Raw genomic sequence first — 54,259 nt, 5'->3', positions numbered from 1 at the left:
ATTGATAACCGAAAATGTACAGGGAAATTTCAGGAAATAAAAAGCGGATACCCTGTATGAGGATATCCGCTTGGCATGCGACAGGAGCTGTTTTGCGCTCATCAATGTTGGATAAACTGAACGTTCAGTTGCAGTTCGATCTTGTCACCCACAACCACGTTTCCGGCTTCGGTTACGGCACTCCAGGTGAGGCCGAATTCTTTCCTGTTAATCGTTCCGGTCACTTCAAATCCGGCTTTGGTGTTTCCGTAGGGATCGCCGACGGTTCCGCCGTGTACGACGTCCAGCTCCACCTCTTTGGTGACGTCACGGATGGTCAGCTGGCCGGTTACTTTATACTCAGCGTCGCCGACCTTCTCAAAGTTTGTGGACTCAAAGATAAGCTGCGGATACTGTTCAGCATTAAAAAAATCGTCGGATTTCAAGTGCTGGTCACGATCTTCGTTGTTTGTTGAAATACTGTCGATGTCAGCGGTAAATGTTGCTTTCGCATTTTTGAAATCGTCACCGTCGGCTTCAATTTTTCCATCATACGAACTGAAGCTTCCGGTAACGGTCGAAATCACCAGGTGCTTCACTTTAAATTGAATTTCAGAATGCGTGGGATCAATTGTCCACAAGGTTTTAGTTGCTGTATTCATTGTAATACTAGTTTGTTTTAAACGATTTAATGTATGCCTAACATACAGCAGGCCGCCGTACCCACCATTGATATTTGGCAGGAAATGGTCTTGATATATGTCAAGACAAGTGTTAGAAGAGTCGCTTCTTATTCAGTTCCTCGATTACTTGGAGTTTTCTTATAAAGTTACGAACCCCCTTTCTCTTTTTCAGGGTTCTTAATCATCTTTCCTAGTTCATTTTTTCAATGATCAAAAAACGAACCTGGAAAATCACCGGCGGGGATTCGTTATTGGTTCAACAAATAACGCATAACCAATCCACTAATAACTAAACTTCGGCTGCGTTACATTTTGCCGGACGACTCACGAATTGCAAGAGCGGGTGGGGATTAGGGATGAAGGATTATGGATTTCGGGGAGGGATGGAGAACACGGGTCAATTTCCCTAAATCTTTCTTCTCAAGAGGGGCTTGGGGGCAGCTCATTTTTACCAACGAGTTCTTCTCCATTCTCTGCCTGGATTTTTTGCTCCCTTTTATAGAGAATCCTCTCCCGTTTCTGTCACCGGGAGTGCTGGTATTGCAAAATTGCAAGAGCTGCCCACTTCCATTATTGCAAAAATACAATCATTCTCTTCGCAGTCCTTGTCCCGCATAACCCGGCGGTATGGTCAGTTCTCATAAAAGAGACTTAAATGTCTTTTTATATAAAAATTTTGGGATTTGGAACTGTCTGGCATGAGGATTGCAAGTAGTATAGGTAAACAATAAAAGACAAAATTGTCTTAAATAATAAAATCAAAACTTCCATTATTATGAACGTCCCAACACTCAGTTTTCGCCTTTTACTCGGATTGGTAATCATTGGGCTGTCAAACATGGCCTACGCCCAGACAGAAGAATACGAACTGGATGGCATGACCTTTGGCATGCCGGAAGCAGAAGTCTTCACCGAAGATTATGACGGTCCGCCCGTCGTCGGAGAACACCTGTCGATGCTGCCTAACCTGGAACCGCTCGATTACGAGGGCAACAAGCATCATGAGGTACGTATCGATATCATTGCCCAGGAAATTGAGGTGGCCGAAGGGGTCAAATATCGCGCCTGGACGTTTGGTGGCACGGTGCCCGGACCCGTTCTTCACGTAAAAGAAGGGGACCGCATCACGTTCACCATGAAAAACCGGTCGGATGAAGAGGTGACCATTACCGAGCCGACCAAAGAGGGCGCCCCATTTATGCAACAGGTAGCAGAGAACAATTTTATGAAAGCGCAGCCGGCCACCATGCCGATGCCGCACTCCATGGATTTTCACGCCGGAACGGTAGCCAAGGATGACAAGTGGCGAAGCATTGCCCCGGGCGAATCGATCAAATTTGACTGGGTGGCCAATTATGCGGGTTCCTATATATATCACTGCGGCACCCCCAGTGTGCTGATGCACACCGCGATGGGACAGCACGGAATGGTGGTTGTTTCCCCGAAGGAGGGATATCCCACCGACGAGCAGGTGGACCGTGAATACGCAATTGTACAGTCCGAATACTACCTGAAAAAGGGATCCGGAGAGCTGTTTGTCTATGATTTTGAGGGAGCCCAGAACCGTAATCCTTCCCACGTGGTATTCAACGGGCACCAGACGATCCTGCACGATCAGCCCCTGAAGGCGAATGCCGGCGACCGCGTGCGCCTGCACTTTTCAAACAACGGTCCCAGCGGTACCTCCAGCTTCCATGTAATCGGGGCCATTTTTGATCGCGTATGGCTGGAAGGTCACCCATACAACGAGATGCGCGGCATGCAGACGGTACTGCTGGGAGCCTCCAGCTCGGCTACCATCGAGTTTATCGTCCCTGAAGAGGGAAAATATATCCTGATCGACCACGAGTTCGCCGATGCCGAAAAAGGAGCTACCGGCACCCTGAAAGCGGGTCCACGCAAGAAATAATGATCAATAAATACATTATAAAACCAACGACATATCATCGACTAACATGAACATCCTGGCGAACATAGCACCTGGTAACATTCTGCTGAGAGTATATACAGCAGTCCTGCTCAGCCTGGCCGGTGTGGCCGGGGCGGCAGCCCAGGTGCTGGTTCCGTCGGGTTCTTTCCATTCGGTTTTGCCTGAAGTGAAGGGCGAGCCGGTAACCGTCGATTCTTTCTACATGGATAGTACCGCCGTTACAAACAGGCAGTTTGCAGAATTCCTGGGAGAAAACGAGCAGTGGCGGCCCGAAAAAATACCCGCCGTGTTTGCAAACCAACGATATTTATCACACTGGGAGCTGCCCACCCCCGAGTATAAAGGGAATAACCCGGGGAGCCCCGTTACGCACGTCTCGTGGTATGCCGCGCAGGCCTACTGCCAGTGGGCGGGTGGGCGCCTGCCGACGCTGAACGAGTGGGAGTATTCGGCCCAGCTTGTGGAGTTTGCTTCTCCGGCCGAAGCCCGGGCATTCGCCAACCGCCTGATGAGCTGGTATTCGAGCGTGGATACCCGGAATACCGCTGCGGTGGGATCCACCGGAATCGTGAACCGATACGGGGTACGGGATCAGTTCGGTTTGATCATGGAATGGGTGCAGGATTTTAAGCCGGTCGTGGCCGATAATCTCTCCCTGGATTGCGGGACGGTGGGACGGATGCAGCAGCTCGGCGATGCCTACAGCTACGCGGCGTCGGTCCGCTATATCACGCGGATGAGTTTTAATCCCCAAAGCGCTACGGCTACCATGGGGTTCCGCTGCGCCTATGATGTTAAAGAAAATCCCAAAACGAAGGTGCGCTCGCGATGAAAAAGCTGATATTCATACTGTTTACCCTGTTGCTGACAACTGCCTTGCATGCCCAGCACCATCACGGGAACGGGGATGAGCTGGGTGCAACGGAGATCAACGCCGAACACTCGGTTTATCACCTGGAGGCGGAGTGGACCGATCACCGCGGGGATACATATTCGCTCCGTGATTTTTCCGGGAAGCCGGTTATTGTGGTCATGTTTTACGGTAATTGCGCGCAGGTCTGTCCCGTCCTGATTGAGGATGCCCGGCGACTTTATAGCGCCGTTGACCGAACGAAACAGGATTCGGTACGGGTGCTGGCCATAACGTTTGATGTGGAAAACGACACGCCGGAAGTGCTCCGCGCGTATGCCGAAAAGGAACAGCTGAATATTCCCGGCTGGCATTTTATGCGGTCCGAAGCCGCGAGCGTGCGAACCCTGGCCACCATGCTGGGCGTGCAGTATGCCGAAAAAAGCGATGGTCATTTTGCTCATTCCAATCTGCTTACGGTGCTGGACAAAAAGGGACGAATTGCCCGGCGCGTGGAGGGATTATTCCAGCCGGTGGATGAGGCGGCCTCTGAAATTAATGCCATCATACAAGAAGGAAAATCGCAGTGAAAGATTTCTGAACTCATCCCGGTATGACTGTTTTCGTTGTCCGAAGAATAACCGACAGATTTAGAAATGACACACAATTTTGCAACCAACACATACAACTACCACTAAACCTAACAAGGAATCCATTATGAAAACACTAACCAAACTAACACTTGCAGTAGCACTCATCATTGCCGGGGCGGTCTCAACGGCCATGGCACAGCGAACAATAGATATCGTGGGCACCGACAACATGAAGTTTGATGTGACCTCGATCGAAGCCGAGGCCGGGGAGGAGATCACGATCCGGTTTAAAACCAAGAGCCAGATGCCAAAAACCGCGATGGCGCACAATGTGGTCGTAGTCGATAAAGATGCTGACGTGGATGCACTGGCCCAGGCCTCGATGCAGGCACGGGATAATGAATATGTTGCTCCTGAATACAAGGACGATATTGTAGCTGCAACAGCGCTGGCCGGTGGCGGAGAAACCGTGGAGGTTACCTTTACGGTACCGGAGGAGCCCGGAGACTATGAGTATATCTGTACCTTTCCCGGACACTACATGGCCGGTATGAAAGGCGTGCTTACGGTGGTTCCCCAGACAAGCAGATAAATACTGGTAACCAGTTACCCTTAGTTGGAAGAGGCAGTTCAAGATGAGCTGCCTCTTCTTTTTGTTTGTTATTTAACGTGAGTTCTATTAGAATTGCATTAAATAATATTCAACAGGATGAACACTAAATGCTCGGTATTTATTGCAACCAGTGTGGATGGCTTTATTGCCAGAACAGAGGGTGAATTGGATTGGCTTACCGGAGGTGAAACCAGTGAAGTGGATGAAGACTACGGATATCAAAATTTCATAGATACCGTGGATGCACTGATAATGGGTCGAAATACATTTGATAAAGTACTAACCTTTGAAGAATGGCCCTATTCCAAAAAAGTAAACGTCTTAACCAATCGGTCCCTTAAGATACCTGAGAAGCTCTCAGATGTCGTAGTTATTATGTCGGGTTCACCACAAGAAATTGTAGATCAATTATCCAATGAAGGGTTTCATCATTTTTATATCGATGGTGGCAAAACCATCCAAAATTTTTTAAAGGCTGGTTTAATTCAAGAGATAATTCTCACCAGAATACCTGTAATTATAGGCAGTGGAATACCTTTATTTGGACCAGTGGGAAATGACATTAAACTGGAACATGTTTCAACCCGCAGTTTTAAAAATGGATTCGTCCAGAGCAAATACAACGTAATTCCAGTTGCCATTCAAGGCCATTAATAGTGGCTTGTATACTGCATACCTCATCGGGTACAGAAATGAACCCGGGCGTTCTATTCTTCATCCATGCGATTATTACCGTTTCCACGCAATATCTTTGTCATTAAATTTTCAGGATCTCTGCGTAGCAGGACAGGCTTATTATTTGGAGCAAGGACTTGCTCCAAACTATTTTCTTAAGTTGGATGATTAACAATAAATTGATCTCTCTTTTTAATAAAAAGGGTAGGGTTGACTCCCATAATGCTTTTAAAATCACGAATGAAGTGAGCCTGGTCGGCATAGCCACAGTCGAACGCCACTTGAGTAAGTTCCAGCTCCTGGTTTGATTCCAGTTTCTTGTGCACTTCGTTAAGCCGGGCGATTCGCATGTAGCGTTTGGGAGTAGTTCCGATCTTATTCTTGAATTCTCTCTCCAATTGTCGAAGGCTTACGTAAACTTTGCCGGGAATTTCTTCGATTTTATTGAAATCCTCTGATTTTCGGATCATCTCTGCAGCATAATTTACATAAGTCAGTTCGGAGGTATTTCTTTCCAGTTGGTTTAATAAATATTTTTCGGTCAGCTTCAACATTTCATCACAATTGGAGGCTTCCATCATTTTGGAACAGTATTCCCGGAATGATGGCCCAAGTACCTGCTCCATGTCATCATAGCTTTCCGAGAACAGGGATGCCGGCACACCAAACAAATTATAGATGCCTTCCGGTTTAAATCGGATTCCGAATGTATTTACCAGTTCGCAGAACCGAACTTCATAAGGTTTGGTATACAATCCGATGATGGTATAATCGGGCGATTTTGACCAATTTCCGTCATAAGGCAGATCACAGTGCTGCTCGGATAAGTGAATAATTAACTCCAGAAAACCATTGGGAACAACCTGCTGTCTAAATTCTGCCATCCTGGTTACGTTAAAATCTCCCTTCCAAAACAGCTCCACATAAGGCTGTAGATATTCTATTGGTCTATATTCAGTTATGTGAATACTCATGGCAACATTTAGTAATCTGCGTAATTTTACGTCATACGATCATAAATTTCAAAAGGAAAAGGTGACCGGCATAAAAAATCAGGCGGGATACAGTTTTAGTGTATCCCGCTGCAGAAGATTAATCACCCAGCGTTGAAGTATCAACTACATTTGTATTTACAGGCAGCCAGGTCTTTTCAAAAGTGGCGACAATATTATTGGCTCCCCCAAAGAATCCCAGCACTTTGGCTTTTGTTTTGCCGGTGTTGATTACATTATGGGGGACCATTCGCGGCACGAGTGCGATTTCACCTTTTGAAAGAGGACCCGTTTCTCCGCCTAGTTCGACTTCTACCTCGCCTTCTAAAACAAGCAGTAGCTCTTCGGCACTATCTGTGTGGCGACCGAGCGTATCTCCTGCTTCCAGTTCAAAATACACGGTTGCTGTGGATTCAGTGCCGTGAGCACCGAACAGAGGAAAGGTGGCCAGGCAGTGCTGACCGGAATCGCCCTTCCCCGTAAATTCGGTAAGTTCAAGGTTTTTCAGATTTGCTTTTTCCATGATATAGCGTGTTTTAGGTTATGGTTATGCAGCTTCGTGCTCATACTCGAAGTTGCCTTTATAGACTTTGACATTTACTTCTCCACGCTGCATATCCACTTCACAAATAGCCCATCCCTGGACGTTGTTCATCCAGGTGTACTCGGGATAGTGCGTGGTAAACTGCAGGTTGAGCTGAATGCGGGCCCGCCCGTTCTCACCGGGATAGAGGATTCCATCTTCCCGTACGGCAATGCGTTTCCCGTCATCGGTTACAACAGCGGCCTGGATGTTCAGCATGAATTTGCCGTCGGCCCGGACTTCCAGGTAATCGGTTCCTTTTATTTTGCCCTTGATTTTTGGACCGTTTACAATCCCTTCGAAGTCAAGGTCAAAACGGGCACCTTCCGGTCCCGGTGCGGTCTTTCCGCTCGTCAACTCGCTCCATTTGATGCCGTATTCGGCGATATTGGTCAGGTTGATCTGCTCTTCAAACAGCAGTTCCGTATTGTTGGCTAAGTAGGTGTTCATCGTGTTGGTATATTTGATTTATGTTTAAGCTGCAATTGAAAGATAGAACCGGCACGGCACCGGTAATTGAAAAAAAACGACATCTTTGAGCCTGTTAAGAGAGATTGTTTGCCGATTGAACATATTCTTGTCCCACCCGCTTAACTAGTAGGGACCTTTGCAGAACCTGCTATTTTGTTGGGAGGTAGGTGTACTACCGATCTTGAGCTGCCGCTCACTCATTATGGGAACTTGTAAAACAATAGCTACATCCCCCTGCCCCCCTTCAAAGGGGGAATGGGTAGTGCCAGTATTCCAACAAGTAACTCAAAATTAGTTTAACGTGAGTTCAATACAGCTTCCAGCTTTAACATTGTTTCTTAACTTCTTGGGGCAGGCTTTTAATCTCCCCTCAAGGGGAGCTCCGCCGGAGGCGGAAGGGGTGTTACTCTATGTTAGACCTGCACCTCCCGATCCAATCGCCAGACCCGCGCGATTGGCCCACCCTCTTCAGGAGGCACTGTCTGGTTGCCATTTCAAGGCAAACAGGCATTTGGGTTGGGAGAATTATGTCGAGCTCAGGATAGAATAGCTCTCACGCGGCGGCATTTTTTTGATGTGGTCATCCCAGGCTGGACGCTAACAGAGGGCTTTCAACCTTTTCCCGGAAGAAGTTCGCCGGGAGACTGTAAAAGTATTTCCTGCAAACCTCGCCACCCGGCCTCGAGATATTGCTTCGACGATTGTGTATCTCGGTTCAGCGGCAAATGGTCATGTAAACGCCGGGCTAATGCAACGGTTCGCCCATGTTGAATGCATGGTATAATGGCTGATCAGCCGTTAACAGCGAGTACCTGCTGACGAACTAACTGCTAACCATATCAGATTAGAGTTTGCCTTATACTGTCAAAAAGGAAAATAAATAAAAACAATCCTCCAGGGGTTCCAAACCCTTGGAGGGTTTCCAAAAAATAAAATGGGCGATGTGTCCGAGTGGTCAGGGAAGGGCCTGCAAAGCTCTTTACGGGGGGGGGCGAATCCTGCCATCGCATCACCTATTCCTATATGCCAGATGTAATACAACATAACATCCAGCAGGTTCGGGAACGCGTTGTGCAGGCCTGCCACCGGGCCGGCCGCAACCCGGAGGAGGTGCAGATCAGCACGGATGAAAATGGAATGAATGGAAAAGTTTATGTAAGCTTGTGGCTTGAACATCAATAGGAATTACAGATGAAGATACACTACTTGCAACATGTCCCTTTTGAGGGGCCCGGGTATATCAGCTCCTGGGCGAAAGAGCAGGGTCATGACCTGTCAGGTACCCGGCTTTTTGAACAGGAAGCGTTGCCCGAACCGGAAGAGGTTGATCTCCTCGTGGTGATGGGCGGCCCGATGGGTGTGAACGACGAACAGGACCACCCCTGGCTGGAGGAGGAAAAAATGTTTATCGAAAATTGCATCTCGCATCAGAAAAATGTTCTGGGGATCTGCCTGGGCGCCCAGTTCATTGCCAATGCTATGGGAGCAAAAGTGGAACCGATGCCGGAAAAAGAGATCGGCTGGTTTCCGGTGCGCTGGTCCCGGCCGGCCCGAAAGCACCCGTTGCTCAATTTTCTGCCGGAAGAACAGGTCGTGCTGCACTGGCATGGAGACCGGTTTGATATCCCGGATAACGGACTGCCAATTGCAAGCAGCGAAGGCTGTGAAAACCAGGGATTCCTGTTAGATGAGCGTATCCTGGGCCTGCAATTCCACCTGGAGATGACCCAGGACGGGCTGGCTGCGTTAATTGAAAACAGCCGTACCGAGCTGGCAGAAGCCGATGGCCGGTTCCTGCAGGATGTGCAGACCATGCTGGATGAGGATTATTTTGCTGAAAATCACCAAACGATGAGGGAGTTGCTCAATCGCTTTTTGAAATAGAATTGAACTTGTATGAAATCTGAAGAGATCGGATCCATTGTAAAAACCTGGAAAACAAACAGGCAGCGGTACCTGAACGCCTGGGAAGAACACTCTCTGGAGCGGCTCAACACCATACCCCAGGGCTTTAACAATAACCTGATCTGGAGTTTCGGCCACATTATTGTCTCCCAGCAGGCACTGATCTATAGATTGTCCGGGCTGGAAGGGTACGTGTCCGATCAACTGTTCGTACGACATCATATCCGATATGCATGGTAACCGGACTTCGTTCTGCAAGTGTAGAATTCTTTAAAATCGCAATAAATAGATCGGGAGTAACAGGAGTGTTTCGATTTGCAGGTGATTTCCGTGTTGGGGAATTTCCAGGTTTTTTTTGGAAATAGCAGGAATATTACGAGCGCAATTTGTTCTTTTGTGTAATGTTATCTTCAGGCGCAGATTCTTCTCGCTGCGCTATTTGAATTCTTCCTGAACCGGTTTCTGTATTCCCTGCAAGTTTTCGCAGTCTATTTTCTGCAACTTCGGTGATATGCAGCAGCTTGTCTTCGGTATCGGCTCTCTTTTTACGGATGAATGATTTCACACCAAAAAAAGCCACGGTGTAGCTTATTGCTGCTGTCAGTGTAGTGGCAAATATATTTCCCCATTCCGTAATTGCGGCTGCCGGTAACAACCCTAAAATAATAGCAACCGGAATGGCTAGCAGAAAATTCTCAAGCGCATTTCCGTGGAAAAATTGCTGTTTAACGATTTGGAGTCGGTATCCTTCATCCAATTCCGTAAGCAAAACCCTGGCATCTTTTAGCTGATATTCGCTGGTTTTTCCCATGGTATGAATTTCTGCGGGTTTGCCGGACCAGTATTGATAACTGCCGAATTTGGATTTTAAATCCAGCAAAAAAATCTTCAATCTGTTTGTTATTTAATTGACCGTCAATCCACCTTGTGGAAATGACTTCGGGATACAGCTGATCCCGGTTTTGTTCTTTGGTTTGCGTTACTTCCGCGGCGGCTTTTTGCAGTTCTTTTCCGGATATTCCAAACTCCTCCGCCATTGCCTGGATATCGGTAAAATTGAAATCTGCATCAAGTTTGTCCGTTCTCCGATCTTTGGCGGTAAGGGCTCGTTCCAAAATTTGAATAGTCTCTTCTTTTGAAAAGGAATCCTTCATTTGAGTCTTTACTTAATTTTATCTAAAAGAATCTGTCTATTTTTGGGTTTTTATGCAATTTAATTAAAGACCAGACCTGTCAGGTTTTAAAACCTTACAGGCCTCCATTTAAACATTAAAGTTTCTTAGTTATCTAAAACAGCCAACTCCAGTTCCTTGCCAAGGAAACCGGCAAATCGTTCGGCCTGCTCGGCGGCTAGAGTTTTTGTTTCCGAGCCCGGATTTTCAAAAAAGCGCAGTTTTACCTTTACCGAATCCGATTTGACCTTTCTTTTCCAGATTCCTTTCACCTTGCCATTTACCACAATGACCGGACGAAAAATTCCATTTGCAGAAATGGATTTGGCTTCATGCTCTCCGTTAATAATCATCTCGCGGTTCCGATAACTGACTACATATTCGTCATAGGCGGGAAGCAGGTACATGGAGGGTGTGCTTTGTTCCGGCGGGAGAGACGTTTCAAAGAACCAATAGGTGCGATCCCCGATTTCCTCCGAAATCAACTCCGGTTCTAGCATTTTTACCGCTTTCTTAGAGCTTGTTTTCGTTAACCCGCTCCACCATACAAAATCCTCAAGTGTAGCGGGGCCGTGACTTTGAAAATAGAGCTGGGCTAATTTTCTGCGGGCTTCACCTTTGTTGAATGAGGATATTTGGGTAAGGCGGTCTTCCATCAGCCTGTAGGTATATTGGGTGTCTTTTGAAGGCCCGCTGCCTATGATCCCATCCAGCTCGGCACGGAGCAGGAGATGGGAGATCCGGTTGTCTTTGTTTTCAAAGCCAGCTTCTTCGAGTTGCTCCAGCAGCTCGCTCCGGGTAAGCGGTTGGCTGTCTGCCAGGATTTCTTTTATGGTTCTGTTGCTTCGGGAGACAACCTCATCCGTGAGTCCAAGCTGTTTTTGTCGGGATCGCACCGCTACCTTTACCCGCGGGCGTGAGAGCTCAAGCAGCCAGGGGAGATGCTCCGCTGAAATAAGATGCCATGTCGGCCTCAACAAGTGTGTTCTGATGATGTGGCTGTTTTCGATGGCCTCTTCAATATCTTCTCTGGTTGCTTCCGGAAGACGTACGCCCACAGCCCACTTGGCCATCTCGTAATCCTGGGCCTGCATGGCGCCTATCCATCCCAGCAATGCATTCGGGGTTGAAAAATCCGGGTTTACTATTTGATGGTTGTGAAGTCGTGCATGGATGATTTCAGTATAATTCATTTTCAGGAAATTAATATTGAATTACTGTCATAACAGAAAGTAAACGTCAAGGCTGACAAGTATTCCCCAGCCCATACCGCAAACGATTCCTTTAAATTTTCTGTATAGAGTTCTCTCTGCAGGTGTGTACAATGTAGTCTCCATCAGCTTATAGGTGTAACCGAAATCCCGTACTTATGGTGAGCCCGTTGGAATAGATCGGTTCATCAGTAACATTGTCAGCTTTGGCACCGGTCCCCACCGCACCAATTTCGATAAAGTAGTTGCTGGCGGGATTCATGTAAAACTCAAATCCGAATAAACCGTATCCCCCAAGTTCGAATGATACCGATGAAAATTCATCCGAGGGAAACAGGCCGGTCCCGCCCCCTTCGCCATATAATCGGACAGCATCACCAACCCAACCTGTTTTTCCCGCAACTCCGAAGGTAGCATTCAGATACGGCGACCAGGTAGTTTCCTGATTTTGAAGATGCTCGTGAAACATCAGGTTGCCTCTGGCGCGAAGGGCTATTTTTTTGTTCGCAAAATAGGGACTGGTTACTGTAATGCCGATCCCAAAATCCTGTTGGTATTGACTTACCTGTATGCCAAAACTGAAATCATTATTTATGCCGCTTTGCTGGGCACTGATAGTGCAGTTTATACTTGTAATAATGATTATAATTCCAATGAATAATGTGGTAGTACTTTTAGAATGCATGACTTAGAAGAGTTATTATGGCTTAACCAATTTAAATTCCGGGAGCTTATGATCTAAAGTATGGATCCATTTTTTCGTTAAGGAAGGGCACAACCGTTTCTACTAATTCTGGTGCAGCAAATATTGTATAGTGCGTTTGCCCGGGAGAATAGCCAGGCGGGTTTGCGGCATATACCGCCATCCCAGCCGGCGTCTCGCTGTCCGCCCCCTTGCAGCAGCAAAAGCGGCTTGCCTTCACCGTGAATTTCATAATAATAGTCGATGTTATTCACGGAAATGTGGTCACTGCCGTTCTGGGCATACACATTTTTGGGAACAAGACTTACGCCAATGGCGAATATGAAGGCAACGAAAAAGGTTTGTAGTTCCCGCATATTCAACCATTGTAAACCGTTGTGGTATAATTGAGCTGTTTCTCTCAGTTTGATAGATAATTGATTCGCTGGCATGATATTTTGCTCCATGCATTAATGGAAATTAAAGTTGGCTAAAAAATTATATACTCTGTCACTGAATGGTTTGATGGTAATTGCTCTTTTGAGTGATTAGAGCTTATCCATCTTCTTTTTCAGGGTTTGCTTGTCTGTTTTCGTCTTGGCAAGGGATAACGCTTCCTGGAAACTGTTCTCAGCTTTTTTGATATCAACATCTTTATAAAGCTCGCCGAGAAGCGTGTGGTAATAGTGATTATCAGATAGATTCAATTTTTGGGCTTCTGCTATGGCCGCTTTTTTTCCATGTACTTTTGAAAGGGCGTAGGTTCTGTTGAGTGCTGCAATAGGTGAATATTCGGTAATCAGCAGTTGATTATAGAGGCCCAGGATATTTGACCATTTTTCTTTGGTGTCCTCTTTTTGGGTATGCCACCAGGCGATGCTTGCTTCCAAATGATATTTCGAGACTTTGCTGCCCTGCGAAGCTTCCTTTAAGAAATAAGCACCCCGGGCAATCAGTTCTTCATTCCAAAGCGATTCATCCTGATTGTGGTATAAAACAAGTTCGCCGTTGTTGTTTTTTCGTGCTTCAAACCGAGAAGAGTGAAAGCACATAAGTGCCAGAAGAGCATGTACGGCAGGTTTACGGGTTTGCTCATTTTCTGCAAGCAGATGGGTTAATCGCATGGCTTCTAGGCAGAGATCTTTTTTCAAAATCTTGTTATCGCTTTCCGAATAGTAGCCTTCGTTAAAAAGCAGGTATAATGTCCGCAATACCGTATCCAGACGTTGATAGATTTCAGCTTGATCAGGGACTTCTATCGTAATTTGTTCTTCTCTTAATTTTTTTCGCGCCCGGTACAGGCGTTTATTGATGGTTTCTTTGTTGCTTAAAAAGGCATCGGCGATTTCCTCAATGCCAAAGCCGCAAAGGATTCGAAGTGCTAAACCGATTTGCGCTTCTTGAGATATAGACGGGTGGCAAACCGCTAATAGCATCTGGAGCTGACTGTCGGAAATATTTTCATCGGACAGGTCAATATCGAATTCCCGGTTTTTGGCCGACTCATATTTTAGCTGTTTTGAAATCTTATTTTGGAACAGAGATTTCCGGTTAAAATGATTTCGGGCTTTGTTCTTTGCAACCGTATAAAGCCATGCGGTAGCATTTTCGGGTATGCCTTTATGACTCCAGGTTTCTGTAGCGGCTAAGAATGTTTCGCTTGCAATGTCTTCGGCCGTTTCAATGTGTTCAATGCCGAAGCGTTTACAGAGTACCGCCGTAATTTTGCTGAATTCTGTTTTGAATAAACGGGGGAGGAGCTCTTGTTCCATCTTTTTAAAAATAACTTCTGCTCCGGACAAACAGAGCAGAAGCCAAGATTTAATTATTCCGGTTGTTCGTGTTGAGCGATTTTGCGTACTTCTACGCTGTTGCCTTCACCCTGCAATACCGGGCTGCCTTTTGCGAATTCTACAGCCTCATCAACAGATTCTGCCCTGACAATGATATAACCGCCAATGGTTTCTTTGATATCGCCAAAAGGTCCATTGGTTACCACATCGCCATGTTTGACGACCCGGGCATCGTCAAATGATAATCCATTTCCCTGGCTTACCAGTTTGTCCTGCGCGGCGATATCCCCCAGCCAGTCCATGGTTTGTTGCATCCATTGCTGCATTTGCTCTGGTGAAGCCTCTTTACTGCCATCCTCGTGACGAAATATTAAAAGGAATTCTTCCATGCTACTTGAGTTTTCGTTGCTATTTTATTGAATAATGAACTTCACTCTTATAACAAACAAGTCAGTAAAAACTGGACAAAAAGATTGTATGGAATGCGGAAAAAAGCTCTTTTTTTAATAGAGCAGAACGGTCCCGCGCTTAGTGATTATTAAAAAATCCACCCGTTTGGCAATATAATAGCAATAACCGAGTCCAATGGGAGACTGCGCCACACGTGAGGCCACGGATTTGTATGCTCAGCTATTTTTTTGCTGTTAATATTTGGTCTAATTCTTCCAAAGTAGCAGTAAATCCTTCCTGGAAGCCCATTTCTAATATTTGTTCCAGGTCAGCGAGTGTTTCGTGCTTGATTTCGACCTCCACGATCGTCAGACCATCCGATTCGCTAAATTCTATGTTCCAGTCCGATTGTGGTAAATCTTGGTTTATATTTCCCTTGCTGTCGCAAAAGCCATCCCGGAGTTTGATATTCGTTTTGGGCGTAATAGACGTGTAATCAACCCGGGACCAGTGTTTTTCGCCTTCCGGTCCAACCATGGCATAGAGTCGCTGTCCACCTGCTGAGAAGTCCATTGATTTTGTTTCTGACTTCCAGGGTTTTGGAGCCCACCACTGGTCGAGAAGCTCAGGTTCTGTCCATGCCGCCCATACATTGTCCCTCGGAGCCGCAAATGCTCTTTTTACTTTTACAATATTGTTCTTCTTATCTACGGTGAAATTGGTCGTTAAATTGTTCATTGTTCCTCGTCTTTTAGGTTCGTTAATGTTTGGTCAAGTTGATTGAAACGGTCTTCCCAAAGCTGTTTGAATTGATCAAGCCATTCATCCACTTCCTTTATTTTTTGAGGTCGGATGTAGCATACCCGTTGCCTTCCCTTTTTACGGATGATGACGAGCCCGCTTTCATCCAGTATTTTAATATGCTGTGAAATGGCAGGACGACTCATTTCAAAATTTTCAGCTATTGAATTCAGGTTTAACGGTTCTTGGGCAATGAGACTCAGTATATCTCGTCTGGTTGGATCCGCTATGGCCTGGAATACGTCTCTGCGTTTTTTCATATATGATCTTTATGTAAGCATTAGCTTACGTAAATTTAAATGTAAGTGGATACTTACGCAAATATTTTTTGACTTGCTATTATGTACTGGTCAGCAAAAGAAGAACAGGAATGGAAAAGTGCTTTTAGGTAGGATGTTGCGAGAAGCCCATATTAACATTCTGATGGCGCATGGTGCTTATGTTTTTCCTTTGTCATTAAAACTGATTATCTATTTCATCGTCCGTTTTGCAGGTTACATAGGAAGAGAACGCAGTAGAGTTTAAAATGGGGCAGGGGGGAGACAAATGATTGCCTGCGCAGGTCGAAGACAACAGCCATCAAGGTGACTTCTTCATTACCGTGGATTTCCGGTCCTTCACTGCTGTGAAAAAATTGACGCCGATGCCCGAATTTACTCCAAATACGCATACATCAAGCTCGGTGCGTGTTCTTTATATCTCCAACACGTAGGAAGTCATCTCTGTAATCTTGGGATTTTTAAATCCGCTAAACTTATAGACATCACAAAAGGCATACACTTGTCCGGCGGCGGTTTTCATCTCTCCGTTTACCGAGGCCTCCTTGCCATGTGTGATCATGTGGTGGATCGTAAGTTCCATCGGCTCGTCTGCTTCCATCGCTTTCAGCGCCTTGGCAAATGCTTTTCTGCCTTCTACTATTTGGTCGCCAACGATTTCCCATCGGATCGTACTGGTAACATGCCCCAAGATGAATTCCGAGCATTGCGGGCAAAAGCTTTGTTGAGCTCTTCGAGGAGTTCCTGGTTTTTGGTTTTCATAGATTGATAGCTTGTATTGGTTCACATTCTTTCTAAGTGTTCCTGTTCCAAAGTATTTGACCTGCCAGGTCTGGTCTTTAGATTAATCCACTGGAATCCAGATTTCGATATCTCCCTTTCCTTGTTCCGAATCAAAATGTTCTCCATACCGCTCGAAAAAGAAATCGGTCTCTTCCGGCTTGCCATAATCCGACTGGGGCAGCTATTCCTTCCAGATAATATCGCAGGTCTGTTGGATCTCGGAGACGTGAGCGTCATGTTCGAATACGGCATACGTATAAGATGGGAGTTGCCTCAGCTCGAAATTTTGAGGCAGGTCGGAGGCAGATGTATCTTTGGATACCTCAACCCCGCACAGGTATTCGATGCCTTTACCGTTGTCCAGGTCAAAGCAAACTCCGTAGGCCACATTTTCCTTCTGGCCTGGGATGTTGCCAAGATGCGGGCCAAGTTGCTGCCACTGGTCCTTGAGTGCCCAAACAGGTTCTGCCCGGTTCGCAGGAACGGTGTAACTTACCGCATATCCATTTACCCTAACACTTCCCGGGCCTGATTAAAATGTCTTTCTTCGTGGCTTATAATAAAATCTAGTGCTTGATCCAGTTTATGCATCTTCATGAAATAAGTTTCATTCAATATTTTATGCCAATTCTTCAATCTGATGCCCGGAAGCTTTAACCAGTTCCCTGATTTTCAGGTCATCCACCGTGTTTGTTTCTACCTCCACCCGCAGCACCTTGTCGCAATCTTCCAGGTCAAAACTGGGCTTGCTGCCGGGCAGAAAAGTTCGAATCTTGGTTAGTATTTTTTCTGCTTTCGATGGTTCTTTCACGTCGGTCTTATACACGTAGATGTGTTCGAAATAATCCTCTCCCATCGTATTCTGATTTTTTTGAATCGCGAATTTTGTTGGTTTTTCTTCCCATTACCACAGCCGGTGAGCGTACAGCAATGTCTCAAAGTGAATTTGTTCGGTCCCAATCACTGTCTCCGTAATACAACATGGGTGGCGTTCTCCGAGGCCGTAAACTGTACGCATCTGTATCCGGCCTCCTTCAGGTTTACTCCCTTAAACAATCGTTCTCCGTTTCCCAAAATTACCGGTGCGACAGCGATATGCAGCTCATCTATGAGGCCGGCGCGGAGGTACTGCCGGATGGTGTCGGGGCCGCCACCTATGCGAACATCTTTTTCGTTGGCCGCCTCGCGTGCCCGTTCAAGCGCCTCGTGGATGCCTCCGGTTACAAAATGAAAGGTGGTGCCGCCTTCCATTTCAATAGATGAACGTTCGTAGTGGGTCAGCACGTAAACGGGCACGTGGTAAGGCGGATTCTCGCCCCACCAGCCTTTCCAGTCTGTGTCGCCCCAGGGGCCCCGCACCGGCCCGAACATATTCCGGCCCATGATCCAGGCGCCGATATTGTTAAAGCCGCGGGCAGCAAAATCATTGTCCACGCCAGTTTCGTCCTCCTCACTGCCATCGTCCTGCATTTCGTTATGCATTGATTGGAAGGTTTTGGTTGGATAGAACCATTGATGCAGTTCGGAGCCGCCTACTCCCAGTGGATGGTCGATGTCCTGCCCCGGACCCGCTCCATATCCGTCAAGCGAAATGGAAAAGCTTTCTACTCGTACGTTACTCATAATTTATTAAGATGTGGTTTTGACTATGATCGTTGATTTTCTTTGTACCGTAGTGTCTGTTGCAGTTTTTAAGCCGCAAAAACACAAGAATTTACTCGCCTTCAAAAGCATCCTGCAATTTTTGGATGTCGAGCTTTTTCATCTGCAGCATGGCCCGGTAAGCCCGGTTGGCTTTTTCGGGATCATCGGCGGTTAGCATTTCATTCAACCGTCCCGGAACGACCTGCCACGAAACCCCGAATTTGTCTTTCAGCCAGCCACATTGTTCGGCTTCCGGCACTGCGGACAGATTCCAAAAATGATCGATCTCTCCCTGGTCTTTACATTGAATCATGAGCGATACGGCCTCATTAAAGGTGAAGTCAGCGTGTTCCGGCGAACTGTCCATCGCCATGAATACTTCTCCGTTATTGAGGCGGAATTGGCTGTGCATCACGCTGCCCTCGGGCTGCTCTTCATCTTTACCATATCGCAGTATCCCGGTGATCTCCGAATCATCAAAAAGAGAAGTATAGAGATTAACGGCTTCCTCGGCCTGGCCTTCTTTACTGACGAACATCAGGGAAGGGACAATCTTTTGTCCGTGTACATCTTCAAGCTTACCCATCGAAATTTGCCAGGTCAAACCGTATTTGTCCTGTATCCAACCATACTTTTCACTCCAATCGTATTGGTCCAGTGGCATCAATGGAGTTCCACCTTCCGACAACTTTTGCCAAATCTCATCGACTCCATCCTCTGTTTCGCACGTTACATAGAAAGAGATGGCCGGCGTAAACTTGAAATGCGGACCGCCATTTATAGCGATCATCTTATAACCGGCAAGTTCAAAATCCACCGTCATTACGGTGCCTTCTTCCATGCCGTGAATGTCCTGTCCAGCTTCCATGTGATAGGTTTTGTTGTCGATACCCGAATGTTCTCCAAATATCGACACATAAAATTCAGCGGCTTCCTCAGCTTGCTTGTCAAACCATAAATTAGGGATAATTTTTTGTGTGCTCATAAGCTGTTATTTGTTAGTGAAATATCGATTACGTAAGTATGTAAGAATTCTGTGATATTTTATACCGGTCAATACGACAAAACCACGGGGCGAATGCGACAAACTTTTCTATAAGGAACTACTCTTGAAAATGTCAGAAGGCTCAACCTTTTATTGTGATTCGATAAAATTAACAGGCCTTGATATAGGGATGTAAGTGATGGCTGCGGTCCTCCTCCAGGCCGGCCCTAAATCAGTACGCGTTTACAATTCTACTGTGACAATAATCATCCTCTTCTCAGCGGTGGAACTTTCTGTCCGTTTTCGCACGACTCGATTAACACCCGGAGCCGCCGTTGCCGGGTCTCTTCCTTTTTGGCGCTCATCACCCAGTGGATGGAGGTCCGGGTGTAGCCCGGCGCCAGCTCCCGGAAGAACTTCCACGCTTTGGGGGTCGACCTGATTTTATCCTCGTATTCCTTTTTCAGGCTGACCTCGTCCTGCTCGTAGGAGGCTTGGGCCGTATTATTCTCGTCACGCTGCCGGTAGGCCTCGAGCCCGGCGGGTTGCATGCGATCCTCTTCTATGAGCTGCTCTGAGGTATCGATATTTTTTTGACTCCAGTGGCTGTCCGGCTTCCGCGGGGTGAACCGGATTTTGTAGCGTTCATCGTCGATCGATTTGCGGAGGCCGTCGATCCATCCGAAACAGAGTGCCTCTTCCACCGCTTCCGACCACCGGATGCTCTGTTTGCCGGAGCTCACTTTGTAGAGCCCGATCCACAGCACTTCTTTGCTGTTGTGGTGCTTTTCCAGCCAGGTTCTGAAATCGTTCTGTGTCTTGAAGAAAGTGACATCGCCAGGCATAGAGTGGGTACTTTCTTTTTTTGTTGTACTTCTTATTCAAATTGACAGGTCAAGGTCAGTGTAGCCTGTTCGTGGGTGGCCACCATGGTTCCCGATCCGCTGATCCCCTCCAGTTCCCCGGTTCCGGAATTATCGACAATTCGGCAGTCGGCCCGGGCGGTTCCCTCCTCGTAGGTGCCTTCCTGGCGCAGGACAAAGCTGCCGGTGCGGCCGTTCACTTCACCCGTAATTTGTTCCAATCCCACGAATTGTGCAAAGTCGTCATCATGCATGATCATCAGGTATTCCAGGGTGCTTTTCCCTTTGATACCCCCGGTAAATGTTTTGTGGACGCTGGCACGGGTCAATGCAGGTCCATTTTCTGCTTCGCTATAGGGCTTTTCGTCCCAGTTATCGATATTAAACTGGCTTGTGATTTGAGTACTCATGGCAGTATTGGGTTCAAACGGTTTCAGTTCAAGTTGACTTCAACCAAATATTGTGATTGCTTTTGAATATATATTGTAAAAAACCGACAGCAGTGTATGCCGAAGCCTAAAAAGGGAAAACCAAAGGGTGTGTTGAATCCCAATGAGGGGAAACACCATTTTGATTTTTCGCGCTTTTTTCCGCCGGAGGATCTGCAATATTTCCTGGAGCACTTTTGGATTGTGGAATGGGACCTGGGAAAGGATTATTACGAGCAGGGCGTATTGTCGTACCCATCGGTCCACCTGGCGTTTGAGCGGGGTAAAACCATGATTTATGGCGTTGTGACCGGCAAATTCAGCCGGCGGATAGAAGGGGCCGGGAAGGTGCTGGGCATCAAGTTCAGGCCCGGTGGATTTTATCCTTTTTACCGGTGTTCCGTGGCCTCCTTTTCAGATAGCACCATTCCGATAGATGAGGTGTTCGATGTGGATGCGGAGGCGTTAGAAGATCAAGTTTTACGGGCCCGCGATAACGAACTGATGGTGGAGCGGGCCGTGGAATTTATCCGGACTCATCTTCCGGAAAAAGATGAGCGGGTGCAGCAGGTCAACGAAATAGTCAATGCAGTGATTGATGATTCGTCACTAATCCGGGTTGGCCAGCTTACAGAGCAATTCGATATTGGGGAACGGAGTCTGCAACGCCTGTTTAGGAAGTATGTTGGGGTTTCTCCCAAATGGGTGATCAAGCGTTACCGGCTGCATGAGGTGGCGGGGCGGCTGGTCGAAAACGGGGAGGTTGACTGGTCGGAGCTTGCACTGGAGCTGGGTTATTATGACCAGGCTCATTTTATCAGGGACTTCAAATCGATAGTGGGGCAGACTCCCACGGAATATGCCCGCTCACTCCACTCCTCAGATTGAGCAGGGGTTTCTTGGTTACTCCGGCTCGTAGTGCAGCAATACTATTCCACAGCCAAAAGCGCGGGACTGCACCAAGTTCAGGTGTTGATATTCGTTGAGATTATTAAAAATGGGCAGCCCGCCCCCGAGAGCTACCGGATTCACAAACAGATAATAATCATCTATCAGCCTGTGTTCAATCAGATTTGCCACAAAAGTAGCCCCGCCATAGGCTGTGATATCACCGCCATCCTGTGTTTTTAGCCGGGTTATTTCATCCACCAAATCGCCTTGTGCCAGTTCGGTATTTCCCCATTTTGATTTCTCCAGGGTATCGCTAAAAATAATTTTTTGGGTTTCAGTGAATTTCTTACCGGATTCCTGTTCCGGGTTGTCTGGGTCTTGGGCTACTTCAGTCCAGTAGGGAATAAACCCCTCAGCCAGCTTGCGCCCCAGCACAATGCAGTCGACCGGGGCTGTGATCTCATCGACAAATTTTTGCAGTTCCTCGTCCCAATTCCAGGTCATCCAGTCCTGTTCACCTTCCGGACCGGCAATGAAACCGTCAACGGTGATTTGTACCTGTAGTTTGAGTGTTCTCATGGAGTTATGGCTGTTTATTTTGTTGGATGCCGGGTTCAAGTAATAAATTCAACACAGTTTGCTATTCTTAACCTACCACGAAATAATGACTTTGGTCTATTAGTAAATAATCACCCGGCTACTGATATCTCGGAGTCTCTTTTTACTTGGGATTAAAAATTCAATCACTATTTATACTCATCGGGATACAGAATGTTCTCGCTGCCGGCCGGCACCCCCAGGCCCGTGGTGCGGCCTTCGGGCTCTTCCCACTCCTCCTGCCGACCGAGTGCGGTCATATCCAGAAAATAATGGGCACCGCCCACCTGCTCTCCTCCGCGACCGTACGTGGAGTAGGTATGATATGCGGTGTCATCCACCCGCAGGAAGCAACTTATGCCGGGTTGTTCACCTTCGGTGTGATAGTGTTGCCCCAGGTGCTCCAGAGTGGCTTTGTCGCGGTAGTTGTACATGACCGGCTTCACTGATTCATCCTGCGTGACGTGAAAATCGTAGTTGAAATCACTGCCAAACGAAGAATACCACGGCATGTCCCAGCCCATTCGTTCTTTAAAAGCTGTGATTTTATCCAGCGGGGCTCGCGAGATCAGTGCAAGCGTGGTTGAACGAGCATGCAGGTGGTTAATATGTCCCCTCGCAATATGATCCGCCCAGGCCGAACAGCTCGGGCAGCCCTCGTCCCAATCCGGATCAAACATAAAGTGATACACGATTAACTGCATGCGATCCTCAAACAGGTCCAGCAATGTTTTCTTGGCATCGGCACTTGCAAACTCGTACTCCTTTTGGATATTGACCATCGGCAGGCGGCGGCGTTCGGCGTTGAGCTCATCCCGCAAGCGGGTGAACTTTTTCTCCTTTTTTAGCAGCTTTTTACGTTCCTTCAGCTACTCTTCGCGCGATACTGTTTCGGGTACGTTCAGATCTTGATTGTTCATGGCATATTATTGTTTTTCCTCGTTAAAATTTAGCATCCATACATTGTCGCCTCTCGACACAACTCCCCAAAGACCAGATCTGTTTTCTTGTATTATACTGCTGCTGTCCCCTGGTAATATACCATCCATCGGATGCCGAACCGGTCCTTTACCTCTCCAAACTTCTCGGCCCAGCCGGTGTTTTCCAGTGTCATTTCAACCTCTCCGCCATCCGACAGCTTATTGAACAAGCGTTCGGTTTCAAGGTTGATATAAAAATCATTGTTCTTCTTATAGTCCTGTCCAAAAGAATCAAGGATATCTGATCCGAAAAGTTTGATATTCCCGGTAAGAGATAGTGAGGCATTTGCCACTAAATTTAAGTCGTTACCAGTGGCTCCCATATCATCCCTCATGTCTTTATAGCGTGTGATTTCCAGCTCTCCACCAAATACGGTTTGGTAGAATTTGAAGGCCTCTTCGGCTTGGCCGTTAAAATTGAGGTACGGATTCACTGCTTTCGTAATTCTGTAATGTTAAGTTTAGAGGTTGTTCACGATCCGTTATAAAACACATTCCATTTGTGGCCGTCAGGATCGGCCAACCCACAGCCATACCATCCATTTTGTATTTCAGCAGGTTTGTTAAATAGCGAACCTCCGGCTTTTTTAGCCTTTCTGGCCCACTCATCTACCTCTGACTTGCTGTCTGCCGAAATCGTAAACATGATTTCATTCCTTTTTGTTAAATCAGCGGCATTACCACCGGAAGCTTGTTCAAATATATCCCGCTGGAAAAAGTGCACGATAAAATCACTATCTCCTACCAAAAAGCTGGCTAAATGCTCACCATTTCGACCTTCATTGGGTTTAAAACCTAATTCCCGGTAGAATTCCCGGGTTTGTTCTACATCTTCTACTGGCAAGTTGGCCCAAACTTCTCGGTCATGAATAGGTGTTGACTCTGTTGATTTCATGGGTTCTATATGTTAGTTAACCTGCAATTCTGTTTACTCATAACTCATCGGTTCCTTGCCAAACCCCCGCCGCAGTATTCCAATCTGCCCGATATGGTAGGCGATGTGATGGTTGATAAACGCCCACAGCTCGCCGTTGGAATCCGCTACCTGGTCGAAAGGTTCGGCCGGCGTATGTTGCAGTTCATCGGGAGACAGATTTCCCAACCCTTCCCGAACGGGCTCATACAGTCGGTTCCATTCCGCCTTAATCTCCTCGATGCCGGGATAGGGAAAATCATCCCGGGCCTGCGACCGGCCCATCACGGCGAACAGATCGTTCCATTTTATATCCACATCCAGGCCAGCCACAGAGGCTAATCCATACTGCGAGTTCAAGATGTGACCGGCCATGTATTTTACATAATTTATGTTTTCGTCTCCATACGGTCGACGATTGGTTTCGGCATCGGTAAATCCATCAAGCACGTTATTGTACAGGCGCTGGTGCAGGTCGAATTGGGTTAACAAGTAATTCTTCATTGCATTGTTTTTTTCGATAACAGATTGTTAAAACCATTATAACAAATGAAAAAAGGATGCAGTGGGGTAATTGCGCCGACCTTGGGGGTTGAATGCGACATCTCGTTTGTGTAAAAAAATTTAAAACTCATTTAAGCACAGGGACCATCTATCATTTATCTATTCTTACACCACGAGGACACACCAGCCTGGTAAATATTGCTGGCACGTACCAAATCCTGAATACGGTCAATGAATGACATACGGGCGGGTATGGGAAAGTCTGCGGTATCTGATGTGCACCTGGTCGGGCTGGAAAAGGAGATACCGCAAAGAACCGGCTTGTTTTCAACTACCCCCGATTGCCTTATCGATGAGGTAGAGCAAACCGATCTGATTATCATACCGGCTATCCATGATAATCCGCTGCAGGGATACGAATAAAACAAAGCCTTTCAGCCGTGTATATTCGACCAGTACAAAAAGGGGGAGGGGGCGGAAGTGGCAAGCTTGTGTGTAGGAGCTTTCTTTTTGGCCGAAACAGGACTGCTGAACGGCAGACAGTGTGCCACCCATTGGATGCATGCGAATGAGTTCAGGGAACGATATCCTGAGGTAGGCTCGTAGATGGAAAAATATGACCAATAAATAAGCCCTTGCAAGTCAACGACTTGCAAGGGCTCGTGTACCGCGTACGGGATTCGAACCCGTGCTACCGCCGTGAAAGGGCGGCGTCCTAAACCCCTAGACGAACGCGGCAAGAATTAGTTATTCGTTATCTGTTATTAGTTTGTTAGTGGCAGTCACCATACCTAATAACCTGTGACTAATAACTAAATTGCTGAGGCGACGGGCGGATTCGAACCGCCGTACGAGGTTTTGCAGACCTCTGCCTGACCACTCGGCCACGTCGCCCTGAACTCATAGGGCCACAGAACAATAAAATAAGTATTGAAGTTTTATTGTTCTAATCTGGCTTATTCATTGCTCGATATCCCAATTACATTCAATCAGTACGCCCGACAGGACTCGAACCTGTAACCTGCTGCTTAGAAGGCAGCTGCTCTATCCAGTTGAGCTACGGGCGCTCATACCGAATGCCGAATGTTGAATTATGAATCAGATCTGAGCGCCCGTAATTAATCAATATTCATGATTCACAATTCAGCATCCTATTGTCGGGGAGACAGGATTTGAACCTGCGACCCTTCGCTCCCAAAGCGAATGCGCTACCGGACTGCGCTACTCCCCGCGTATCAAAAAAACGAAACAATATGTCAATAACGGGCCGACCGAATGTCTTCGGCTTTTTCAGAAAGATTTCAAATATAAGGTTCTTGGCATGTCAAATCAATTTCAAATACCACAAAAAATTTACCAGCTTAAAACCTTGGGTACATACCCAATTTACCTTCGAATTAATCATAAAAAGTGTCTTTAAACGCGGCCAGATCATCTCTGTTTAAAAATTGATGCTTGATAACGGCCCAAATTAGCCCGAGCCCATATCCTGATATCTGAACTGTGGAAGTGGCGGCGGAGAGCAAGGCCACGGGTATATTGTGAGTGGTGCGCAGGGAGTCAAGACAAAACAACACTGGCATCAGAAGAATGGGTGACCATAGTTCAGGAAAAACTGGCGTTAGAACAATGGTGATAAAAAGATAGAGAATGAAAGTGCTGGGCAGAAGGTGTACCAGCTTTAATGATCCGGGATGACGTCGGGTGAGATTGTAGCGCGCAATGCCGGAATTGAATACCTGCTTGAAGAACGCCTTTATCGTAGTTCTTCTTTTATGAAATACATACGCTTCTTTGATTAAAACGGAACGCATATTGTGCGCTTTAAGGCGGAGGCTCAGGTCAATGTCTTCCCCGAAGCGCATGGAAGAGAACCCGTTGACTTTATTAAATGCGGTGCGCGAGATCCCCATGTTAAAACTGCGCGGGTAGAAGTGATCCATGCGGTTTGAGCCTCCGCGAATTCCACCGGTTGTCAGCAGGGAGGTCATCGAATAATTTATCGCTTTCTGCAGATGGGTGAATGAGTCTGCAGCCCGGTCCGGCCCACCGTAAGCGTCCACCTTGTGTTGTTCCAGGAACCGGTTCACGATCTCCATATAGTGGTCGGGGATGATGCAATCGGAATCGAAAAAGATCAGAAACTCGCTGGAGCTGTGCCGGGCTCCGAAGTTGCGAGTCGGCCCCGGCCCTTCGTTCTCTTTCCAGTAGTAGGCAAGGGTGAGCTGGTCAGAAAATGATTGTGCAATTTCCCCGCATCGATCGGAAGAGCCGTCATCGACGACGATTACTTCAAATTGGGTATAAGTCTGGCGGGTAAGGCTGTCCAGCAGCTCCCGGATCTCCCCGGGGCGATTGTAAACCGGTATAATTATGGAATAGGTCATTGAATTTGATTGGAGCTAACGTCTGCCCGCTAAACTAACCATTATCCGGTACAATTGAATACCCAAATCCAGATGCAACTCTGTAAAAAATTTCCGTTCTTGTAGTTCAAATTTTACTTACAAAAATGACGGCTTGATGGTTAAAAAACTCTGCTTTTTTCTGCTGCTACCTGTTTTGGGCTACTCACAATCGTTGAATATTTCCGTTGCCGATCAGACGGCGGGCAACCAGTACGCCACGTTTGGATTTGATCAGCAGAACGTCACTATTTCAGGTGGCGGAATCAGCTTTCCGGTCAATGGCAGGCAGTTTGGGAATGTCCTCACATTTGGGGTTACCCCCGGGTACCGTGCTGTCGGTATTCTGCAAAACAGTATGGATGGAGCGAAAAGTTTATTGTTGAATACGGCGGCTGATACCCTGGCAGCATATTCTACCATTTCATTGAATTACAGTGATCCATCGTTGGGAATCTATCCATTTGATTCAGGAGAAGTGCTGCTCCGAAATAATATTGCCAATTTTACATTATACAATTCGATGGGAGCGATTATCACCAGTGGATCTTCGGGCAGCCAGAGTGAGCGGGGTGAATCAATTTCGGAGGTGGCTTTTGATCCACTCGGAAAAACGATTGTGATGTACACACCCAAGATAAAACAGGAGAATGGAGTGGGATCTCAAGCGGTAATTTTATCTGACGACAACGCAACAAACAATATATTTTACAGCGGAGACCGCTCGATAAAACATCTCAGCATTGCAGATAATGGGCAGTTTGTTGTTTTGGTTACCGAAGAGGAGGGTACCGATGATGCAGCGGTTATTTTGGACCGCTATGGCAATGAACTCAATTCGATAAGCTCCGAAGAGGAGCTGGATGGGGCCTATTTTGCCGGAGACAACGAAGAGGTGTTGCTCCATTCCCGCCGCAGGGCGCTGGTCTATTCGACGTTGCAGGGTGAGCGGCTGGGCAGTACCAGCTTTCGCTCTCCCTTGGTCCTGGCGCAATATTTTTCCGAGGATCAGACTATTATAGGCGTTACAGGCAACAAGGTCGAGAATACCGATATTTATCGAGATCTGGAATTTCATGCCGTGAATTTGGACAAACGGGAGATCGCCCGGACGGAACTGGACGGGGCGCTTGCAACAGATCCGAATATTGATCTGAAGTTCTTGAGAGAGGGCAGAGGGCAGTACCGCCTGATGGGGAGCAATAAAATTATCAATCTCAGAGCTTCCTTTTAAGTTCTGCAAAGGTCCATCAAATAAAAAAGCCCTGAACGTATATTCAGGGCTTTTTCCAATAATGATTGTTTTTGCGTTGCCTCAGGCCGTTTCAGGTTGATCAGGCTTTTGCTTCAGAGGGAGATTGTTCCTTGTCGTCAGCTGATTTTTCATCCTCCGTTTCGGCCTCATCTTTTGACGCCGGGGCTTTATCCGGCTGCTCCCAGTCAAAGGTCAAGTCATCACGGGATTTGTTCATCTTAATCCTGATGTTTGTGCCTTCCGGGTGGTCAGCTTCCAGCAACTCTTCTGCAAGCGGGTCTTCCACATACTTTTGAATAGCTCGCTGCAGCGGTCGGGCGCCATACTTCTGATCAAAGCCTTTATCGGTGATAAAGTCCTTGGCTCCCTGGGTAATTTCGACCGAGTAGCCGAGCTCATGGATGCGTTTAAACAGGTCCTCGCTCAGCAGATCGATGATCTGGAAGATATCCTCTTTTTCGAGCGGACGGAAGGTGATGACATCGTCAATGCGGTTCAGGAACTCGGGGTTGAACACCTTTTTGAGCGCGTCCTGAATCGTTGACTTCATCTTCTCGTAATCGAAACTGCTTCCGTCGGGACTAAACCCGATACCTTTTCCGAGGTTACGTATATCACGTGCTCCGATGTTGGAGGTCATAATGATAATGGTATTGCGGAAATCTACCTTGCGGCCGAGACTATCCGTCAGGATACCGTCGTCGAGCACCTGCAGCAGGATGTTGAACACATCCGGGTGCGCTTTTTCAATCTCATCCAGCAGCACGACGCTGTACGGCTTGCGCCGGACCTTTTCAGTGAGAATGCCACCCTCTTCGTATCCAACGTAGCCCGGAGGGGCCCCGACCAGTCGTGAGACGGAGAATTTCTCCATATACTCACTCATATCGATACGGATGAGTGCGTCTTCCTTGTCAAACAGGTAACGGGCCAGTACCTTGGCCATTTCGGTTTTACCGACCCCGGTGGGACCGAGAAAGATGAAGGAGCCGATCGGGCGCGTGGGATCTTTGAGTCCGGCACGCGTTCGTTTGATCGCTTTTGTAAGCTTTTCGATCGCCTCGTTCTGGCCGATGATCTGTTCGCCGAGTTTTTCCCGCATTTTGACCAGCTTTTTGCTCTCGCTCTGGCTGATCTTGTTGACGGGTACGCCGCTCATCATCGCCACAACTTCGGCCACGTCATATTCTTCGACGTCGTAGATAATCTCTTCAGCTTCCTTTTCCCACTCCTTCTGGGCCTGTTCGAGCTCCTCCATCAGGCGCTTCTCCTTGTCACGGAGGCGTGCCGCTTCTTCAAAGCGCTGTTTTTTAACCATCGAATTTTTCTCGTTGCTGGTCTTTTCGATCTCTTCCTCCAGGTCAACGATATGCTGCGGCACCGTAATGTTGGAGAGATGCACCCGGGCTCCGGCCTCGTCAAGGGCATCAATCGCCTTGTCGGGCAGGAAATGGTCCGTTACATAGCGGTCGGTAAGCTTGACACAGGCCTCGATCGCTTTTTCAGAGTAGTGCACGCTGTGGTGCTTTTCGTATTTTTTCTTGATTTTCGAGAGGATCTCGATGGTTTCCTCCGGTGAGGTCGGATCCACCATGATTTTTTGGAACCGACGCTCCAGCGCGCCATCTTTTTCGATGTACTGCCGGTATTCGTTCAAGGTGGTGGCACCGATCGCCTGTACTTCTCCCCGGGCAAGGGCGGGTTTCAACATGTTGGAGGCGTCGAGAGAGCCACTGGCTCCGCCGGCTCCAACAATAGTGTGAAGCTCGTCAATAAAGAGAATGACGTTGTCGGTTTTTTCCAGCTCGCTCATCACCGCTTTCATTCGTTCTTCAAATTGTCCGCGGTATTTAGTACCCGCCACAAGGGCCGCAAGGTCGAGTGCAATAACCCGCTTGTCATACAACACGCGTGAAACTTTGCGCTCAATAATGCGGCTGGCCAATCCTTCAGCGATGGCTGTTTTACCTACGCCAGGCTCTCCGATAAGCACCGGGTTATTCTTCTTTCGCCGGCTCAGCACCTGGGCCACTCGTTCGATTTCCTTCTCGCGACCAATAATTGGATCGAGCTTGCCTTCTTCAGCAAGCGAGGTAAGGTCGCGGCCAAAATTGTCCAATACAGGAGTTTTTGATTTTTCCATTTTCTTTTCTCTGGAACTTCCGGAGGATGATTTTCCTCCTTTTGAGGATGATAGACTCGCAGATACAGAGCGAGAATCACTGGGATCGTCATCCGGGGATGACTTGCCCGATATTATGAGATCAAGTTCTTCACGTACAGCATCATAGGATACGTTAAACTGCTGTAGAATTTGTGCAGCTATATTTTCGTCGTCACGCAGAAGTGAAAGGAGCAGATGCTCCGTGCCAATAGTATCACTTTTGTATAGTTTAGCCTCCAGATAGGTTATGCGCAGAACTTTTTCGGCCTGTTTGGTCAGTGGAATATTACCCACTGTCACAGAGCCGCCCGTTCCGCGAACAGTATCTTCAATGGTTTTTTTCAGTTTGTAAAGATCACAGTTGAGATTCTTCAGTATTTTAACCGCTACACCTTCTCCAAGGCGGACGATACCAAGTATGAGATGCTCGGTACCGATATAATCATGGCCTAACCGGAGTGCTTCTTCACGGCTAAACTGAATGACATCTCGAACTTTGCTTGAGAAATTACCCTCCATAGAGTATTGCTAAATTTTTGGAGATGAAAAGTTACTCGTTAACAACGAGTCGTTTGCTTTTTTAGTTCACTACATTAACGAAAGTAGTATTGGCATAGTGCAAAAGCAAACAAAAAGATGAATGCTTAAGCTTTTATAATAGCTCCGGAAAGATTGTAGCAGTCACGGGAAAATCACTCCGTTACTATTAAAGGGAATGCAAAAATACAGCATCTTTGTGTCCTCACAATTCTTTTTGGGAGATTGGTCGTCAGAACATTGTAGGTGCGCCGGATAGATACTGAATGACCAAATTCACATATATTTGGGTTTTATAATTCCGGAGATCTGGACATCTGCGGCTCGCCTGGCCGCATTCCGGATATTTCGGGGCAGCTAATAGAAATCGAGCGAAACTGGATGGATGGGTGGGGAATGTTAGCAAAACTTTCAGAAGAGGGGCTGTCCCGTCATCTCCTCAGGCTGATTCAATCCCATCAATTTTAAAAGGGTAGGGGCTACATCCGCAAGTTTGCCGTCGTGCATCCGGATGTTATCGCCGTTTCCGTTTACGATCATGGCCGGAACCCGGGCATTGGTATGGGCGGTGTGGGCACTGCCGTCTTCCTGGATCAGGCAGTCGGCGTTTCCATGGTCCGCAATGATTAAAATTTTGTAATTGTGGTCAGTAGCGGTCTCCACCACTTTTTTTAGCTCCCTGTCAACGGTCTCCACCGCTTTAATCGTTGCATCCATATCTCCGGTGTGGCCGACCATGTCTGGATTGGCAAAATTAAGGATACAGAGATCGAAGGTTCCGGTTTTTAGTTGCTTGCAGAGCGTCTCGGCGACCTCCGGGGCGCTCATTTCCGGCTTCAGGTCGTAGGTGGCTACCTTTGGACTCGGAATCATGATTCGTTCTTCGCCTTCGAACGCCACCTCTTCGCCGCCGTTAAAGAAATAGGTTACGTGCGGGTATTTTTCCGTTTCGGCTATGCGAAGCTGCTTTAGTCCCTGCCTGCTTACATATTCGCCGATGGTATTTTTTATGTGGGCCGGGGGATAGGCAACGTGAACCCAGTCGAAGGTGTCGTCGTAGGCGGTAAACGTGACATAGTGAAGATCAAGGTCTTTGTTGACTTCAAATTTGTCGAATTCGTTGTCGGACAGGGCCCGGGTAATTTGTCGCGCGCGATCGCCGCGAATATTGTAGAATATGACGACATCGCCGGGTTCTATCCGGGATTGGGGAGTATCGTCAATCAGCTTGGGAGTAATGAATTCATCGGTAACATCCCTGCTGTAGGAATCCTGCAGGGCCTCGGCTGGAGTATCAAACGACTCTCCCTTTCCATTTACGAGAAGATCATACGCCCGTTTGGTGCGCTCCCACCGGTTATCACGGTCCATGGCGTAATACCGACCGACGATAGATGCGATGGTTCCTGTTCCGATTGCTTCCGCCTGCTCCTGGAACTCCTTCACGTACTCGATGCCGCCGGTGGGAGAGGTGTCGCGCCCGTCGGTAAAAGCGTGAACAAACGCGTTCTCAATACCTTGGGAATTCAACAGTTTCAGCAGTGCAAACAGGTGGTCGTTGTGGCTGTGTACCCCGCCATCGGAAAAGAGTCCCAGAATATGGACCTTGTCTTTGGCCCTGGCCTTTTCGATAGCTTCCAGCAGCACCTCATTTTGGTCGAATGTATTTTCCTCGATATCCCGGTTAATCCGGCTTAGCTCCTGCCATACAACACGGCCGGCCCCGATATTCAGGTGACCTACCTCCGAATTTCCAAACTGCCCGCCGGGCAGGCCCACATCGGTCCCGCTGGCGGAAAGTGTCGAGTGTGGATTGTTGTTGAATAGCTGGTCGATGAATGGTTTGTCAGCCTTGTCGATTGCGCTGACTTCTGGATTTTCGGCCAAACCGTAGCCATCCAGGATAACGAGTAATGCCTTTGAGGTTGGAACAGCCAATACGTCTCCTGCGCTGTTGTTTGTTAAAGGTTGTTTACGTGCTTGGTGAGCTTGGCTTTTCTTCTGGCCGCTTTATTTTGATGGATAATACCTTTGGCCGCCATCTTGTCGAGGTAGGAAGTGGCTTCTTTAAGGTATGTTTCGGCCTCTTCTTTGTCAGTGGTTTCCAACACCTTGTTTACCAGCGTTCGCATTTTGGAGCGCTGTGCGCGATTGTGTTCGCGCCGCTTGGCATTCTGTCGCACGCGTTTAATAGCAGATTGATGTTGTGGCATATATATCGTTCAGTTTGCTTAAATTGTTCGTCAATTAATTTGTATCATTATATAATCTGAATACGACGTTTCAGAAAGCCCCAAAAGTTAACCTTTCTGGATTCAGAAAACAAGAAATCATTGAAATATTAATAAATTAAAAGTAATTTGGGAGACTTTCCGATATGATAATTGTCATTGATGGTCCGGCAGGTTCGGGTAAAAGCTCTACGGCCAGGGCCGTCGCGGATAAGCTTGATATTCAGTACCTGGATTCCGGTGCGCTGTACCGCACGCTCACGTTGATGTATCTGGAATCGGGTAAAGACAAAACGAAGTTCTTTGAATTGTTGAATCGAAAGTCGATCTCATTCTTCTATGAAGAGGGTACGTTTCATGTATCGGTCGGGAAGCGGGATATTACCGAACAGATCCGTACCGTGGAGGTGAACAATCATGTAAGTACGGTGGCGGCGCTGCCCAAATCCAGGCAATTTGTGAACAACCTTATGCACCAGGCGGTACAGAAGGAAACCTGGATTGCCGAGGGCCGGGACCTGGGCACAGCTGTATTCCCCGATGCCGAACTAAAGTTTTTTATGGTGGCCGACACCGATGTTCGGGCTGAACGACGACACAGGGAGCTGAAAGCGCAGGGGGCGGATGTTACCCTGGATGAAGTAAAGCGTAACATCATTGAACGGGACCAGAAGGACTCCCGGCGAAAGAAAGATCCCCTGAAAAAAGCTCCGGACGCTGTTGAAGTGGACACGAGTGAGATGACTTTTGAACAACAAGTAGATTTTATTTGTTCAAGAATTACAAATAAGTTTGAAACACAAACTTAAATTATAACTAAAACCCTAATTAATCCCTTTCCGCTCCGCTTTTTTTGAGTGGGAGTTGAAAGCGGCAATTTTAACTAAAACCATAATGACCGAAGAAGTTAAACAAGAACAAGAAAACAAAAACCAAGAAGCTGACGACACTGCTACTGCTGAAGAACAAGATGTGGAAGTGACAGATGCCGAAGAGTCGGTTGAAGCTGAAGCCACTGCCCAAGAAGAAGAAACGGCTGAAGAAGAACCCGAGAAAACAGTTGAAGAACCGGCCGTTGAAGCCATCACGGAAGAAGAGGTACGTGTTGAAGTAGATGAGGATGATGTTGCCACGTTTACCGGCGACATGGAAGACGATAAAGTTTATACGCTGGATGAACTCCAGGCGGCATCGGAGGACTATACCGACGATGAGTTTCACAGCCTGGCTTCGATGTATGAAGACACGTTAAATGAAATTGAAGAGAAGGAAATTGTAACCGGGCGGGTGGTCTCGGTTGATGAGAAGTATGTCATTGTTGACATCGGCTTCAAGTCTGAAGGCATTATCCAGGTCAATGAGTTTCCGGATAAAGTGGTTGAGGAGCTGGCTCCCGGTGATGAAGTGGAAGTTTTCCTCGACAAAGTTGAAGATCAGGAAGGGCAGCTTATTCTTTCTCGCCGCAAGGCCGACATCCTGCAGGCGTGGGAGACCATTGAGCGGTCCCATGAAACCGGCGAAGTGCTGGAGGGATATATCAAGCGCCGTATCAAAGGTGGTATGGTGGTGGATATTATGGGCATCGACTGTTTCCTGCCCGGGTCGCAAATTGACGTGCGACCGGTGCGCGACTTTGACGCTTATGTCGGGAAAACGATGGAATTCCAGGTCGTAAAGCTCAACATGCAGGCGGAAAACGTGGTTGTTTCTCACCGCGCCCTTATTGAGTCTGACCTTGAAGAACAGCGAGAAGAGATTCTGTCTACCATCGAAGAAGGACAGGTCCTCGAAGGTATCGTCAAGAATATTACTGATTTCGGTGTATTCATCGATCTTGGTGGTGTCGACGGTCTGCTTCACATCACGGATCTCTCGTGGGGACGTGTTGAGCATCCCGAAGAGATCGTATCTCTCGATCAGCGCATGAACGTCGCTGTCATCGACTTTGATGACGAGAGCAAGCGTGTTTCGTTGGGCCTCAAGCAGCTGCAGCCGCATCCATGGGATCAAATCGACCTGAAATATCCAGAAGGCATGAAGGTTCAGGGTCGTGTCGTTTCCATTGCAGACTACGGTGCCTTTATTGAGCTTGAAAAAGGCGTTGAGGGACTCATCCACATTAGCGAGATGTCCTGGACACAACATATCAAACACCCGTCTCAACTGGTGGACAAGGACGATATCATAGAATGCGTGGTGCTGAATGTAAACGAACCGGAAAAGAAAATCTCGCTCGGGGTCAAGCAGCTTGAAAAGGATCCCTGGGAAGATATCGACAAGCGATACCCGGTTGGCTCCAAGCATACGGGAACGGTTCGCAATCTCACCAACTTCGGTGTGTTTGTTGAGCTCGAACCCGGCATTGACGGGCTGATCCACGTTTCTGATCTCAGCTGGACCGACAAAATCAATCATCCGAACGAGATTATCGACAAAGACCAGGAGATCGAGGTGGTCATCCTGGCGATTGACTTTGAGAATCGCCGAATTACGCTGGGTCACAAGCAGATTGAAGAGAATCCGTGGGAGAAATTCGCTGAAGAGCACGGCTTGGGCAACCAGGTTGAAGGCGAAATCTTGAAAATTACGGATAAGGGACTGTTTGTGAAGCTTCCTTTCGAGCTGGAAGGATTTGTTCCGGCAAGCAAAACGGAAGCCGGTGGAGACCTCTCTGAATCCTATGAAGTGGGCGAAACCGTTGAGGCTTACGTAATTGAGCTTGATGAGAACAACAAGAATCTCACACTCAGTCAACGAGACAAGGATGCCAAGAAAGTGAAGCCTTCCAAGTCGAGATCCAAATCTCGCAGCTCGCAGGAGCCTGTAGAGCGGGGAACACCGACGCTGGGTGAGATGTCTGGCCTGGCCGACCTGAAGCGGGAGATGGAAGAGAAGCAGCGGGAAGCAGCGCGCCAGCAACAGGCCGATGCCGAAGTGGAAGTAGAAGAGGATTCCGACTCGAATGAGGAGGAAGAGGAATCTTCTGCGGACCAGGAAGAATAAGTTCAGCCAAGCACTCTTTGTGATTGCTTGACACATTAAAAAAGCCCGATGGTGAAAGATCCATCGGGCTTTTTCTCTTTATCATTATCAATATGTTATAAACGGCGCAACCTGCGGGTATTCAGGCAATGACAATGGAAGTGCAACAAGGCGCCCCATGTCTACTCGTTCTTTTCCTTGTAAAAGTAAACGAGGTTTTTTTTGGGATGCTTGCTGCTTTTTACCTTTTCCCCGGTTTCCCGGTTATAGCTGTAGATCACGTTCCGCATGGAGTTGAGCTCCGTGTCGTCGCTAAATTTTACCTCGAGCGCTTTTCCCCCCGCTTCCAGCTTTTTTACGGCCTCCAACAGGGGTTTATATTTTGAGGAGCTTTTTTTAGAAATTTTAATGTCTTCCCTGGATACAAAATTTATTTTCATAATAAGTGTATTTGATAAAGTACATTACCAAATAAATAAAGTCTTCAGTAACATTCAATCGTTGTTATTCTGATTTAAGCGGGTCCATCAGGGAACTTGAACGGTGGACATAATTTTTTCTATGATATCTTCAGGAGTGATGTTTTCTGCTTCCGCTTCAAACGTAGGGATAATGCGGTGACGCAGCACATCCATGGCGATCAGCCGAACATCTTCCGGGGTTACATAGGCCCGGTGTTCCATAAAGGCGTGTGCGCGGGCTGCCAGATTCAGATTGATGGACGCCCGTGGCGAAGCCCCGAAATTAATAAGCTCTTCCATATCCGGCAGATTGAATTTTCCGGGATTTCTGGTGGCAAAAACCAGGTCAATAATATATTGTTCCACCTTTTCATCCATGTAGATTTCGTTAACGACGTTCCGTGCACCCAGTACCTGCTCAGGTGTCACCACCGGTTCCAGCTTTTTGTTCTTCCCGGTTTGGGCCATGCGCCGCATAATTTCCATCTCTTCAGACTCGCTCGGGTAATCGATCTTTATTTTCATCATAAACCGGTCGACCTGTGCTTCCGGCAGTGGGTAGGTCCCTTCCTGTTCTACGGGGTTTTGGGTGGCCAGCACCAAAAAGGGCTCGTCAAGTTCATAGGTTGTTTCGCCAATGGTTACCTGCAGTTCCTGCATCGACTCCAGCAGGGCACTTTGTACTTTGGCGGGCGAACGGTTGATCTCGTCAGCTAAAATGATGTTGGCAAAAATAGGTCCTTTTTTTACCGTGAATTCCGCCTCTTTCTGGTTATAGATCAGCGTACCGATCAGGTCGGCGGGCAGCAGGTCGGGCGTGAACTGTATTCGCTGAAATTTTGTGCTGATGACCTGGGAGAGCGACGAAACCGTCAGGGTTTTGGCCAGGCCCGGTACTCCCTCCAGCAGCACGTGTCCATCAGCCAGCAGCCCGATCAGCAGCCGGTCGATCATATACTGCTGACCGACAATGACTTTCTTTAGTTCGTCGTAAATTTTTTCAATAAATGCGCTGGATTCTTCAATTTTATCTCCGAGCGCCTGCATGTCTACTGAAGGAGAGCTTGTCGCCATAAGTGAAATGTGATTTAGATTTTGAATGAGTTATAAGTATCTTCTTTGCCGATTTAAGAACGTAAAAACCTCTATAATAATAAATGGAATTCATAGATTCTTTTCTATTAGGTCTCATACAGGGCCTTACCGAATTTTTGCCAATCAGCAGTTCCGGCCACCTCGTGCTCGGCCGTGCTTTTATGAGCAGCGACCTGCAAAAGGGCATAACGTTTGAGGTTGTCGTTCATTTTGGAACGTTGTGCAGCATTCTGGTCTATTACAGGGAGGAACTGACCGGCATTATAAAGTCGTTGCTGGGCCTGGCCGGTTCGCCCGGAGAATTTCAACAACGGCTCAGGGATGATCCCAATATAAGATTGAGTGGCTATATCCTGTTGAGCATGATCCCCGCCACAATCATAGGCTTTACACTGAAAGACTATATTGAGGATGTATTCCTGAATCCCTTTATGGTTTCGTTCATGCTGCTGGTAACCGGAATACTGCTTTACGCCACCAAGTACAGGAAGCAGTTTACGCGGCAGATCAACGCTGGAAATAGTTTTGCCATCGGAATAGCGCAGGCACTTGCCATTTTGCCGGGTATAAGCCGCTCCGGCTCCACGATCTCGTTGGGATTATACCTGGGAGTAAAAAGGGAAGAGGTGGCCAACTTTTCGTTCCTGATGGTCATTCCCGTAATCGCGGGCGCCATGATGATGCAGGTCAAGGAGATGGCCGAGGTGGGCATCCGTTTTGATGCCGCCCTGGACCTTGTCATTGGCTTTCTGGCCGCTTTTATTTCGGGATATTTTGCTCTCAAGTATCTTATTGTAATGCTCAAAACCAGGGGAATTCATCCATTTGCCTGGTACTGCTGGACGGTGGGTACACTGGGACTGATCTATTTTTGGTAGGTTTTAAAGTTGCAGGATGAAAGTCTTATAAACACCACCCTGAAACATTCAACTTTTAACATTCAAACCCCAATTTAGAGTTGATGTGGTTTCTAAATTTATCTACTTTTGAAGCCACTTAAAATAAAGCAACACCATGGTTTCATACGTTTTTATATTCCTTGCAATTCTGGCTATTGCTGCCGCACTGGGTATGGTAATTAGTAAAAATACGGTAAACAGTGCCCTGTTTCTTGTAATTAACATGGTGGCCCTGGCCGGGGTCTACGTACTGCTGCAGGCGCATTTTCTGGCCATCATCCAGGTTATTGTGTATGCCGGGGCGATTATGGTGTTGTTCCTGTTTGTGATTATGCTGCTGAATTTGGATGCAGAAAAATCTCTTTTTAACAAGTTTAGAGTCAAGTATTTTGTGGCTTTTCTGCTCGGTATCGTCGTGCTGTCCCAAATACTGTACAGCATCGGAGGGGTAACAGACATGTTGCCTGAACTGCCTTCGGAAGTATCGCAGGTGGGAACGGTTGAGGCGATCGGAGAGGTCATGTTTACTACCTATCTGCTTCCTTTTGAGATGACCGCCATTCTGTTGACAGCGGCCGTAGTGGGAGCCCTGGTGGTTGCACAACAAAAAATTGTTAAGCCCAAATCTGGACAATGATTGAAATCGACTGGTTTTTAGCGTTAAGTGCCGTGTTGTTTGCGATCGGTATCATGGGGGTATTAATCCGTAAAAACGCGATAGTAATTTTTATGAGTGTGGAACTGATGTTGAATGCGGTCAATCTTTCGCTGATCTCTTTCAGTACCTTCCACGGTAACGTGGAAGGACAGATGCTCGTGTTCTTTGCGTTGGCGGTTGCAGCCGCCGAAGCGGTTGTAGGGCTGGCTATCATTATTGCCATCTTCCGCAATAACCTTTCGCTGGATGTGAGCAAAATCAACCTGTTGCGCTGGTGATTTTAATTAATAGTGTGTTAGTGCGCCATGATCAATGCAGCGAGTTTCCGCTCTTGACATTTTGAGGAGTGTGGGTGCGTATATATCCCATCAGCCTACCCGTTATTTTATTGGATAAGTAGTTTAATTACCTGCTGATTTTCTGTTCACTGGTAACTGCTCAATAGCACAGTGTTCACTGCTTATTTTTACTGAATCTACCTTTACCTTCGTTCACTTTTTTGTATCTTTGCCATCTGTAAAATTCCCCTTGGGAATAGTTGAAGCAATAGCTACCTTTGGGGCGCAAATGAACAACGTCATCCGGTTCCGCTTCGGGGCTGTTCTCATACTGATTGAACAGAACTCGATCACTTTTCGGGTTGAAACCTCACCCTGCAGATGAACGCCAGGGGATGACAGAAAAGAAGCTTTCGATCCAAAAAACAAACTGACTTGATGGACTCAGCTACATTGCTCGTTGCACTGACGGTAGGCTTGCCCCTGCTGGGGTTTTTAATTAATGGACTACTCGGGTTGCGCAGCCCGGGATATCGAGAAAAGAAAACCCTCATCGGCGCCATCGCCAACCTTTCGGTATTTGTTCCCTTCCTTATCTCCTGCTACTTTTTTCTGAATTTTACGACTGAATCGGAAGCGCTCATCACCACATTTTTTACCTGGATACAGGCGGGCTCTTTTTCGGTTGATATCGCCTACCAGATCGACCAGCTCTCCATCGTAATGATGCTGGTTGTTACCGGGGTCGGTTCCCTGATCCATTTTTATTCCATCGGGTATATGTGGCATGATGAGGGATATTGGAAGTTTTTTGCCTATCTCAATTTGTTCATCTTTGCGATGCTCAACCTGATTATGGGCAACAACCTGCTGTTGCTGTTTCTCGGCTGGGAGGGGGTCGGGCTCTGCTCATACCTGCTGATCGGTTTTTGGTATACCGACATGGCCAAATCAGATGCCGCCAACAAGGCGTTTTGGTATAACCGGATCGGTGATTTCGCATTTCTAATTGCCATGTTCCTTACGTTTCAGTCGGTCGGCAGTCTCAATTTTAATACGATTCTCGGCGACCTGGATGCGATCCCCGCAGATTACAAATTCTGGATCGGTTTCCTGATGTTGGTGGGTGCCACTGGAAAAAGCGCGCAGATTCCCCTTTTTGTCTGGCTTCCCGACGCAATGGCGGGCCCGACTTCCGTATCGGCGCTGATTCATGCTGCAACCATGGTAACTTCGGGTATCTACTTGATTTCCAGGATGTCGCCAATGTTTGTGATGTCCCCTGAAGTGATGCTGATCATCGCTGTGATTGGGGCGTTAACCGCATTGGTTGCGGCGACCATCGCCCTCACCCAACACGATATCAAACGGGTGCTGGCCTACTCCACGGTATCACAGCTCGGGTATATGTTCCTGGCTCTGGGATCGGGCGCTTTTACGGCGGCCATTTTTCATGTTGTGACTCACGCTTTTTTCAAGGCCTGTCTTTTTCTCGGGTCGGGTTCTGTTATTCATGCCATGGAACATGTTGAACACGGCCTGCACCAAGAGGGCAAGGAAGTGCATTTTGATCCCCAGGATATGCGTAATATGGGAGGGTTGAAACAGTATATGCCCTCTACTTACCGAACCTTCCTGCTGGCAACAATTGCTATTGCGGGAATCCCACCGCTGGCGGGCTTTTTCTCCAAGGATGAAATATTGGCCTTTACATTTAATGCCGGTTTCGGTGAGTTTGCCGGGCCGCTGTACTTCCTGTTGTGGGGCGTGGGAATTGTAACGGCATTCCTGACCGCTTTTTATATGTTTCGTCTGACATTCGGAACATTCAACGGGGAATTTAAACTGCCGGGCAGGGTGGCAGATGCGGATAACGCCTCTGATTACCTGCACGAGAGCCCGGTTACGATGACCTTTCCACTGTGGGCACTGGGAATACTGTCGGTGGCAGGTGGATTTCTGGGCGTCCCCAATTTTATTGCTGAGACCTTCACCCACGAGGAGGCGCACATTAACCTGCTGCATGACTGGTTGTATACAGTAAATGCGGATGTGGGCATGGCGCTTTCTCACGGTATCGAATGGACATTGATGATCATTTCGATCGCAATTGCAGTGGCCGGAAGCTGGGTGGCGTACCGAATGTATGGAAGCGGCGATACCGAAGAGTCGGACAGCTATCTCGCGGCGCGTTTTGGCACCCTATACGATACCTGGAGCCAAAAGTACAGTCTTGATGAAATATATGAGGGGCTGGTTTCTCGTCCGCTTGTTCGCTTTTCAGACAAGGGATTGGCTGTATTTGATATGAAGATTGTGGACGGGGTTGTAAATACTGTCGGGGGAATTGTCCGACTGTTTGGAAGCCTGATCCGATATATTCAAACCGGGGTTACCTCCACCTATGCCCTGGGGCTGGTTATTGGCGTGATAATCGTAATAAGTATCCTGATTCTCTAATTCTTGACGATGGAGCTACTACTAAACATCTGTATTTATCTACCGCTGGCAGGAATTGCCGCGATTTTATTTACACGAAATAAGGCCGCTGTAAAATGGATCAGCCTGGTTACAACGAGTGCTGTATTCCTGCTTTCCCTGCCGCTTTTGCTTAATTTTGATATCGCAGGCTCAGCGAGTGCCCAGTACCTCACGGTCGGCGAACCGCTCCTGAATGGACTGGATATCAAATATATTGTAGGGCTCGACGGGCTCAGTCTCTTGCTTTTTATGCTTACCACGCTTTTTGGCCCGATAGTAATACTCTCCTCATGGAATTCTGTCAGCAAGCACCTGGCTGGCTACTATTCCATGCTTCTGCTGCTTCAGACGGCATCGCTCGGCGTTTTTGCGGCACTCGACCTGATCATTTTCTATGTCTTTTTCGAGCTTTCCCTGATTCCGATGTATTTCCTGATCGGCATTTGGGGTGGCAAGGGGCGAATCCACGCAACGGTCAAGTTTTTTGTGTACACACTGGTGGGCTCACTGATCATGCTTATCGGGCTTATTTACGTTGGGTACGATGCCGGTACATTCCTGAATGAATTTACATTCAGCACCGACTGGCGTTTCCTTTCGAGCGGGGAGTATCAAATTGGCCTGGTGGAACAGACCTGGCTTTTCCTGGCATTTGCCCTCGCGTTTTGTATCAAGGTGCCGCTGTTCCCGTTTCACACCTGGCTGCCCTATGCCCATACTGAAGCTCCCACGGCCGGTTCTGTCGTACTTGCGGCTATCATGCTTAAGATGGGAACGTATGGGCTGTTGCGCGTCTGCCTGCCGCTGTTCCCAAACGCATTTGTGGAGTTTGCCCCCTACATGGCTACTCTGGCGGTCATAGGCATCATCTATGGTGCGCTGGTAGCGATGGTTCAGAAAGATGTGAAAAAGCTGGTGGCCTACTCTTCAGTAAGTCACCTTGGATTTGTAGTGCTCGGGCTGTTTGCATTCAACACCATTGCAGTTCAGGGAGCACTTATCCAGATGGTAAATCACGGCCTTTCCACCGGGGCGCTATTCCTCATTGTCGGCATGATTTATGACCGTCGGCATACGCGGATGATTAAAGATTTCGGTGGTATTGCCAAAGTCATCCCGGTATTTGCGGTTATGTTTATGATATCCACGCTGGCTTCTATCGGACTGCCGGGATTAAATGGATTTGTCGGTGAGTTCCTTATCCTGAATGGATCATTCCACTCAGAGGTTTTGGGCAGTTCTGCATTTACAATTCTGGCAGCAACCGGGGTTATTCTGGCAGCTGTTTACATGTTGTGGATGTACCAGCGGGTGATGTTCGGCCCGCTGAAACATGAAGCGAATGAAGATCTTGTTGATCTGAATGCCAGGGAAATTGGCTTGCTGGTCCCGTTGGTCATTTTTATGGTATGGATCGGGATCCGCCCGGTCGACTTTATGCAGTATTCCGAAGCACAAATTAATGACCTGCTGGAGACGTCACGGGAAAAGAGTGTGGCCATAAAGCAGAGCGCCTCGGAGCAGGAACTGCCGGGATGGGCCAACAGCCTGTACGATGTGACTCCTGAGCTGGCCTCGCAAAAAAGTGATTAGATCTTAGAATTATTGATTTTTTTGAATGACCGATTAATTCAATAACTCAACAACTCAAAAATTATACCAATGGCAACACCAATATCAGAAGATCAAATCGCGGAAGCTCTTTCCGATCTCGATGGATGGAGCCATGAGGACGACAAATTAAAAAAGAATTTTACATTTGATAATTTCCGGGACGCGATCGCTTTTATCAATCGCATCGCATTTGAAGCGGAGGAGCAGACACATCACCCGGAGCTTTTCAATGTTTACAACAGTGTTGGCATCGCGCTGAGTACACATGATGCTGGTGGCAAAGTCACCGAAAAAGATCTGAAACTGGCAAAAACTATAGAGTCACTGTATAACGCGTAAAAGCACATGGATTACCTACACGATCTGAGCGTATTTCTTCCAGGGATAATTGTCGCATTGGCGGGATTAGTCGCCGTGCTGATCGATGCCTATAAAAATGATCATGAGGCTATATTTGGCCTGTCTGTTTTTTCAATACTGGCAGCACTGGTGGTCTCTGCCATAGACATGTTCGGACCTGCTGGAGAAGCGTTTTCCGGCATGATTGTCTACGGAGGAACAGCCGCGTTTGGTAATACCGTGGTGCTGCTGGGCACGCTGTTTTGCGTGTTGATATCCAAAGAATATCTGGAAGCGGTCGACCACAATTACGGGGAAGTGTATGCCCTTGTGCTTTTTGCGACCTCCGGCATGCTCGGGCTTGCCAGTGCCAATGATCTGATCATGATTTTTGTCGGATTAGAGACCATGTCGATCTGCCTCTATATTCTGGCCGGAATTATCAATGAAGAGAAAATGGGAGCTGAGGCAGCGCTCAAATATTTTCTGCTGGGGGCATTTTCTACCGGTTTTCTACTCTACGGAATGGCGCTTCTGTATGGCGCCACCGGCACGACCAATCTGCCAGGTATTGCGGGGGCGGCCAGCAGCGATCTTCTTTTCCTTGCCGGGGCGGGACTGTTGTTGGTAGGTTTCTTTTTCAAAATTTCTGCGGTGCCTTTTCACATGTGGACGCCCGACGTCTACCAGGGCACCCCAACCACACTCACGGCTTATTTTGCAACGGCTTCCAAGTCGGCAACGTTTGTAGCGCTGATACTGGTTCTTTCCCGGATGCTCCCGGATAGTGCGGCCAGCTGGTCGGAACTGATTTCTGTCATTGCCATCATAACGATGATTCTGGGAAATATTATTGCGCTGGTTCAGGACAACATCAAGAGGATGCTTGCGTACTCGAGTATCGCCCACGCGGGATATTTGATGGTGGGACTAGCAGCCGGTACGGCGGGGGGATACAGTGCGGTTTTGTACTACCTGCTGGCATATACACTGATGAACGTGGGAGCATTTGGAGTAGTGGCATTCTATGAGCGCCAAAAAGGATTGGATTTCAACGATATAAACAATTATGCGGGCCTGGGATTCAAACGTCCCGCCATGGGAGTCATGCTTTCTATCTTCCTTTTTTCACTTGCCGGAATTCCACCCTTTGTAGGATTTGTAGGCAAGTACCAGGTATTTGCCGCTGCTGTCAACGCTGACTTGATTGGCCTGGCAATTGTCGGGGTGCTGGCCAGTGCAGCCAGTATTTACTACTACTTGCGCCCGATGGTGTACCTGTACATGAGAGAGCCCCACAAGGATGTTCCGCTTGTTCAGGCCGGTTGGCTGTTTAAAGGCAGCCTGATTGTACTGGCTTTTCTCACCATCTATTTTGGAATTGCACCTGGAGGACTTTCAGAACTGTTGAGTTCCTATTATGCTGAAGACTGGGCCGCGTTTATACGATAAAGGCAGAGCCTTAGAAACCTCCTCTTTTTCTGTCTGTCATTATATTATATATTATCGAGGGATAAGTCGTGCAGCTACGCTTTACCGCATATCGATGTTACCTCTAGGATGTGGTTTATTCCACATATTGTAACACGGTTCTGCTTTTGTTTATCCTCTCAGCCACTGCCGCTTTCATTCCGTGGAAAAATCCGACCGACAATCATTTATAACGATAGACGAGTACCGGGTTCAGTATTTGAATTATTCAATATAATGTCACTAAAGCAGGCATCGCCATTGTAACTCCCAAATTGATTAAAACCCGGAAAAAAGGAGATTAGTGATATCTGCACAGATGGGCTGGGAGGAGATCGTCAATGCAGGAAGGTTTCGTTACATAGTTGATATTCGAAAAAAGGTGGGTGTCAGCTATCCTGAAATATCGCAATTGTCTCTGCGCAGCAGACTTCACCGGAAGTTGACATTATGATGCCTGAATTACCGTCCCTTTACTGAGCCCTGAAATTGCCGGTTACATCCACTTTGACGGGGATTCCTTCTATTTCCGCAGGTAGCTGGTTTCTGATTCGCTCTTCATCGGCGCTTACAGATATAATGATACCGATGGTGTCCCCGTCAACCAGGCCGATGCCTACAGCAGTGACCCCGTCGATGGCCAGCCATTCTTTTTCATATTTTTGCTTTATATTACGGGCTTTTGGGTAGTCCGGCATGGGAATACGTACAAATGAAATTCAGTGTGCAGAATAATATAGCACATTTTCCAAAAAATCCGGGTAATCTGCGGAGGGAAGTGTCAGGGCAGCGTTACATCCAGGCTATTGAATACATTGTCAATTCGATTGATGATTGTGGAGGTATCGCTCCCGGCAAAGAGTAATCCTACAAGGTTATTTTCGTTGTCGAGGACCGCAGACCCGCTGTCTCCGCCCTGGCTCATTGAGCCGGCCACAAGCTGATCCACAAATGTGGCTACTTTGTTGGCCCCATAGTTGACACGGGCCGTCACATCCACCTGCTGGATGGTTCCAGTGGTGAATCCCGTGGTTCTACCACTCTTTTTAATCTCCATTCCCAGTTCAGCTTCCCGGGTGCCGGCAATCGTTCCGATCTGAAGTATTTCGTTCTCCAGGTCCGAGGGGGTCAGGGGCTCTGCTATAGCGGCATCCACCAGGTTTTCCGTTGTCTGCACCCGGTATGGACGCATACGCACCGAGCTGCCGATGGTTGAGGCGATGCTGTTCAGAACTGAAGCGATCATGTTGGAGGTAAAACAGCCTGGAGACGATCCATTTTCGCCCTCTCCGTCAAAGCTGATCGGCACAAATTCGCTCAACTTTGCTATCTGGTCCTGTGGATTTTGACCGCCGTCATACGGACCTGGTTGAAGAATCGCGTCCCCGATGTCGGCTTCATTGCTGTTTGCGAGCACGTGGTTGTTGGAAAGAATATAAATGGTATCGTCTTTTTTGACCAGGCAGCCCAGCGTGCCGGCCGTAATATCGAAATGCCCTATACTTACCCCACCGGGCGCAGGTCGGAATCTTCCCTTCGGATCCTGACGCGCCACGAAGGGACCTGACGGGAGCACGTCCGTCGGAATACCATGGATAGCCGCGGGAATCAGGTCTTTTTGGGTCAGTCTTTTCTTGGGCTTTTTTAGTTCCACTGAACAAATAATGCTGAGCTCCTCGGTCTGGCGACCGTTGGTCACTTTATACCCAATACCGGTCGCTACAACATTGGGTTTGCTCATCAGCTCAGAACGCCGACTGTTTAGCGTTTCACGAATATCCTCGAAACCTGAATCCATAGTACCTTTTGGTGGGAAAAAGATTAACCTGTCTTTATTGAAAGGTACTTAAGAAAACAATAATATTCATAACAAAGTTTTTTTAAGTATTTGTTTTGTATTGATTTATAAATAGTCCCTGCAAAAGAATTGTGCTAGTAAAAATGAGGTCAACCGGGCAGGATAAGATTGCAGGAACGTTCCGGCCCCTGAGCAGTATATATCGTTAGCTGCAGTCGGCAACGTATCTCCCTGTTCATCGGACCGAGATAGTGTTCAGTGTTTTCGGGGAGTGAAAAATTTGGATTTATGGGATTGGATTTCCCCCCAAAAAGCTCTATTTTTGCCTGCCTGTTCGTTAAAGCTGGCGCTATGTGGCAGCTTTTATGAATATGAATCGATCTTTGAAAGCAACAGTAACCTGCTGGTCGGCAAAAAGCCAGATCGGCTGTTTTCAATGAAAACAACCAAAGGAAAATAATCAATGAGCAGAGAATACTACGAACTAACCTATATTATAAATCCCGTACTGGAGGACGATCAATTTAGCGGGATCGTCAACAAGTTTACCGACTTTATTCGTGATAATGAGGGCGAAATCGATGAAGTTGATGAGTGGGGAATCCGAAAATTTGAGTACGAGATGGATGGTAAAAACAGCGGGTATTACGTTAATGCCTACTTTACTGCGCCCGGAACACTGATTGAGAAACTGGAACGGCAGCTTCGCCTGGATGATAATGTGATACGGTATCTTACCTTGAAATATGACGCCAAGATGTTACGTCACCGCGATCAGCAGCGCAAGGGGACGGTTCCCAACGTATTTGCACATGAAGAAGAGGAAGAAGAGGAAAATTAACAAGAATTCAGTCACGGATACATCAAATTTCGCTGGAATGTGTTTGTGACCGCTTAAATACAAGATATCTACAATTATGATTAAGAATCCATCACATCCGAAGAAAGGCCAGATACGAACACGGGAATGCAAGTTTTCAAAAGCTGGTCTCGAATATATTGATTACAAAGATACGGAATTGCTACAGCGTTTTATGAATGACCAGGGCAAAATTCTGCCTCGTCGCGTGACGGGGACCAGTGCCAAGTATCAGCGCCAGTTGGCTACCGCCATCAAACGGGCCCGCTTTCTTGGGTTGATTCCATATGTAGCAGAGAACCTCAGATAAACAAAAGGATTTTTATCTATGCCTAAACAGATGAAGTTGATTTTAAAAGAAGATGTGGAGAAGCTGGGCGATGCCGGTGAGGTAGTGGAAGTAAAACCCGGGTACGGCCGAAATTATTTGATCCCACAGGGAAAAGCGGAAATCGCAACTCCGGGTGCGCTCAAGCAGCTGCAGCTGATCAAGGAAAAAGCCGAACGCCGTGCTGAACTCACAATCGAGAAGGCGCAGGAGATGGCTGAAAGGCTTGAAACGACATCAGTCACTATTCCTGTTACAGTAGGGGAAGACGAAAAGATCCACGGTTCCGTTACTACACAAGATGTCGCCGATGCACTGGCGGAACGCGATATTGAAATTGACAAGCGTAAGATATCGCTCGATCAGGACATCAAGACGCTTGGCGAATACACGGCTACCATAAACTTGATTAGTGAAATAAAGCCACAAATTAAGGTTTGGGTAGTCAAGGAGTAACATGTGGTGTTATAATTAATAACACTGATCTTGAATGACTACCATGAAAAACAGCTTACTTTCTTTTGCAATGGGGATCGCACTGCTGGTGTTGTCCCCATTTTGTGTTCAGGGGCAGATGCTCGACCCGGTCTCGTTCGAGGTGGTCCAGAGTCCTGAAACGGTAAAGGCCGGCGAGGTTTTCGAGGTCACCGTACAAACGAAAATCGAGGGAAACTGGCATCTCTACTCCATAAATAACGATCCGGATGCCGGACCCTATCCCACCCAGTTCTCCTCGGCCAACAGCGCGCTCGCGATAGCGGGAGAGGTCAGCGAGACGGAACCCTCGATCGAGTATGACCCCAATTTCGATACCGAACTTGGGTGGCATACCTCGGAAGCGACTTTCACCATCCCGCTGGCATTCAAGGAGGGGATCAGTGGTTCTTCCATGATAGACCTGGAGGTACTGTACCAGGTGTGTGACGACAAGGCATGCCTGCCGCCCAAGACGAAGTCGATTACACAGGGCATTTCAATAGCCGGAGTCGCATCTCAGCCCTACGATGGATTTGAGGAATCCGGGGAAACAGCAGAGCGTGCGGAGGAAGAAGCGGATTCCGAACCTGCCACAGGCAGTGGGGGAAAGGAGGGGGAGATTCAACCCGACACCAGCGGTTACACCGGTGGGGGATTTGTCTCTTTTCTGTGGATTGCACTGACTGCGGGATTTGCAGCCCTGTTGACGCCCTGCGTCTTCCCGATGATTCCCTTGACCGTCTCTTTTTTCTCCAAACAGAATGAAGGAAATAACAAGCGGGCGGTGGGACAGGCCTTGCTTTTTGGGATAGCGATTGTGGCCACTTTTACTTTACTGGGCGCACTGTTGTCGGTACTGATCGGGGCCTCCGGGGCAAACCAGTTTGCCGCAAATCCCTGGGTAAATCTTTTTATCGGTATTATACTCATCGTGTTTGCAATGAGCCTGCTCGGTATGTTTGAACTGCGCCTGCCCTACCAGCTTACCAACTGGCTCAATCAAAAGAGCAATGAAAGTTCGGGCATACTGGGTGTACTCTTTATGGCGCTGACGATCAGTGCGGTTTCATTTTCGTGCACCGCCCCGTTTGTGGGAGGAGTACTGGCCGCTACCACGGGCGGGGAGTGGTTCTACCCGATCATAGGGATGATGGGCTTCTCAGCAGCTTTTGCCTCCCCCTTTGTGCTTTTCGCACTTTTTCCCCGATGGCTTGAATCGCTCCCCCAAAGCGGTTCCTGGATGAACGTGGTAAAAGTGTTGCTCGGTTTTATAGAACTGGCTGCTGCGGTCAAGTTTATTTCCAATGCAGACCTGGTCTGGCAGTGGGGGCTTGTCTCGCGGCCGCTCGCTATTGCGGCATGGATTACGATATTTTTCCTTGCCGGGCTATATGTCATCGGAACCTATTCTTTAAAACATGAAAAAAAACCGGAACAGATCGGTACCGGCCGGTTGATGGTGGCGATTCCGTTATTCCTGTTCAGCTTTTATTTGATTCCGGGACTGCTCGGAGCCTCGCTTGGTATCTGGGACGCCTGGCTGCCCCCAAAACAGGCAACGGACGTAAGCGTGGTGAGTTCCATCGCACAGAGAGGAGGGGGGGGAGGCGGCATTGAATCGAATATGGAGGAGTGGTCCGACAGCTATGAAGCTTCCCTTGAAAAGGCCAAACAGACCGGGCAACCCATTTTCATCGATTTCACGGGGTATACCTGCACCAACTGCCGGGCCATGGAGACCAATGTATTTCCGCTGAAAGAAATTCAAAAACGATTTGCAAAAATGGAAAAAGTTCGGCTTTATACGGATGATGGGACTGACGGGCCGGAAAACCAGCAATTTCAATTTAAATTGACGGGAACAGTTGCCCTGCCGACGTATGCCATAGTTGACCCCTACACAGGTAAAGTGCTGGATCAACTCATAGGCTACACTCAGAAAGACAAGTTCAGGCAATTCCTTGATAATGGGTTAAACCGATTCGACCCGGAATCAACCGGATCCACAGCCCTGGCTGACTAGTTGAATTGTAAATCCTTTTTAACATCTCAATTTATCTAAATTAGTAAGCTTGTTATTTTGACATTTAAATCAAAATGATCTATAATTTTGCATCTTTGTAAGCCCGTAAACTTTAAATTTAATAATATATAATTGGAGTAATCGTATGACATCGTCAATAGCTCTCTTACTGCTTCAAGCTGGAGCTGATCAAGGCTTTTTCAATGTAATTGTTCAAAGGTTCAACGAAGGTGGTACTTTCATGTGGCCGGTACTGGTCGCACTAATTTTGGGTTTGGCCATATTCCTTGAGCGCATTATTACTTTGAACCTCGCAGATATTGATACCCGAAAATTTATCGTTAATGTTCAGGAGGCACTACAAGAAGGTGGCGTTCCTGCCGCAAAAGAACTGTGTGCCGAAACCCGAGGCCCTATTGCTTCAGTATTCCAGGCAGGTTTGATGCGTGTCGATGAAGGGATCGAAGCTGCCGAAAAAGGTATTTCCGCCTATGGCTCTATCGAAATGAGTTTTCTGGAGCGTGGGCTTGTGTGGCTCTCACTGTTTATCGCAATTGCTCCGCTGCTCGGCTTTACCGGTACCGTTGTGGGTATGATTGAGGCGTTCGATGCCATTGAGCAGGCGGGCGACATCTCTCCGAGTTTGGTTGCCGGTGGTATTAAAACGGCACTGTTGACCACTGCTGCCGGCCTTATTGCAGGTATTATTCTGCAGGTGGGGTACAACTACTGCGTTTCAAAAATTGACCGTCTTATTGCAGAAATGGAAGAGAGTTCAATTACGCTTATTGACTCTATTGTTGCTCTGAAAGAAGGCGAGCAAATTATTGATACCAGTGGTGAAGGAACAGCTGACGCTGAATAATAATCTGCACCTTTAAAAGTTGAAGGAATAGAGATATGACTAGTGTAATAGGAATAGGAATCGCAATCGGGCTCATCGGTATTGGAGTTCTTGCGATGATAGTAGCCGGTATTAAAAGCTTGACCACAGGCAAGCAGGACGTTAAAAGAATTGTCACAATTCTTGTTCCCTTCGCTGTCTTCGGCATTGTGTTCGGAGTGGCAGGGGATCTGACCGATGCAGCAATTGGTACAATGCTGTTTATGCTTGCCGCCATGGTACTCTTCATGCTACTTACCGGGTTGCGTAGCACATTTAATTTATAAACTCAGCGGATAGCTATGATTAACAAGAAAAGACAACGGGAAGAGCCGGAACTTGGTGGTGCGGGAATGTCGGATATCGCTTTTCTTCTGCTGATATTTTTCCTGCTGGTAACCACGATCGATGTCGATACGGGTATCGGGCTTGTACTGCCTCCGGAACCGGAGCAGGATCAGGAACCGCCTCCCATTAAAGAGCGTAACATGCTCAAGATTCTGGTAAATGCCCAGGGAATGGTTCTACTCGATGAGGAACCGACCTCACTGCCAGAGGTGAAGGACCGGGTGAAGGAGTTTATTGACAATAACGGGCAGGACCCGGATTTGTCAGAATCTCCCGATAAGGCGATTGTCTCGATTAAAACGGACAGGCAAACCCCGTATTCGGTCTACATAGATATGCTTGACGAAGTCATGGGGGCTTATAAAGAGCTCAGGGACCTGGCTGCGCAAGATCGTTACGGAACCACCTATGACGCTCTCGAGGATGAGAGCGAGGCCAAACAGCAGATACGGGATCTGTATCCAAAGAAAATTTCAATCGCAGAGCCAGATCAAGGGTAAGGAAAATCTATTATGGCACATTTTCAGAAAAAATCTGCAAATACCAAGCAGGAGATACCTACATCGGCCATGCCGGACATCGTATTCATGTTGCTTATCTTTTTTATGGTGACTACGGTGTTGCGTGAGGTAACCCTGCAGGTTCAGGTAGATTTTACTCAGGCAGAGAATATTGAGAAAATCGAACAGAAACGACTGGTCAGTTATATCTACATAGGGCCGGAGAAACTGTCCGGAAACCGATTAGGTGAGACAAAAGTACAGATCGATGACTCCATTATTGAAGATTTGGGAGCTATCCGAAACCTCATGTACGATAAGCTGCAAGAGCAGCCCAGACTTATCGTATCTTTGCGGGTTGATGAAGATTCTGAATTCGGTATCGTCACCGATGTCGAGCAGGAGCTCAGGAAAGCAGGTACACTGCGTATCAACTACTCGACTCACCGGGAAGAATAAGAAGAATAAACTGATTAATACTAACTTTAAGTATAAAGGCAGTGCACAATTGTTGTGCCTGCCTTTTTTATTTTAAAAACTATTGCCAGTGGATAAGGAAAATTTCCGAAGTATCGAACAAATTGGACGGCACAGGTTAATCCGGGAACTCGCTGAACAAACTTCGTTCCGCAATGAAAGAGTGATCAAGGGTATCGGGGATGACGCAGCCGTACTGGAGCAGACGAGCAGCTACGCAGGACTACTTAGTTCCGAAACTTTTCTGGAGGGAGTCAACTTTGATCTTACCTATACCCCCCTGCACCACCTGGGATATAAAGTGATTACGGCCGCCGTAAGTGATATTTACGCGATGAATGGGATTCCGGAAGCCGTACTGGTGAACCTGGGATTACCCAACAAGCTTTCGGTGGACATGATTGATGAAATATACCGTGGAATGGATGCGGCTGCCCATGATTATGAGGTTGAAATAGCTGGCGGTGATCTGACCGCATCACACCAGATTTTGGCTCTTTCAATTACGGCTCACGGTCGCGCTGAAAAGGAAAATTTGATATATCGCTCTGGCGCCAGGATCGATCAGGCCGTGTGTGTCACCGGTGATCTGGGGGGAGCAATTGCCGGGCTCAGAATTTTGATGCGTGAAAAGAAATACTGGGAGGAGCATGGGCAAGATCAGTTTCAGCCGGATCTGGGGGATTATGAATATGTAGTAAAACGGCAGCTGGTTCCCGGTGCACGACGAGACTTCATTGATACCATTGCTGAGCTCAATCTACAACCCACGGCGATGATCGATCTTACCCAGGGGTTGGTAAGTGACCTTCATCAGCTGACGGAAGCCTCAAAAGTGGGGGCTCACATCTACCAGGCGGCCCTGCCAATTGCAATAGAAACGCGACATGTGGCAGATGAAATGAAGGAGGATGTGGACAAGTACGCACTATACGGAGGGGAAGACTTTGAACTGCTGTTTACAATACCGGAAGACCAAGTGGAACAGCTGGCCGCGGAATTCGAGGATTTTGTTGTGATCGGCAAAGTGACACGCAAAGAAGAGGGAGTAAAGATGCAACGGCAGGATGGAGAATTAATATCATTTGAGGAAGAATAGCACTAATTTAAAAATCATGGCTATCCCAATATACTAAACCGGCTGCCGTTATTGGTACCGCAGATGGAATTCAAGCATAATGACGGTACATAGAAACACTTAAAAGTGGTATATTGATTTAAATTTGCATATCTAAAAACTGAGTAGTAGTAAATGTCTGATAATTCTGATAAAAAAAATAGTAGTCCAACCGACCTGAAGGATAAATTGAAGGGTAATAACAACTCTCCCAAATTTTCTATCTGGATATACCTGTTAGTACTGCTGGTACTGTTCGGCATCCAGTTTTATTTTATGAGTCCGCAGCCGGGAAGCCGGATTATTTACAGTGAGTTTCTCGAGTATGTCGAGAAGGGATATGTTGAAAAAATTACGATTACCAACGGTACCCAGATTAGGGGACAATACA

Annotated in this window: 62 protein-coding genes, 4 tRNA genes and 1 pseudogene (1 of these 67 cut by a window edge); 30 read left to right on the top strand and 37 right to left on the bottom strand. The window is 47.5% G+C overall.

From position 1 onward, the window contains the following. Window positions 1-101 precede the first annotated feature (101 nt). Window positions 102-641, bottom strand: a complete 540-nt coding sequence (locus ACG2F4_RS04675; protein WP_395258984.1) for a YceI family protein — start codon at window positions 639-641, stop codon at window positions 102-104. Window positions 642-1,437: 796 nt separating this feature from the next. Between ACG2F4_RS04675 and ACG2F4_RS04670 the strand changes: the two genes are divergently transcribed. The 5 genes from ACG2F4_RS04670 (at window position 1,438) to ACG2F4_RS04650 (ending at window position 5,302) form a co-directional block, all read left to right on the top strand. Further along, complete coding sequence (locus tag ACG2F4_RS04670; RefSeq protein WP_395258982.1) at window positions 1,438-2,571, top strand: multicopper oxidase domain-containing protein; 1,134 nt, start codon at window positions 1,438-1,440, stop codon at window positions 2,569-2,571. 46 nt (window positions 2,572-2,617) lie between these two features. Further along, the gene (locus ACG2F4_RS04665) at window positions 2,618-3,424 is read left to right on the top strand and encodes a formylglycine-generating enzyme family protein (protein WP_395258980.1); all 807 of its coding nucleotides are present in this window, start codon (window positions 2,618-2,620) and stop codon (window positions 3,422-3,424) included. Then, window positions 3,421-4,032, top strand: a complete 612-nt coding sequence (locus ACG2F4_RS04660; RefSeq protein ID WP_395258978.1) for an SCO family protein — start codon at window positions 3,421-3,423, stop codon at window positions 4,030-4,032. Before ACG2F4_RS04665 ends, ACG2F4_RS04660 begins: the two co-directional genes overlap by 4 nt. A 127-nt stretch (window positions 4,033-4,159) precedes the next feature. Beyond that, complete coding sequence (locus tag ACG2F4_RS04655; RefSeq protein WP_395258976.1) at window positions 4,160-4,627, top strand: plastocyanin/azurin family copper-binding protein; 468 nt, start codon at window positions 4,160-4,162, stop codon at window positions 4,625-4,627. A 117-nt stretch (window positions 4,628-4,744) separates the two neighbouring features. Then, window positions 4,745-5,302: a dihydrofolate reductase family protein gene (locus ACG2F4_RS04650; protein ID WP_395258974.1), complete on the top strand. Its 558-nt coding sequence runs from the start codon at window positions 4,745-4,747 to the stop codon at window positions 5,300-5,302. Window positions 5,303-5,478: 176 nt separating this feature from the next. Here the strand turns inward: ACG2F4_RS04650 and ACG2F4_RS04645 are convergent, their stop codons facing one another. The 3 genes from ACG2F4_RS04645 to ACG2F4_RS04635 form a co-directional block, all read right to left on the bottom strand. Beyond that, on the bottom strand, window positions 5,479-6,297 hold the full coding sequence (locus tag ACG2F4_RS04645; RefSeq protein WP_395258972.1) for a helix-turn-helix domain-containing protein: 819 nt from the start codon (window positions 6,295-6,297) through the stop codon (window positions 5,479-5,481). Window positions 6,298-6,415: 118 nt separating this feature from the next. Beyond that, on the bottom strand, window positions 6,416-6,838 hold the full coding sequence (locus ACG2F4_RS04640) for a cupin domain-containing protein (protein WP_395258970.1): 423 nt from the start codon (window positions 6,836-6,838) through the stop codon (window positions 6,416-6,418). Window positions 6,839-6,862: 24 nt separating this feature from the next. Then, window positions 6,863-7,348: a DUF3237 family protein gene (locus tag ACG2F4_RS04635; RefSeq protein ID WP_395258968.1), complete on the bottom strand. Its 486-nt coding sequence runs from the start codon at window positions 7,346-7,348 to the stop codon at window positions 6,863-6,865. A 1,044-nt stretch (window positions 7,349-8,392) separates the two neighbouring features. Between ACG2F4_RS04635 and ACG2F4_RS04630 the strand changes: the two genes are divergently transcribed. From ACG2F4_RS04630 to ACG2F4_RS04620, 3 genes are read left to right on the top strand one after another with little or no spacing between them, the layout of a single operon-like run. Beyond that, the gene (locus ACG2F4_RS04630; RefSeq protein WP_395258966.1) at window positions 8,393-8,551 is read left to right on the top strand and encodes a hypothetical protein; all 159 of its coding nucleotides are present in this window, start codon (window positions 8,393-8,395) and stop codon (window positions 8,549-8,551) included. 9 nt (window positions 8,552-8,560) lie between these two features. Continuing rightward, the gene (locus ACG2F4_RS04625) at window positions 8,561-9,253 is read left to right on the top strand and encodes a type 1 glutamine amidotransferase (protein WP_395258964.1); all 693 of its coding nucleotides are present in this window, start codon (window positions 8,561-8,563) and stop codon (window positions 9,251-9,253) included. Window positions 9,254-9,265: 12 nt separating this feature from the next. Continuing rightward, a complete protein-coding gene (locus tag ACG2F4_RS04620) occupies window positions 9,266-9,514 on the top strand; it encodes a DinB family protein (RefSeq protein WP_395258962.1) in 249 nt (82 codons plus the stop codon). A gap of 133 nt (window positions 9,515-9,647) precedes the next feature. Here the strand turns inward: ACG2F4_RS04620 and ACG2F4_RS04615 are convergent, their stop codons facing one another. From ACG2F4_RS04615 to ACG2F4_RS04540, 16 genes and pseudogenes are all read right to left on the bottom strand, one after another. Continuing rightward, the gene (locus ACG2F4_RS04615) at window positions 9,648-10,085 is read right to left on the bottom strand and encodes a hypothetical protein (RefSeq protein WP_395258960.1); all 438 of its coding nucleotides are present in this window, start codon (window positions 10,083-10,085) and stop codon (window positions 9,648-9,650) included. Continuing rightward, entirely contained in the window at window positions 10,024-10,428 is a 405-nt protein-coding gene (locus ACG2F4_RS04610) for a hypothetical protein (protein ID WP_395258958.1), read from the bottom strand. The genes ACG2F4_RS04615 and ACG2F4_RS04610 overlap by 62 nt, the downstream gene beginning before the upstream one ends. 125 nt (window positions 10,429-10,553) lie before the next feature. Further along, a complete protein-coding gene (locus ACG2F4_RS04605) occupies window positions 10,554-11,639 on the bottom strand; it encodes a winged helix DNA-binding domain-containing protein (RefSeq protein WP_395258956.1) in 1,086 nt (361 codons plus the stop codon). A gap of 148 nt (window positions 11,640-11,787) precedes the next feature. Beyond that, complete coding sequence (locus tag ACG2F4_RS04600; RefSeq protein ID WP_395258954.1) at window positions 11,788-12,342, bottom strand: hypothetical protein; 555 nt, start codon at window positions 12,340-12,342, stop codon at window positions 11,788-11,790. Window positions 12,343-12,419: 77 nt separating this feature from the next. Continuing rightward, window positions 12,420-12,806, bottom strand: a complete 387-nt coding sequence (locus ACG2F4_RS04595; protein ID WP_395258952.1) for a hypothetical protein — start codon at window positions 12,804-12,806, stop codon at window positions 12,420-12,422. A gap of 81 nt (window positions 12,807-12,887) precedes the next feature. Then, a complete protein-coding gene (locus tag ACG2F4_RS04590) occupies window positions 12,888-14,111 on the bottom strand; it encodes an RNA polymerase sigma factor (protein WP_395258950.1) in 1,224 nt (407 codons plus the stop codon). A gap of 53 nt (window positions 14,112-14,164) precedes the next feature. Further along, the gene (locus tag ACG2F4_RS04585; protein ID WP_395258948.1) at window positions 14,165-14,521 is read right to left on the bottom strand and encodes a YciI family protein; all 357 of its coding nucleotides are present in this window, start codon (window positions 14,519-14,521) and stop codon (window positions 14,165-14,167) included. Window positions 14,522-14,762: 241 nt separating this feature from the next. Beyond that, the gene (locus tag ACG2F4_RS04580) at window positions 14,763-15,260 is read right to left on the bottom strand and encodes an SRPBCC domain-containing protein (RefSeq protein ID WP_395258946.1); all 498 of its coding nucleotides are present in this window, start codon (window positions 15,258-15,260) and stop codon (window positions 14,763-14,765) included. Continuing rightward, complete coding sequence (locus ACG2F4_RS04575) at window positions 15,257-15,583, bottom strand: ArsR/SmtB family transcription factor (RefSeq protein ID WP_395258944.1); 327 nt, start codon at window positions 15,581-15,583, stop codon at window positions 15,257-15,259. The genes ACG2F4_RS04580 and ACG2F4_RS04575 overlap by 4 nt, the downstream gene beginning before the upstream one ends. A gap of 433 nt (window positions 15,584-16,016) precedes the next feature. Then, window positions 16,017-16,292: a nuclear transport factor 2 family protein gene (locus ACG2F4_RS04570; RefSeq protein WP_395258942.1), complete on the bottom strand. Its 276-nt coding sequence runs from the start codon at window positions 16,290-16,292 to the stop codon at window positions 16,017-16,019. Window positions 16,293-16,565: 273 nt separating this feature from the next. Continuing rightward, window positions 16,566-16,838: pseudogene (locus ACG2F4_RS04565) on the bottom strand (GyrI-like domain-containing protein); the annotation flags it as partial. 165 nt (window positions 16,839-17,003) lie between these two features. Further along, entirely contained in the window at window positions 17,004-17,240 is a 237-nt protein-coding gene (locus tag ACG2F4_RS04560) for a hypothetical protein (RefSeq protein ID WP_395258940.1), read from the bottom strand. Window positions 17,241-17,344: 104 nt separating this feature from the next. Then, window positions 17,345-18,007, bottom strand: a complete 663-nt coding sequence (locus ACG2F4_RS04555; RefSeq protein ID WP_395258938.1) for a dihydrofolate reductase family protein — start codon at window positions 18,005-18,007, stop codon at window positions 17,345-17,347. Window positions 18,008-18,098: 91 nt separating this feature from the next. Continuing rightward, entirely contained in the window at window positions 18,099-19,013 is a 915-nt protein-coding gene (locus tag ACG2F4_RS04550) for a VOC family protein (protein WP_395258936.1), read from the bottom strand. A gap of 266 nt (window positions 19,014-19,279) precedes the next feature. Further along, on the bottom strand, window positions 19,280-19,858 hold the full coding sequence (locus ACG2F4_RS04545; RefSeq protein WP_395258934.1) for a YdeI family protein: 579 nt from the start codon (window positions 19,856-19,858) through the stop codon (window positions 19,280-19,282). 32 nt (window positions 19,859-19,890) lie between these two features. Beyond that, window positions 19,891-20,286, bottom strand: coding sequence for a DUF3224 domain-containing protein (locus ACG2F4_RS04540; protein ID WP_395258932.1), 396 nt, complete (start codon window positions 20,284-20,286; stop codon window positions 19,891-19,893). Window positions 20,287-20,382: 96 nt separating this feature from the next. On the opposite strand from ACG2F4_RS04540, the gene ACG2F4_RS04535 reads away from it, so the two are divergent. Next, window positions 20,383-21,192: a DUF6597 domain-containing transcriptional factor gene (locus tag ACG2F4_RS04535; RefSeq protein ID WP_395258930.1), complete on the top strand. Its 810-nt coding sequence runs from the start codon at window positions 20,383-20,385 to the stop codon at window positions 21,190-21,192. Window positions 21,193-21,207: 15 nt separating this feature from the next. Here the strand turns inward: ACG2F4_RS04535 and ACG2F4_RS04530 are convergent, their stop codons facing one another. The 5 genes from ACG2F4_RS04530 to ACG2F4_RS04510 form a co-directional block, all read right to left on the bottom strand. Next, window positions 21,208-21,774 carry a dihydrofolate reductase family protein gene (locus ACG2F4_RS04530; RefSeq protein ID WP_395258928.1) on the bottom strand — a complete coding sequence of 189 codons (567 nt, stop codon included), beginning with the start codon at window positions 21,772-21,774 and terminating at the stop codon, window positions 21,208-21,210. 167 nt (window positions 21,775-21,941) lie between these two features. Then, a complete protein-coding gene (locus ACG2F4_RS04525) occupies window positions 21,942-22,661 on the bottom strand; it encodes a DUF899 domain-containing protein (protein ID WP_395259010.1) in 720 nt (239 codons plus the stop codon). 143 nt (window positions 22,662-22,804) lie between these two features. Next, on the bottom strand, window positions 22,805-23,206 hold the full coding sequence (locus tag ACG2F4_RS04520; protein WP_395258926.1) for a VOC family protein: 402 nt from the start codon (window positions 23,204-23,206) through the stop codon (window positions 22,805-22,807). 38 nt (window positions 23,207-23,244) lie between these two features. Then, window positions 23,245-23,667 (bottom strand): VOC family protein, encoded by a 423-nt coding sequence (locus ACG2F4_RS04515; protein WP_395258924.1) that lies wholly within the window; start codon window positions 23,665-23,667, stop codon window positions 23,245-23,247. 33 nt (window positions 23,668-23,700) lie between these two features. Beyond that, window positions 23,701-24,189, bottom strand: a complete 489-nt coding sequence (locus ACG2F4_RS04510; protein WP_395258922.1) for a DinB family protein — start codon at window positions 24,187-24,189, stop codon at window positions 23,701-23,703. Between the two features lie 231 nt (window positions 24,190-24,420). Here ACG2F4_RS04510 and ACG2F4_RS04505 point away from each other — a divergent pair, with 231 nt between their 5' ends. Further along, complete coding sequence (locus tag ACG2F4_RS04505; RefSeq protein ID WP_395258919.1) at window positions 24,421-24,612, top strand: hypothetical protein; 192 nt, start codon at window positions 24,421-24,423, stop codon at window positions 24,610-24,612. A 242-nt stretch (window positions 24,613-24,854) separates the two neighbouring features. Here ACG2F4_RS04505 and ACG2F4_RS04500 read toward each other — a convergent pair. From ACG2F4_RS04500 to ACG2F4_RS04480, 5 genes are all read right to left on the bottom strand, one after another. After that, a tRNA-Glu gene (locus ACG2F4_RS04500) sits at window positions 24,855-24,927 on the bottom strand. An 85-nt stretch (window positions 24,928-25,012) separates the two neighbouring features. Continuing rightward, window positions 25,013-25,083, bottom strand: a tRNA-Cys gene (locus ACG2F4_RS04495). Window positions 25,084-25,182: 99 nt separating this feature from the next. Further along, window positions 25,183-25,256, bottom strand: a tRNA-Arg gene (locus tag ACG2F4_RS04490). A 90-nt stretch (window positions 25,257-25,346) separates the two neighbouring features. Beyond that, a tRNA-Pro gene (locus ACG2F4_RS04485) sits at window positions 25,347-25,420 on the bottom strand. Between the two features lie 166 nt (window positions 25,421-25,586). After that, a complete protein-coding gene (locus ACG2F4_RS04480) occupies window positions 25,587-26,576 on the bottom strand; it encodes a glycosyltransferase (RefSeq protein WP_395258917.1) in 990 nt (329 codons plus the stop codon). Window positions 26,577-26,712: 136 nt separating this feature from the next. Between ACG2F4_RS04480 and ACG2F4_RS04475 the strand changes: the two genes are divergently transcribed. Next, window positions 26,713-27,828 (top strand): hypothetical protein, encoded by a 1,116-nt coding sequence (locus ACG2F4_RS04475; RefSeq protein WP_395258915.1) that lies wholly within the window; start codon window positions 26,713-26,715, stop codon window positions 27,826-27,828. Window positions 27,829-27,928: 100 nt separating this feature from the next. Here ACG2F4_RS04475 and ACG2F4_RS04470 read toward each other — a convergent pair whose 3' ends face one another. From ACG2F4_RS04470 to rpsT, 3 genes are all read right to left on the bottom strand, one after another. Continuing rightward, window positions 27,929-30,532, bottom strand: coding sequence for an ATP-dependent Clp protease ATP-binding subunit (locus ACG2F4_RS04470; RefSeq protein WP_395258911.1), 2,604 nt, complete (start codon window positions 30,530-30,532; stop codon window positions 27,929-27,931). 429 nt (window positions 30,533-30,961) lie between these two features. Further along, on the bottom strand, window positions 30,962-32,488 hold the full coding sequence (gene gpmI / locus ACG2F4_RS04465; RefSeq protein ID WP_395258908.1) for a 2,3-bisphosphoglycerate-independent phosphoglycerate mutase: 1,527 nt from the start codon (window positions 32,486-32,488) through the stop codon (window positions 30,962-30,964). 23 nt (window positions 32,489-32,511) lie between these two features. Beyond that, complete coding sequence (rpsT, locus tag ACG2F4_RS04460) at window positions 32,512-32,763, bottom strand: 30S ribosomal protein S20 (protein WP_395258905.1); 252 nt, start codon at window positions 32,761-32,763, stop codon at window positions 32,512-32,514. 164 nt (window positions 32,764-32,927) lie between these two features. Between rpsT and cmk the strand changes: the two genes are divergently transcribed. Both cmk and rpsA read left to right on the top strand, forming a co-directional pair. Continuing rightward, window positions 32,928-33,590, top strand: a complete 663-nt coding sequence (gene cmk / locus ACG2F4_RS04455) for a (d)CMP kinase (RefSeq protein WP_395258903.1) — start codon at window positions 32,928-32,930, stop codon at window positions 33,588-33,590. A gap of 85 nt (window positions 33,591-33,675) precedes the next feature. Beyond that, entirely contained in the window at window positions 33,676-35,784 is a 2,109-nt protein-coding gene (gene rpsA / locus ACG2F4_RS04450) for a 30S ribosomal protein S1 (RefSeq protein ID WP_395258901.1), read from the top strand. A 161-nt stretch (window positions 35,785-35,945) separates the two neighbouring features. Here rpsA and ACG2F4_RS04445 read toward each other — a convergent pair whose 3' ends face one another. After that, a complete protein-coding gene (locus tag ACG2F4_RS04445; protein ID WP_395258898.1) occupies window positions 35,946-36,203 on the bottom strand; it encodes a hypothetical protein in 258 nt (85 codons plus the stop codon). Between the two features lie 87 nt (window positions 36,204-36,290). Continuing rightward, window positions 36,291-37,298 carry an AAA family ATPase gene (locus ACG2F4_RS04440; RefSeq protein ID WP_395258896.1) on the bottom strand — a complete coding sequence of 336 codons (1,008 nt, stop codon included), beginning with the start codon at window positions 37,296-37,298 and terminating at the stop codon, window positions 36,291-36,293. Between the two features lie 83 nt (window positions 37,299-37,381). Here ACG2F4_RS04440 and ACG2F4_RS04435 point away from each other — a divergent pair, with 83 nt between their 5' ends. The 7 genes from ACG2F4_RS04435 (at window position 37,382) to ACG2F4_RS04405 (ending at window position 45,040) form a co-directional block, all read left to right on the top strand. Further along, complete coding sequence (locus tag ACG2F4_RS04435; RefSeq protein WP_395258894.1) at window positions 37,382-38,197, top strand: undecaprenyl-diphosphate phosphatase; 816 nt, start codon at window positions 37,382-37,384, stop codon at window positions 38,195-38,197. A 136-nt stretch (window positions 38,198-38,333) separates the two neighbouring features. Next, the gene (locus tag ACG2F4_RS04430) at window positions 38,334-38,855 is read left to right on the top strand and encodes an NADH-quinone oxidoreductase subunit J (protein WP_395258892.1); all 522 of its coding nucleotides are present in this window, start codon (window positions 38,334-38,336) and stop codon (window positions 38,853-38,855) included. Then, the gene (nuoK, locus tag ACG2F4_RS04425; RefSeq protein WP_395258890.1) at window positions 38,852-39,154 is read left to right on the top strand and encodes an NADH-quinone oxidoreductase subunit NuoK; all 303 of its coding nucleotides are present in this window, start codon (window positions 38,852-38,854) and stop codon (window positions 39,152-39,154) included. Before ACG2F4_RS04430 ends, nuoK begins: the two co-directional genes overlap by 4 nt. Before the next feature lie 438 nt (window positions 39,155-39,592). Beyond that, a complete protein-coding gene (nuoL, locus tag ACG2F4_RS04420) occupies window positions 39,593-41,614 on the top strand; it encodes an NADH-quinone oxidoreductase subunit L (protein ID WP_395258888.1) in 2,022 nt (673 codons plus the stop codon). A 9-nt stretch (window positions 41,615-41,623) separates the two neighbouring features. Next, window positions 41,624-43,228, top strand: coding sequence for a NuoM family protein (locus ACG2F4_RS04415; protein ID WP_395258886.1), 1,605 nt, complete (start codon window positions 41,624-41,626; stop codon window positions 43,226-43,228). Between the two features lie 69 nt (window positions 43,229-43,297). Further along, entirely contained in the window at window positions 43,298-43,588 is a 291-nt protein-coding gene (locus tag ACG2F4_RS04410) for a 4a-hydroxytetrahydrobiopterin dehydratase (protein WP_395258884.1), read from the top strand. A gap of 6 nt (window positions 43,589-43,594) precedes the next feature. Next, entirely contained in the window at window positions 43,595-45,040 is a 1,446-nt protein-coding gene (locus tag ACG2F4_RS04405) for an NADH-quinone oxidoreductase subunit N (protein ID WP_395258882.1), read from the top strand. A gap of 491 nt (window positions 45,041-45,531) precedes the next feature. Here the strand turns inward: ACG2F4_RS04405 and ACG2F4_RS04400 are convergent, their stop codons facing one another. Both ACG2F4_RS04400 and ACG2F4_RS04395 read right to left on the bottom strand, forming a co-directional pair. Next, on the bottom strand, window positions 45,532-45,756 hold the full coding sequence (locus tag ACG2F4_RS04400; RefSeq protein WP_395258880.1) for a hypothetical protein: 225 nt from the start codon (window positions 45,754-45,756) through the stop codon (window positions 45,532-45,534). 83 nt (window positions 45,757-45,839) lie between these two features. Then, entirely contained in the window at window positions 45,840-46,856 is a 1,017-nt protein-coding gene (locus ACG2F4_RS04395) for a hypothetical protein (RefSeq protein ID WP_395258878.1), read from the bottom strand. Window positions 46,857-47,319: 463 nt separating this feature from the next. Here ACG2F4_RS04395 and rpsF point away from each other — a divergent pair, with 463 nt between their 5' ends. From rpsF to ftsH, 10 genes are all read left to right on the top strand, one after another. Then, window positions 47,320-47,697, top strand: a complete 378-nt coding sequence (gene rpsF, locus ACG2F4_RS04390; RefSeq protein WP_395258876.1) for a 30S ribosomal protein S6 — start codon at window positions 47,320-47,322, stop codon at window positions 47,695-47,697. Between the two features lie 76 nt (window positions 47,698-47,773). Beyond that, window positions 47,774-48,025 carry a 30S ribosomal protein S18 gene (gene rpsR / locus ACG2F4_RS04385; RefSeq protein WP_395258874.1) on the top strand — a complete coding sequence of 84 codons (252 nt, stop codon included), beginning with the start codon at window positions 47,774-47,776 and terminating at the stop codon, window positions 48,023-48,025. 18 nt (window positions 48,026-48,043) lie between these two features. Next, window positions 48,044-48,499: a 50S ribosomal protein L9 gene (gene rplI / locus ACG2F4_RS04380; protein ID WP_395258872.1), complete on the top strand. Its 456-nt coding sequence runs from the start codon at window positions 48,044-48,046 to the stop codon at window positions 48,497-48,499. A 34-nt stretch (window positions 48,500-48,533) separates the two neighbouring features. After that, a complete protein-coding gene (locus ACG2F4_RS04375) occupies window positions 48,534-50,543 on the top strand; it encodes a cytochrome c biogenesis protein CcdA (RefSeq protein WP_395258870.1) in 2,010 nt (669 codons plus the stop codon). 145 nt (window positions 50,544-50,688) lie between these two features. After that, complete coding sequence (locus ACG2F4_RS04370; RefSeq protein WP_395258868.1) at window positions 50,689-51,408, top strand: MotA/TolQ/ExbB proton channel family protein; 720 nt, start codon at window positions 50,689-50,691, stop codon at window positions 51,406-51,408. A 35-nt stretch (window positions 51,409-51,443) separates the two neighbouring features. Continuing rightward, window positions 51,444-51,713, top strand: coding sequence for a hypothetical protein (locus tag ACG2F4_RS04365; protein ID WP_395258866.1), 270 nt, complete (start codon window positions 51,444-51,446; stop codon window positions 51,711-51,713). 15 nt (window positions 51,714-51,728) lie between these two features. Further along, on the top strand, window positions 51,729-52,274 hold the full coding sequence (locus ACG2F4_RS04360; protein ID WP_395258865.1) for a biopolymer transporter ExbD: 546 nt from the start codon (window positions 51,729-51,731) through the stop codon (window positions 52,272-52,274). A gap of 12 nt (window positions 52,275-52,286) precedes the next feature. Next, on the top strand, window positions 52,287-52,733 hold the full coding sequence (locus ACG2F4_RS04355) for an ExbD/TolR family protein (protein WP_395258863.1): 447 nt from the start codon (window positions 52,287-52,289) through the stop codon (window positions 52,731-52,733). 88 nt (window positions 52,734-52,821) lie between these two features. Further along, window positions 52,822-53,850 carry a thiamine-phosphate kinase gene (thiL, locus tag ACG2F4_RS04350; RefSeq protein ID WP_395258861.1) on the top strand — a complete coding sequence of 343 codons (1,029 nt, stop codon included), beginning with the start codon at window positions 52,822-52,824 and terminating at the stop codon, window positions 53,848-53,850. Window positions 53,851-54,003: 153 nt separating this feature from the next. Next, window positions 54,004-54,259 carry the 5' end (the start) of an ATP-dependent zinc metalloprotease FtsH gene (ftsH, locus tag ACG2F4_RS04345; protein ID WP_395258859.1) on the top strand. The gene runs 1,802 nt beyond the window's last position, so only the first 256 of its 2,058 coding nucleotides appear in the window; the start codon lies at window positions 54,004-54,006; its stop codon lies off the right edge, out of view.

The organism is Halalkalibaculum sp. DA3122 (assembly GCF_043951865.1).
Taxonomy (GTDB): domain Bacteria; phylum Bacteroidota; class Rhodothermia; order Balneolales; family Balneolaceae; genus JAMQKA01.
Note: the sequence above shows the minus strand (reverse complement) of the source record. Positions and strands in the feature narration are given on the sequence as shown.

What these genes read in the sequence shown, in the direction of transcription:
- ACG2F4_RS04675 (WP_395258984.1), bottom strand. Translation starts at nt 641, where the DNA reads ATGAATACAGCAACTAAAACCTTGTGGACAATTGATCCCACGCATTCT.
- ACG2F4_RS04670 (WP_395258982.1), top strand. Translation starts at nt 1,438, where the DNA reads ATGAACGTCCCAACACTCAGTTTTCGCCTTTTACTCGGATTGGTAATC.
- ACG2F4_RS04665 (WP_395258980.1), top strand. Translation starts at nt 2,618, where the DNA reads ATGAACATCCTGGCGAACATAGCACCTGGTAACATTCTGCTGAGAGTA.
- ACG2F4_RS04660 (WP_395258978.1), top strand. Translation starts at nt 3,421, where the DNA reads ATGAAAAAGCTGATATTCATACTGTTTACCCTGTTGCTGACAACTGCC.
- ACG2F4_RS04655 (WP_395258976.1), top strand. Translation starts at nt 4,160, where the DNA reads ATGAAAACACTAACCAAACTAACACTTGCAGTAGCACTCATCATTGCC.
- ACG2F4_RS04650 (WP_395258974.1), top strand. Translation starts at nt 4,745, where the DNA reads ATGAACACTAAATGCTCGGTATTTATTGCAACCAGTGTGGATGGCTTT.
- ACG2F4_RS04645 (WP_395258972.1), bottom strand. Translation starts at nt 6,297, where the DNA reads ATGAGTATTCACATAACTGAATATAGACCAATAGAATATCTACAGCCT.
- ACG2F4_RS04640 (WP_395258970.1), bottom strand. Translation starts at nt 6,838, where the DNA reads ATGGAAAAAGCAAATCTGAAAAACCTTGAACTTACCGAATTTACGGGG.
- ACG2F4_RS04635 (WP_395258968.1), bottom strand. Translation starts at nt 7,348, where the DNA reads ATGAACACCTACTTAGCCAACAATACGGAACTGCTGTTTGAAGAGCAG.
- ACG2F4_RS04630 (WP_395258966.1), top strand. Translation starts at nt 8,393, where the DNA reads ATGCCAGATGTAATACAACATAACATCCAGCAGGTTCGGGAACGCGTT.
- ACG2F4_RS04625 (WP_395258964.1), top strand. Translation starts at nt 8,561, where the DNA reads ATGAAGATACACTACTTGCAACATGTCCCTTTTGAGGGGCCCGGGTAT.
- ACG2F4_RS04620 (WP_395258962.1), top strand. Translation starts at nt 9,266, where the DNA reads ATGAAATCTGAAGAGATCGGATCCATTGTAAAAACCTGGAAAACAAAC.
- ACG2F4_RS04615 (WP_395258960.1), bottom strand. Translation starts at nt 10,085, where the DNA reads ATGGGAAAAACCAGCGAATATCAGCTAAAAGATGCCAGGGTTTTGCTT.
- ACG2F4_RS04610 (WP_395258958.1), bottom strand. Translation starts at nt 10,428, where the DNA reads ATGAAGGATTCCTTTTCAAAAGAAGAGACTATTCAAATTTTGGAACGA.
- ACG2F4_RS04605 (WP_395258956.1), bottom strand. Translation starts at nt 11,639, where the DNA reads ATGAATTATACTGAAATCATCCATGCACGACTTCACAACCATCAAATA.
- ACG2F4_RS04600 (WP_395258954.1), bottom strand. Translation starts at nt 12,342, where the DNA reads ATGCATTCTAAAAGTACTACCACATTATTCATTGGAATTATAATCATT.
- ACG2F4_RS04595 (WP_395258952.1), bottom strand. Translation starts at nt 12,806, where the DNA reads ATGGAGCAAAATATCATGCCAGCGAATCAATTATCTATCAAACTGAGA.
- ACG2F4_RS04590 (WP_395258950.1), bottom strand. Translation starts at nt 14,111, where the DNA reads ATGGAACAAGAGCTCCTCCCCCGTTTATTCAAAACAGAATTCAGCAAA.
- ACG2F4_RS04585 (WP_395258948.1), bottom strand. Translation starts at nt 14,521, where the DNA reads ATGGAAGAATTCCTTTTAATATTTCGTCACGAGGATGGCAGTAAAGAG.
- ACG2F4_RS04580 (WP_395258946.1), bottom strand. Translation starts at nt 15,260, where the DNA reads ATGAACAATTTAACGACCAATTTCACCGTAGATAAGAAGAACAATATT.
- ACG2F4_RS04575 (WP_395258944.1), bottom strand. Translation starts at nt 15,583, where the DNA reads ATGAAAAAACGCAGAGACGTATTCCAGGCCATAGCGGATCCAACCAGA.
- ACG2F4_RS04560 (WP_395258940.1), bottom strand. Translation starts at nt 17,240, where the DNA reads ATGGGAGAGGATTATTTCGAACACATCTACGTGTATAAGACCGACGTG.
- ACG2F4_RS04555 (WP_395258938.1), bottom strand. Translation starts at nt 18,007, where the DNA reads ATGAGTAACGTACGAGTAGAAAGCTTTTCCATTTCGCTTGACGGATAT.
- ACG2F4_RS04550 (WP_395258936.1), bottom strand. Translation starts at nt 19,013, where the DNA reads ATGAGCACACAAAAAATTATCCCTAATTTATGGTTTGACAAGCAAGCT.
- ACG2F4_RS04545 (WP_395258934.1), bottom strand. Translation starts at nt 19,858, where the DNA reads ATGCCTGGCGATGTCACTTTCTTCAAGACACAGAACGATTTCAGAACC.
- ACG2F4_RS04540 (WP_395258932.1), bottom strand. Translation starts at nt 20,286, where the DNA reads ATGAGTACTCAAATCACAAGCCAGTTTAATATCGATAACTGGGACGAA.
- ACG2F4_RS04535 (WP_395258930.1), top strand. Translation starts at nt 20,383, where the DNA reads ATGCCGAAGCCTAAAAAGGGAAAACCAAAGGGTGTGTTGAATCCCAAT.
- ACG2F4_RS04530 (WP_395258928.1), bottom strand. Translation starts at nt 21,774, where the DNA reads ATGAGAACACTCAAACTACAGGTACAAATCACCGTTGACGGTTTCATT.
- ACG2F4_RS04515 (WP_395258924.1), bottom strand. Translation starts at nt 23,667, where the DNA reads ATGAAATCAACAGAGTCAACACCTATTCATGACCGAGAAGTTTGGGCC.
- ACG2F4_RS04510 (WP_395258922.1), bottom strand. Translation starts at nt 24,189, where the DNA reads ATGAAGAATTACTTGTTAACCCAATTCGACCTGCACCAGCGCCTGTAC.
- ACG2F4_RS04505 (WP_395258919.1), top strand. Translation starts at nt 24,421, where the DNA reads ATGAATGACATACGGGCGGGTATGGGAAAGTCTGCGGTATCTGATGTG.
- ACG2F4_RS04480 (WP_395258917.1), bottom strand. Translation starts at nt 26,576, where the DNA reads ATGACCTATTCCATAATTATACCGGTTTACAATCGCCCCGGGGAGATC.
- ACG2F4_RS04475 (WP_395258915.1), top strand. Translation starts at nt 26,713, where the DNA reads ATGGTTAAAAAACTCTGCTTTTTTCTGCTGCTACCTGTTTTGGGCTAC.
- ACG2F4_RS04470 (WP_395258911.1), bottom strand. Translation starts at nt 30,532, where the DNA reads ATGGAGGGTAATTTCTCAAGCAAAGTTCGAGATGTCATTCAGTTTAGC.
- rpsT (WP_395258905.1), bottom strand. Translation starts at nt 32,763, where the DNA reads ATGCCACAACATCAATCTGCTATTAAACGCGTGCGACAGAATGCCAAG.
- cmk (WP_395258903.1), top strand. Translation starts at nt 32,928, where the DNA reads ATGATAATTGTCATTGATGGTCCGGCAGGTTCGGGTAAAAGCTCTACG.
- rpsA (WP_395258901.1), top strand. Translation starts at nt 33,676, where the DNA reads ATGACCGAAGAAGTTAAACAAGAACAAGAAAACAAAAACCAAGAAGCT.
- ACG2F4_RS04445 (WP_395258898.1), bottom strand. Translation starts at nt 36,203, where the DNA reads ATGAAAATAAATTTTGTATCCAGGGAAGACATTAAAATTTCTAAAAAA.
- ACG2F4_RS04440 (WP_395258896.1), bottom strand. Translation starts at nt 37,298, where the DNA reads ATGGCGACAAGCTCTCCTTCAGTAGACATGCAGGCGCTCGGAGATAAA.
- ACG2F4_RS04435 (WP_395258894.1), top strand. Translation starts at nt 37,382, where the DNA reads ATGGAATTCATAGATTCTTTTCTATTAGGTCTCATACAGGGCCTTACC.
- ACG2F4_RS04430 (WP_395258892.1), top strand. Translation starts at nt 38,334, where the DNA reads ATGGTTTCATACGTTTTTATATTCCTTGCAATTCTGGCTATTGCTGCC.
- nuoK (WP_395258890.1), top strand. Translation starts at nt 38,852, where the DNA reads ATGATTGAAATCGACTGGTTTTTAGCGTTAAGTGCCGTGTTGTTTGCG.
- nuoL (WP_395258888.1), top strand. Translation starts at nt 39,593, where the DNA reads ATGGACTCAGCTACATTGCTCGTTGCACTGACGGTAGGCTTGCCCCTG.
- ACG2F4_RS04415 (WP_395258886.1), top strand. Translation starts at nt 41,624, where the DNA reads ATGGAGCTACTACTAAACATCTGTATTTATCTACCGCTGGCAGGAATT.
- ACG2F4_RS04410 (WP_395258884.1), top strand. Translation starts at nt 43,298, where the DNA reads ATGGCAACACCAATATCAGAAGATCAAATCGCGGAAGCTCTTTCCGAT.
- ACG2F4_RS04405 (WP_395258882.1), top strand. Translation starts at nt 43,595, where the DNA reads ATGGATTACCTACACGATCTGAGCGTATTTCTTCCAGGGATAATTGTC.
- ACG2F4_RS04400 (WP_395258880.1), bottom strand. Translation starts at nt 45,756, where the DNA reads ATGCCGGACTACCCAAAAGCCCGTAATATAAAGCAAAAATATGAAAAA.
- ACG2F4_RS04395 (WP_395258878.1), bottom strand. Translation starts at nt 46,856, where the DNA reads ATGGATTCAGGTTTCGAGGATATTCGTGAAACGCTAAACAGTCGGCGT.
- rpsF (WP_395258876.1), top strand. Translation starts at nt 47,320, where the DNA reads ATGAGCAGAGAATACTACGAACTAACCTATATTATAAATCCCGTACTG.
- rpsR (WP_395258874.1), top strand. Translation starts at nt 47,774, where the DNA reads ATGATTAAGAATCCATCACATCCGAAGAAAGGCCAGATACGAACACGG.
- rplI (WP_395258872.1), top strand. Translation starts at nt 48,044, where the DNA reads ATGCCTAAACAGATGAAGTTGATTTTAAAAGAAGATGTGGAGAAGCTG.
- ACG2F4_RS04375 (WP_395258870.1), top strand. Translation starts at nt 48,534, where the DNA reads ATGACTACCATGAAAAACAGCTTACTTTCTTTTGCAATGGGGATCGCA.
- ACG2F4_RS04370 (WP_395258868.1), top strand. Translation starts at nt 50,689, where the DNA reads ATGACATCGTCAATAGCTCTCTTACTGCTTCAAGCTGGAGCTGATCAA.
- ACG2F4_RS04365 (WP_395258866.1), top strand. Translation starts at nt 51,444, where the DNA reads ATGACTAGTGTAATAGGAATAGGAATCGCAATCGGGCTCATCGGTATT.
- ACG2F4_RS04360 (WP_395258865.1), top strand. Translation starts at nt 51,729, where the DNA reads ATGATTAACAAGAAAAGACAACGGGAAGAGCCGGAACTTGGTGGTGCG.
- ACG2F4_RS04355 (WP_395258863.1), top strand. Translation starts at nt 52,287, where the DNA reads ATGGCACATTTTCAGAAAAAATCTGCAAATACCAAGCAGGAGATACCT.